We start from the raw sequence: 47,539 nt of genomic DNA, 5'->3' as shown, positions 1-47,539 counted from the left end.
ACGCAGGACGAAGGCCGGCCCGTCCTCGGGGCCGGCCGTGCTGCCGTCCCAGAGGCGGATTCCCACGGGCAGGGGGAGACCCAGCACCTGTTCACTGAAACGAGCCAGAACTGCTGCGGCTGCTTCGGACATGTGAATTCTCTCAGTTCAACGCAGGGGCCCGCCCGTCTCGCACCGCGGCTGGGCCTGGCACAGGCGTTGTCACGTTGTGGGGTGTGTGACTGCCTGACGGTGCGTGGGGGCAGGGTGGGCTTGGGAGCCGGGCCTGTGCTCAGGCCGCGGTGGCAAGGCCGACGACGCGGGTGATCTGCTCCCCGATGGCGAAGCGGATGGTCATCTCGGCTCGGTAGTCGTGGGCGGGCATCAGATGGCGGCGGGGCTCCCCGGACGTTGCTCCAGTTCAGAGGGGTTCTCGAACTCCTCCGCAGCGGATCCCTTCCTCACTTCGGGCGAATGTCGGGATCCCGGCTGGGCGATCCGGCTTGACACTGGCGGCGTCGGCGCGGGCGTCACGCGTCCAGTGACGTCATGACGTGCTTGATCAGGGACGGCGGGAGGCATGTGCCCACCCGAAGGTGGGCACATGCCTCCCTGTCGTCACGGCCGGGATGCCTAACCCTGCCGCAGGACCGCCGCGAAGGTGCCGGCGATCACTGTGTGGCCGGAGGCGTTCGGGTGGGGGTCCTGCTTGGTGCAGGCCCAGGTCAGCTGGCAGACCTTGGCCACGTTCGAGGGCACCTCGCCGTAACCGGGCACGTTGATGGGGGTGAAGTCGTTCGAGCCGAAGGCTCTGGCCACGTCGGCGACCTTGAAGCCGGCGCGGGAGTACACCTGCGACAGGGCCGCGTTCTCGGCGTTGACCAGGGAGACCGAGCCCTTGGCGGTCTCCTGCCCGCCCTGGCCGTTGAGCCACTGCCCCAGGAACGGGTTGTAGTACGTCATGCCCGCGAACTTGGTGTTCGGGGTCCCCGCCGCGCGCAGTGCGCCGGTGATCTGGGCGACGTTCTGGGGGATGGCCTGGGTGGCGCGGTTGACGCAGGCCTGGTCGAATGCGCCGGTGGTCTTGCTGACGCACTCCAGGATGTCGTTGGCGCCGATGTCGACGGTGACGTAGGCGACCTTGCCCTTGTATTGGGCCATGGCCTTCAGGGCGGCGTCCAGCTGGGACTGGGCGTTCGGGTAGGAGCAGGTGCCGCCCTTGAGCAGCGATGCGGTGGTCTCGCCGTCGCAGCCGAGGCGGATGTGCTTCAGTCCCGGCTGGTATTGCTTGAGCTGGGCGTAGAGCTGGTCGGAGTAGGCGACGTCCGTGTCCCGGTTCACGTCCGGCTGGTAGCCGGCGGCTATCGAGTCGCCGATCGAGATGTAGTACGTGCTGTTGTCGTCTCCGTTCCACGGGCAGGCGGCGGCCACGCCGGGCGTGGCAAGCACGACCGCCAAGGCGGCGGCGGCGAGTTGGGGTGCCTTGTGCGTACGCATCAGTTGCGTGTGCTCTCTCTTGTTCTGTGGGAGGGGGGGTTGGCTCGGCGGGCCCGGTGGCCTGTCCGGTACACCGCACGGATGTCGGTGACCGCGGAGACGGCGTCGGTCGGGGAGCTGCCGAGCGCGAGGAGGTCGGCGTCGGAACCGGGGCGCCGGGCGCCCTTGTGTCCGGTCCGGCCGACCACGTCGGCTGCCTCGCTGGGCGCGGACCGCAGTACGTCACGGTGCGACATGCCCAACTCGGCGAAAGGGGTCAGGGTGTGGGGTAGACACCGTGAGGTTTGTCGGAGCCGATGTCGGCGTTGATTCCGGGAACGACCCGGACGCCCGAGGCGATGGACTTGGCGCTGGCGTCCGCCATGGCCGCCCTACGCGCGACCACGGCCGGAAGAGCCGCCATGGTGCCGGGCATCATGCCCACCGTGAGGCCGACGAACGTGCCTCGCCGCACGACCTCGTCCAGCATCCTGGCGCGGGCCGACGCCTTCGGGGGTGAAACATGTCCTGCCCGTAGCGTCTGCAACGCGCTGGGTATCACTGTTGAACTCCGAGAAACGAAAGGTGGGGTGACAAGCTCAGTCGCTCTGGGCGTGATCAACTCTGGCTGCCGCTGTCTGCTTTGTGAACGCGAAATCGCCGATGACGGGCATAGATGGGATCAATACCGCTGCGGAGGTCGGTTTCCGAGGGTGTGATCAGGTGTGCGGTGTGCCGGTGGGTACGGTCTGCGCCGTGCTCGCGGCGACCATTCGACCGGCCTCGACCGCGGTCCTGCGCAACCAGAGGTGTGCCGGGTCGCGTTCATGCAGGGGATGCCACCACAGGGAATACAGCAACCGACCTCCGCCGAAGGGCAGTTCGACCACGACCGTGCCGCTGTCGGAGGGAAACAGGCGGGTGGCGCTTTCGGGGACCACGCCGACCCGGTCGGTTCCAGCGATCAGGTACGGCATGGTGAGGAAGTTCTCGATGGCGACCTCGACCCGCGGTTCGATGCCGTGGGCATGCAGCCCGTGCAGGGGCGAGAAGCCGCACGACGGGAGGTAATAGGGCAGTATCCAGGGGCGGGTGGCCAGTTCCTCCGGAGTCGGCGGAGCGGAGGTGACGGTGTCGTGCGCCATGACGCACACCCAGCGGTCCTCGTACAGATCGATGCCGGGGACGTTCGCCAGCAGGCCCTGCGGCAGCACCATGCCGTCGAGGTTGCGCAGGTGCTCCTGGGCGCCGCGGACGAGGTGCGGGCTGTTGTGCTGGAACCGCAACTTCACCCCCGGCGCCGCCTCGTGCACCAGGGCGGTCAGGATGCGCCCGAAGGTGGCGAGCTGGACGTCGGTCACGGTCAGGGTGAACTCGCGCTCGGCGATGGCGGGGTCGAAGTCGGGGCGGGTGCCAAAGACCCGGTTGGCCGAGTCGAGGGTCCGTTTGGCGTGCGAGGCCAGGCGCTCGGCCAGCGGGGTGAGTTCGTACTGGTTGCCCACGCGGGTGAGCAGCTCGTCGCCGAAGTGGCGGCGCAGCCGGGCCAGTGCGGCACTGACGGTGGGCTGACTCAGACCGAGCCGCTGGGCGGCCCGCGTCACACTGCGCTCCTGCAGCACGGCGTCCAAGGGCACCAGCAGGTTCAGATCCAGACCCATGGTGCCAAGCCTCCGCGACGACATTACCTTTGTCCGGGTGAGCATAAGTGATCCTATATAACCGAAAGTCCAGCTGAACGGGTGCCTCTCTGGGGGCGTAGGTCTTTCCAGGGGAGCCGGCATGTGTCAATCCCCTGGCACCGTAGAGACTTTGGTTATGCGGCCTGATCTTCCTGGCCGTGTTGCCCGCGTGCTTCGGCGATGATCCTTTCGAACTCCTCGGGCGGCAGGCCGCCGGCCGCGCTGTGCCGTCGGCGCGGGTGGTAGAACCCGGTGATCCATGTGGCGATCTTCAGGCGGGCCTCGGTCCGGGTCGCGAATCGTCGGCGGTGGATGTACTCGACCTTGATCAGCGAGTTGAAACTCTCCGCGGCGGCGTTGTCCAGCGCGGACCCCACCCGTCCCATGGACTGCACCACGTCCAGATGGTCACAGAGGTTGTTGTACGCCTCGGACGTGTACTCGGCGAGTTCAATTGGTCGTTGCAACACCGGGCTGCTGCAGCGAGCGTAGCTGCTCTTCGAAGACCTCGGCCGGCGTCCGCCAACCGAGGGTCTGCAGCGCTCCTGCCCGCTGAGCTGCTCCAAGGCGTCCGGCCCGTGTCGCGTGTCTGCGGAACACCTGGCGCGAGTCGGCCCACGTGGCCATGGCGATTCTCGCGGCCATGGCTGCGGCAGCCGGCGCCGCGCGCGCCCTGCCGTCGATAGGGGTGGGAGAAGACGTGCGTCCTTGGCTGACCCTGGGGGCAGCGGTTCTCGCAGCGACGCTGGTGGCCGGCTGGGGGCGGGTCACCCGCATCCTCGAACTGTTTCCTGCCTGACGCGGGGCAGCCGGCTCGGTTCGGCTGAGCGGACCCTGGCGCAACGCCAGCTTTGCTTACGCGACTTCGCAACCCTTGCCGGTAACGGTGGCCCAGGTCACATTGAATGCGTCTCACGGTTCGGGACGCATCGCGGCCGTGACCCCCGAAGTGGCCCCTTGGAGGGTCGCGGGAAGGGGCCTCGACCTGCACTTAGGGCACGCGGAGGGCACGCCGCCCCCAAAATTGGACTAGACAACAAACAACCCCCAGGCCGCTGACCTGGGGGCAAATTCTGGAGCGGGTGACGAGAATCGAACTCGCACTCTCAGCTTGGGAAGCTGATGTTCTACCACTAAACTACACCCGCGTAAGACGCCGGTCAGGCCGGTGTCCGAACGCTCAGTCACTCTACCGTACGCCAGGCCCCCGGCGCCGAAGCCGTGGGGCCTGCTCCCGTTTCCGGGGGATTCCGAAGGTGTTCCAGGCGTGAACCGCACCCCAACCGCACCCGAATCAGACGCCTCTTCGCGCCGCGACCCGGCTGCGGGCGCCCGGAGTTGGGGCGTACGGTGGGGGCGCCGAAGAGGGGCTGGGCGGGATCGGAGTGCCGTCCGGAGGGCGCCCTTTTCGTCCCGTAATGTTGCGGTCCTCGTCGGTCTCGACAGTGACCGGCGACGGCTCTTGGGGAAGGGACTCTGAGGACTTGATCGAGCGCACCGTCGTCCGTTGTGCCGAAGGGCACGTGTTCAGCACCGCTTCGTTCCCGATGCAGCAGGCCGAGCGGCTCGGCCCCGGCCGGCTGGTCCGGTGTCCGCGTTGCGCGCGGCTCCGCAGTGTGGTGCCGGTGACGTTGGAGCACCAGCAGCAGCGGAGCACCGCCGGCTGAGTAGGTGGAGGAGAAGTAGCGCGGGCGCGCGGAACCGGCCGGTGGCGTCGGGTTCGCGCGTCTTGCGTATCCTCGGGGCGTGCTTCTCTCAGACAAGGACATCCGGGCCGAGATCGACTCCGGGCGGGTACGGATCGATCCCTACGACGAATCCATGGTGCAGCCGTCGAGCGTCGACGTGCGCCTCGACCGCTACTTCCGGGTGTTCGAGAACCACCGCTACCCCCACATCGACCCCTCGATCGAGCAGGCCGACCTGACGCGTCTGGTCGAGCCCGAGGGCGACGAGCCGTTCATCCTCCACCCCGGGGAGTTCGTGCTCGCCTCGACCTACGAGGTCATCACGCTCCCGGACGACCTCGCCTCCCGCCTCGAAGGCAAGAGCTCGCTCGGGCGGCTCGGGCTCGTCACCCACTCCACCGCCGGGTTCATCGACCCGGGGTTCAGCGGCCATGTGACGCTCGAACTCTCCAATCTCGCGACGCTGCCCATCAAGCTCTGGCCCGGTATGAAGATCGGCCAGCTGTGCCTGTTCCAGCTGAGCTCGTCGGCCCAGTTCCCGTACGGCAGTGAGCGGTACGGCTCCCGGTACCAGGGGCAGCGCGGGCCCACCGCCTCCCGGTCCTTCCTCAACTTCCACCGGACGCAGGTATGACCGCCATACGGGAGAATCTGACCTACGAGGCGTTCGGCGTCGCCGTCCGCGAGCTCGCCCAGACCATCGCCGACGACGGGTACGAGCCCGATGTCGTGCTCAGCATCGCGCGGGGCGGGGTGTTCGTCGCCGGGGGGCTCGCGTATGCCCTCGACTGCAAGAACATCCATCTGGTCAACGTCGAGTTCTACACCGGCGTCGGGACCACGCTTCCCATGCCCGTCATGCTCGCGCCCGTCCCCAACGCCATCGACTTCTCCGACAAGAAGGTCCTCATCACCGACGACGTCGCCGACACCGGCAAGACGCTCAAGCTGGTGCGGGACTTCTGCCTCGGAGCTGTCGCCGAGGTGCGTTCCGCGGTGATCTACGAGAAGACGCAGTCCCTCGTGAAGTGCGAGTACGTGTGGGAGCGGACTGATGACTGGATCAACTTCCCGTGGTCCGTCCAGGCACCCGTGACCCGTCGTAAGGGTCAGGTTCTCGACGCCTGAGCAGGGGAAGCACCGCAAGCACCGCAGAGGGGGGCTCCCGGCCGATGCCGGGAGCCCCCCTCGTACGTACTGCCGTACCGCGGTCGTCCTACGTCAGAACGTTCCCAGCTTCACGATCGACAGCAGCGCGACCAGCTGGATCGCCGACGCGCCCAGTGCCTTCGGCCACGGGAGGTCGTGGGAGCGGCGGACCATGATGGTCAGGAGTACGCCTGCCGCGATCCAGGTCGCCCAGCCGAGGATCTGTACGAGGGGGGCGTCGCCGCCCGCGAACATCGCGACCAGGAGGCGGGGGGCGTCCGTGATGGACATGACCAGCATGGAGAGGCCGACCGTCGGCTGCCATGCGCCGTCGCCGCCGAGCTGGCGGGCCAGGGTGTGGGTGACCACGCCCAGGACGAAGGCGCTCAGGACCATCGCCACGGCCGTCGTCAGCACGATCGGGATCGCGTTGTTGAGCGTCGCGTTTATCGTGGTCTCGCGGGTGTCGTCGAACCCGAAGACGGCGATCAGGCCGTACACGAACGTGACGACGATGGCCGGCGCCCACACCTGGTAGTCGCGCATCTGGAGGAACGTGCGGTCGGGGGCGGTGACGATGCCCCGCAGCAGTTCCTTCCAGCGCAGCCGCGGACCGGCCGGCGCTGCCGCGGCGCCCGCGCGGTAGGTGTCGCCCTGGTTGTACGGGTCGTCGCCGGTCGAGAACGCCTGTGTGTGACCAGGGTTGTTGGCCGCGTACGGGTCCACGGGGGCGTTCGGGTGACCCTGCCGGGGACCGGGTCCGGGACCGGGGCTGTGCCCGCGCCCGTCGTCGCCGAAGTACTCCGGCTCGCCGTGTCCGCCGCCGGGTACGCCCGGCCCGCCGTAACCGCCGCCGGCGTTCGCCTGCGGGGGCCACGCCCGGCCTCCGGCGTTGCCCGGGCCGCCGTACGACGGCTGTCCGCCGGCGTACGGCTGCTGCTGCGGCGCGGAGGGGTAGCCGTACGACGGGCCGCCCTGTGGGGGCTGCTGGCCGTACGGCTGCTGCCGCGGTTGTTGTTGCGGTCGCGCTTGCGGGGGGCGGTTGTCCCGGCCGCCGCGTCCGATCCTGAATCCAGCCACGTCATCGAACGTACCTGGTCCCGGAGAGTGAGGGGCGGGGCCCGGGCTTCCGGACCCCGCTTTGCTGCCGACCTGTGACATCCCCTAAGGGGGCCTTCACATTTCCCCTAGGGAAGCGTCCCGTTTCTCTCCGTTACAGGAAGCATCCCGTCGATCCGGCTCTCCGGCACGGAGGTCACCCGGCCGTCGTGATCCCCCCCGGCTGAGCCGAGCAGCCGCCGTAGCGAGCCCTCGCCGCCGGACGGCGACGGCCAAGGGGCGTGTGGGAGTTGAGGGCCTCAGTAAGAACCCTTTCAGGACCCCTACAGGAATTCCGACGTGGAGAACGTCACCGTTGGCTTCGCCGTCACTGTCGCACCCTTCATCCCGGGGTAGACGGCGATTTCGTCCCACGTCTCCCCCCGATACGTCCGCACCACCAGGTCCGCCCGGCCGTCCCCGTCGAAGTCGCCGACCGTGAGGACCCGGGTCGTGCCCCGGGTCGGTGGGGCGACCGTCACCATGCCCGCCGTCGAGAGGCCGGCCGCCGTCGTGCGCGCCCGGAACACCCGCAACCGTGAGCCGCTGGAGACGAGTTCGTCGCGGCCGTCGCCGTCGAAGTCGCCGGTGTCGAGCATCGAGCCGGGGGAGGCGAGGGCGCCGGAGGTCGCGTCGGGGAGGTCGTAGCGCATAGACGTTTCGGCCGGCGTGCCCACCGCCGCGTCCAGGTTCCTCCCCTTGCCGAAGCGGCCGAGGGCGACGTCGACGCCCTCGGGCAGTACCGTCCCCGTGCGCGTCGGGCCGGCCGGGCCGCCTAGGACGAGCGCGGACTTCGTGGCGCCGTCCGCCGTACGGACGATCAGGTCGTCGTATCCGTCGTGGTTCACGTCGGCCGCCGGGCCCGTGGGGACGTTGCCGGGGGCGGCGATCGGGGCGCCGGCCTTCTTCGGGGTGCCCTTGCGGGTGAACGGGCCGCGCAGATAGCTGAGTTGGGCGTCCGAGGCGTGGACGACCAGGTCGTGGGCGCCGTCCCCGTCGAAGTCGCCGCACACCGGCTGGTCGGGCCAGTCGTGGCCGGCGCGGGCCCGGTCGGGGATCGTGAGGGTGACCGCGCGGCCGGTGAGGCCGGCCGGGGAGCCGAAGAGGAGTTGGAGGGGCACCGGGGGCCGGCCCTGGCCGTCGTAGGGCGGGTCCGTCGACACGACCAGGTCGGTGAAGCCGTCGCCGTCGAGGTCGCAGGTCGCCGTCGCGTCGAAGAGCGCCGGTAACTGGCCCTTCGTACGGGCTGCTTGACGGGCCGGGGTGAGCAACTGGCGGGCGCCGGGGACGAGTCCGCCGGGGGAGCCGTAGACGATGCCGATGCCGGCGTCGTCGGTGTGGAGCTGGTCCTTGACCAAGTCGCCCAGGACCAGGTCACGATGGCCGTCGCCGTTGAAGTCGTCGGCGGTCTCGCTGCCGTCGCCCTGCGGTATCGGGCGTTGGGCGGGGGCCTTGGCGGCCTTGACGGGCGGCTGGGTGGCGGAGCCGGCGCCATGCGGGGCGGGGCCGCAGGCGGTGAGCGCGATCAGGGCGCCGATGGCCGTCAGCGCGCCGGTGGCCGTCAGCGCGCCGGTGGCCGTCGTACCCCAAGTGCCTCTGCGCACCCGAACCCGCACCCGTCCCGGGACCCGAACCGGAACCCGTCCCCGCACCCGCACACGCACTGCGCACCTCGTCCGGACCGCTGACCCCGTCGGCAACTACTACTCAGTAATGATGCACGTGTTCGAGATACGGCGACAGCCCCGTGCCCGTACGGGGCAGGGGGCTGTCGGTGGCGGAAGACGCGCGGCCGGGGGGTTTACTTCACCGGCTGCGGCTCCGGGGTGCTCTCGGACTCCGTGTCGTCCGCCGGGGGCTCGTCGGCGGCCGGCGTCTTCACGGACTCCAGGAGCAGCTGGGCGACGTCCACGACCGTGATGGACTCCTTCGCCTTGCCATCGTTCTTCCTGCCGTTGACCGAGTCGGTCAGCATGACGAGGCAGAACGGGCAGGCCGTCGAGACGATGTCCGGGTTGAGGGACAGGGCCTCGTCGACGCGCTCGTTGTTGATGCGCTTGCCGATCCGCTCCTCCATCCACATCCGCGCGCCGCCGGCGCCGCAGCAGAAGCCGCGTTCCTTGTGGCGGTGCATCTCCTGCTGGCGCAGGCCCGGGACGGCCGACATGATCTCGCGCGGGGGCGTGTAGATCTTGTTGTGGCGGCCCAGGTAGCAGGGGTCGTGGTAGGTGATGAGGCCCTCGACGGGGGTGACCGGGAGCAGCTTGCCCTCGTCGATGAGGTGCTGGAGCAGCTGGGTGTGGTGGATGACCTCGTAGTCGCCGCCGAGCTGCGGGTACTCGTTGCCGATCGTGTTCAGGCAGTGCGGGCAGGTCGCGACGATCTTCTTGGCCGACTTGGGCTTGCGGGACTCCTCGGTCACCTTGCCCTCGTCGTCCGTCTCCTCGCCGAACGCCATGTTCAGCGCCATGACGTTCTCCATGCCGAGCTCCTGGAACAGGGGCTCGTTGCCGAGGCGGCGGGCGGAGTCACCGGTGCACTTCTCGTCGCCGCCCATGATGGCGAACTTGACGCCGGCGATGTGGAGGAGCTCGGCGAACGCCTTCGTCGTCTTCTTCGCGCGGTCCTCCAGGGAGCCCGCGCAGCCGACCCAGTACAGGTACTCGACCTCGGTGAGGTCCTCGATGTCCTTGCCGACGACCGGCACCTCGAAGTCGAGCTCCTTGAGCCACTCCAGGCGCTGCTTCTTCGCCAGGCCCCAGGGGTTGCCCTTCTTCTCCAGGTTCTTGAGCATCGTGCCCGCCTCGGAGGGGAACGCGCTCTCGATCATCACCTGGTAGCGGCGCATGTCGACGATGTGGTCGACGTGCTCGATGTCGACGGGGCACTGTTCGACGCAGGCGCCGCAGGTGGTGCACGACCACAGGACGTCCGGGTCGATGACGCCGTTCTCCTCGGCGGTGCCGATCAGCGGGCGCTCCGCCTCGGCGAGGGCGGCGGCGGGGACGTCCTTGAGCTGCTCCTCGCTCGCCTTCTCCTCGCCCTCCGCCGTCTTGCCGCCGCCCGCGAGCAGGTAGGGCGCCTTGGCGTGGGCGTGGTCCCGCAGCGACATGATCAGCAGCTTGGGGGAGAGGGGCTTGCCGGTGTTCCAGGCCGGGCACTGCGACTGGCAGCGACCGCACTCCGTACAGGTGGAGAAGTCGAGCAGGCCCTTCCAGGAGAACTGCTCGACCTGGCTGACGCCGAAGACGTCGTCCTCGCCGGGGTCGGTGAAGTCGATCGGCTTGCCGCCGGACGTCATCGGCTGGAGGGCGCCCAGGGCCGTGCCGCCGGTCGCCTCGCGCTTGAACCAGATGTTCGGGAACGCGAGGAAGCGGTGCCAGGCGACGCCCATGTTGGTGTTGAGCGAGACGACGATCATCCAGACGAAGGACGTCCCGATCTTGATCATCGCGGTGAGGTAGATCAGGTTCTGCAGGGTGCTGAGCGACAGGCCCTTGAAGGCGAGGACGAGGGGGTACGAGGCGAAGTACCCGGCCTCGTAGTGATCGACGTGGTGGATCGCGCCCTCGAGGCCGCGCAGGGTGTAGATCGCGAGGCCGATGGTGAGGATGACGTACTCGACGAAGTACGCCTGGCCCGCCTTGGAGCCCGCGAAGCGGGACTTGCGGCCGGGGCGCGAGGGCAGGCTCAGCAGGCGGATCACGATGAGCACGGCGATGCCGAGGATGGTCATCACGCCGATGAACTCGATGTACAGCTCGAACGGCAGGAAGCCGCCGATCACCGGCAGCGTCCAGTCGGCGGAGAAGAGCTGGCCGAAGGCCTGCGCGAGGGTCGGCGGCAGGGTCAGGAAGCCGACCGCCACGAACCAGTGCGCGAAGCCGACGATGCCCCACCGGTTCATCCGGGTGTGGCCGAGGAACTCCTTCACCAGCGTCACACTGCGCTGGTAGGGGTTGTCCGTCCGCAGGCCGGCCGGGACCGGCTGGCCGAGCTTGAAGTACCGGACGAACTGACCGATGGCGCGTGCGAGCAGCGCGACGCCGATCACGGTCAGGACGAGCGACACGATGATCGCGGCGAGTTGCATGGAAGGGCTCCTCAGGCCTGCGCGTTTGCTAAGTATTACTAAGCGGTAACTTGGCCAGTCTGCCAGAGACTGCCCATATCTTGAACCGCACTTTAGTCAGCGGCGGAGTGATCTGGATCGCTGAGGCTTACCTGACTGGCCGATCGGAACCGATCGGATCAGGCGCCGAGCAGATGACGATCGGACGACGTTGAGACGGAGTTGTGGCAGCGTTCTGTCATGTTATTCGTGTTAATTCGTGTTATTCGTACGGAATTGTTACGTTTCCACCTAACGTGAACTCGTGCTCTACGGGATCCTCGCCGCCACCACCGCCCTGTTCCTCGCCGCCGTCCTCACCGCTCTCCTGCGGACCCTCGCCCTGCGCCTGGGCGTGCTCGACCGGCGCCGGGCGCGCCCCCTGCCCCTGCTCGGCGGACTCGCGGTCGTCCTCGCGACGGGCCTGGTCGCGGGGGCGGGGGAGTGGACCGGGTACGCCCCTCTGGGCGACGGGGTCGGTGAGCTGCTCGTCGCCGGGGCGGGCGTCGGCGCGCTCGGCCTCGTCGCCGACGTACGGCGGGTCAAGGCGCGTTTCCTCGTCGTCGGTACGGCCGTCGCCGCCGCGTTCGTCGTGCCGTACGGCGAGCTGGGGTTCGGGAGCGGACTGCTCGCCCTTCTCTGGATCGTGTTCGTGACCCTCGCCTTCCGGTCCCTCGACCACGCCGACGGGCTGCTCGGCACGGTCGGCGTGCTCACCGCCTTCGGGGTGGGCGCGTGCGCGGCCGTCGAGGTGCTCGACGGGCTCGCCGTGCTGCTCAGCGTCCTCGCCGCCGCGCTCACCGGGTTCCTGATGCACAACTGGCATCCCGCGCGGATCGCCCTCGGTGCGTGCGGGTCCCTGTTCACGGGGTTCGTGCTGGCCTCGGCGGCGGTGGTCGTGCGGACCGGGCATGAACTGGCTTCCAGCGCTGGGGTGTTGTTCGCGCTCACCGCCGTGGCGGGCGCGGACGTGGTGCTCGTGGTGGTGTCGCGGCGGCTGGCCGGGCGGCCGGTGCTGCGGGGCGGTCCCGATCATCTGGCGCACCGGCTGCGGCGGCTCGGGCTCACTCCGCGCGGGGCGGTCGTGCTGCTCGGTGCGGGTGCCTTCGGGGCGGTGCTGACGGGGGTGCTCGCGCATGGCGGGTGGGCCGGGGAATCGGGGCTGTGGTGGGTGGTGGGGGTGGCCGGGGTGGTCGTACTGGGGCTGCTGAGGGTGCCCGTGTACGGGCATCGACGGGGTCCGGCGGTGCAATCTGCGCAGGTCAGAGCGACATTGCGTGTAAGGAACGGATAAGAGTTGAGTGTGGTCGACTCAGCTCTGTTGACCGGGCGACGCCGGTGATGCACACTTGAGCCTGTTCCACTCAAGTCATGGCTCACGTCATGGCTTCACGTCATTGCTGCTGGAGGAATTGAAATGGCACGTGCGGTCGGCATCGACCTGGGCACGACTAACTCCGTCGTCAGCGTTCTGGAGGGCGGCGAGCCCACCGTCATCACCAACGCCGAGGGTGCCAGGACCACGCCGTCCGTCGTCGCCTTCGCGAAGAACGGTGAGGTGCTGGTCGGCGAGGTCGCCAAGCGCCAGGCGGTCACCAACGTCGACAGGACCATCCGGTCGGTCAAGCGCCACATGGGCACCGACTGGAAGATCGAGCTCGACGGGAAGAACTTCAACCCGCAGCAGATGAGCGCCTTCATCCTGCAGAAGCTCAAGCGCGACGCCGAGGCGTACCTGGGCGAGAAGGTCACGGACGCGGTCATCACCGTCCCGGCCTACTTCAACGACTCCGAGCGTCAGGCGACGAAGGAGGCCGGCGAGATCGCGGGCCTCAACGTCCTGCGCATCGTGAACGAGCCGACGGCCGCCGCTCTCGCGTACGGCCTCGACAAGGACGACCAGACGATCCTCGTCTTCGACCTCGGTGGCGGCACCTTCGACGTGTCCCTCCTGGAGATCGGTGACGGCGTCGTCGAGGTGAAGGCCACCAACGGTGACAACCACCTCGGTGGTGACGACTGGGACCAGCGCGTCATGGACTACCTGGTGCAGCAGTTCCGCACCGGCCACGGCGTGGACCTCGGCAAGGACAAGATGGCCCTCCAGCGCCTGCGCGAGGCCGCCGAGAAGGCCAAGATCGAGCTGTCCTCGTCCACCGAGACCTCGATCAACCTGCCCTACATCACGGCTTCCGCCGAGGGCCCGCTGCACCTGGACGAGAAGCTCACGCGCGCCCAGTTCCAGCAGCTGACGGCCGACCTGCTGGAGCGCTGCAAGACGCCGTTCCACAACGTCATCAAGGACGCGGGTATCGCGCTGTCCGAGATCGACCACGTCGTTCTCGTCGGTGGCTCCACCCGTATGCCCGCCGTCGCGGAACTCGTCAAGGAGCTGACCGGCGGCCGGGACGCCAACAAGGGCGTGAACCCGGACGAGGTCGTCGCCATCGGCGCCGCGCTCCAGGCCGGTGTCCTCAAGGGCGAGGTCAAGGACGTCCTGCTCCTCGACGTGACGCCGCTGTCCCTCGGTATCGAGACCAAGGGAGGGATCATGACGAAGCTCATCGAGCGCAACACCACGATCCCGACCAAGCGTTCCGAGATTTTCACGACGGCCGAGGACAACCAGCCGTCCGTGCAGATCCAGGTCTACCAGGGCGAGCGCGAGATCGCGGCGTACAACAAGAAGCTCGGGATGTTCGAGCTGACGGGCCTGCCGCCGGCCCCGCGCGGCGTGCCGCAGATCGAGGTCGCCTTCGACATCGACGCCAACGGCATCATGCACGTCACGGCCAAGGACCTCGGCACCGGCAAGGAGCAGAAGATGACCGTCACCGGCGGCTCCTCGCTGCCGAAGGACGAGGTCGACCGGATGCGCCAGGAGGCCGAGCAGTACGCGGACGAGGACCACCGTCGCCGCGAGGCCGCCGAGACCCGCAACCAGGGCGAGCAGCTCGTCTACCAGACGGAGAAGTTCCTCAAGGACAACGAGGACAAGGTCCCCGGCGACATCAAGACCGAGGTCGAGGCCTCGATCGAGGAGCTGAAGGCCGCGCTCAAGGGCGAGGACATCGCCGAGATCCGCACCTCCACGGAGAAGGTCGCCGCCGTCTCGCAGAAGCTGGGCCAGGCCATGTACGCCGACGCCCAGTCCGCGCAGGCCGCCGGTGGCGAGGCTCCCGGCGCCGGCGCCCCGAAGGCCGACGACGACGTGGTGGACGCCGAGATCGTCGACGACGAGCGCAAGGACGGTGCCGCGTGACGGAGGAGACTCCGGGCTTCGACGAGAAGCCCGACGTCCCTTCCGGCGCCACCCCCGACGACGCCGAGCCGACGGCCGCCCCCTCTGCGGAGGGGGCGGCCCCGGCCGGGGACGCAGCAGCAGCACAGGTCGCCGGTCTGACGGCGCAGCTGGACCAGGTACGTACGGCGCTCGGTGAGCGCACCGCGGACCTCCAGCGGCTCCAGGCCGAGTATCAGAACTACCGCCGCCGGGTCGAGCGGGACCGGATCACGGTCAAGGAGATCGCCATCGCGAGCATCCTGACCGAACTCCTGCCCGTGCTCGACGACATCGGGCGCGCGCGGGACCACGGCGAACTGGTCGGCGGGTTCAAGTCCGTCGCCGAGTCGCTGGAGACCGTCGCCGCGAAGATGGGCCTGCAGCAGTTCGGCAAGGAGGGCGAGCCCTTCGACCCGACGATCCACGAGGCCCTGATGCACTCGTACGCGCCGGACGTCACGGAGACGACCTGCGTGGCGATCCTGCAGCCCGGCTACAAGTTCGGCGAGCGCAACCTGCGTCCCGCGCGGGTCGCGGTGGCCGAGCCCCAGCCCGGGGCGACGCCGGCCGGCCAGGCCGACAAGGACTCAGGGGCGGCCGACACGGCGGACGGCAAGGAGAGCGGTGGCCCGGAAGAGGGCTGACGTGAGCATTGAGGTGGGGACTTCCGGAGAGGAGGGACGTCGAGGATGAGCACCAAGGACTTCATCGAGAAGGACTTCTACAAGGTCCTCGGCGTCCCCAAGGACGCCACCGAGGCCGAGATCAAGAAGGCGTACCGGAAACTCGCCCGCGAGTTCCACCCGGACGCCAACAAGGGCAACGCCAAGGCGGAGGAGCGCTTCAAAGAGATCTCCGAGGCGAACGACGTCCTCGGCGACCCCAAGAAGCGCAAGGAGTACGACGAGGCCCGCGCCCTCTTCGGCAACGGCGGCTTCCGCCCGGGGCCGGGCGCGGGCGGCGGCTCGTTCAACTTCGACCTGGGTGACCTCTTCGGCGGCGGCGCCCAGGGTGCCGGCGGTTCCGGTGCGGGCGGCTTCGGCGGCGGCATCGGGGACGTCTTCGGCGGCCTGTTCAACCGGGGCGGCGGCGGCACCACGCGTACGCAGCCCCGGCGCGGCCAGGACATCGACACCGAGGTCACGCTGAGCTTCACGGAGGCGGTGGACGGCGCGACGGTCCCATTGCGCATGACGTCCCAGTCACCGTGCAAGGCGTGCTCGGGCACCGGCGACAAGAACGGCACGCCGCGCGTGTGCCCGACGTGCGTGGGCACCGGCCAGGTCGCCCGCGGTTCGGGCGGCGGCTTCTCGCTCACGGACCCCTGCCCGGACTGCAAGGGACGGGGCCTGATCGCGGAGCACGCCTGCCAGGTGTGCAGCGGCTCGGGGCGCGCCAAGTCGTCCCGGACGATGCAGGTGCGCATACCGGCCGGGGTCGCGGACAACCAGCGCATCCGGCTGCGCGGCAAGGGCGCGCCGGGCGAGCGGGGCGGTCCGGCGGGCGATCTGTACGTCACCGTCCATGTCGACTCCCACCCGGTCTTCGGCCGCAAGGACGACAACCTGACGGTGACGGTGCCGGTGACGTTCGACGAGGCGGCGCTCGGCGGCGAGGTCAGGGTCCCGACCCTGGGCGGCCCGCCGGTCACCCTGAAGCTGCCCCCGGGCACGCCCAACGGGCGCACGATGCGCGCGCGGGGCAAGGGCGCGGTGCGCAAGGACGGCACCCGGGGCGATCTGTTGGTCACCGTCGAGGTGAGTGTCCCGATGGAGCTGACGGGGAAGGCTCGTGACGCACTGGAGGCGTATCGCGAGGCGACCGCGGACGAGGATCCGCGGGCGGAGCTGTTCGAGGCAGCGAAGGGAGCTTGACCGAGATGGACGGTCGTCGACGCAACCCGTATGAACTGACGCAGGAGACCCCGGTCTACGTCATCTCGGTGGCGGCCCAGCTCTCGGGCCTGCACCCGCAGACCCTGCGCCAGTACGACCGTCTGGGCCTGGTCTCTCCTGACCGCACCGCCGGCCGGGGCCGGCGCTACTCGGCCCGTGACATCGAACTGCTCCGCACGGTGCAGGCGCTGTCGCAGGACGAGGGCATCAACCTGGCCGGCATCAAGCGGATCATCGAACTGGAGAACCAGGTCGCGGCGTTGCAGCAGCGGGTCGCGGAGATGGAGTCGGCGCTGGACGGCGCGGCTGCGGCGATGCAGCAGCGGGAGGCGGCGGTGCACGCGTCCTATCGCCGGGATCTGGTGCCGTACCAGGAGGTCCAGCAGACCAGCGCGCTGGTGGTCTGGCGCCCGAAGCGGCAGCAGGACTGAGGTACGTACTCGCGCGAAAGGGGCCCGAGGTTCGGTTCGAACCTCGGGCCCCTTTCGTGTGCTCGTGTGCTCGGGGTGCCGCTCAGGGCCTCAGAGCGGCGGTCATGGGCGTGGGTCGGTTCATTCGGCTGTCTCCGGGGGAGATACGGGCTCTGTCACCGTGACGTACGAGAAATCTTTGCCGGTGTCGAACAGGGAGTTGTCGTACCTGTCGACGGCGACTACCGCCCAGCGGACGGTCTCGCCCTCGGAGTAGTAGATGTCTTGGATGTAGCTGACCAGCGGTTCGTCATCAGCGGGCTGCCTGATCCCGTAGTCGCGGGTCCACCGGTCGTACTGCCAGACGCCTTCGACCAAAACCCCGCGGTAGACGTGGTATATGTCGACGTCGTCTTCCGGGCTGCGCTCCCAGAACAGTTCGATGTCGGTGCCGTTCATGGCGCCGCGCAGCCCTTTCACCGGCGCGGGCGCGAGCCCCGTGGCCGGGGCGGTGGCGGTGGCCGGCTTCGATTCGACGGACTCGTTGAACTGGTCCACGGCGGTCACCGTGTACCTGTACGTGACGCCCTGCTGTAGACCGAGGTCGGTGTACGAGGTCAGATGTGGTGCGACTCTCTTGATGAGCCGGCCGTCACGGTAGATCAGGTACCCGCTCAAGTCGCCCGTGTTCGGCACGGTGGGCGCCTGCCACTTCAGCGCGATCCCGGTGGCCGTCGTTCCGGCTGTCAGACCGCCAGGTGCTGAGGGCGCGAAGTCGCCGCGCTCCACACCGATGGGCGCCGACCTGGCGGACTGGTTGCCGGCCTTGTCGACCGCCGTGACCCAGTAGGCGTAGGACTGGGCCTCGTTCACCTTGACGTCGGTCCAGGCGGTGGATGTCACCGTCGCCACCTTCACCGGGTAGTCGCCGTATTGCCATTCCCGGTGAACGATGTAACTCACCGCGCCGGGTACGGAGTTCCAGGACACCGTGACCCCGGGCTGCTCGTCGGCCGCCTTGACGCCGGAGGGAGTCACGGGGGCCGTCCGGTCGAGGCTGGTCACAGGCTTGTCGGCGGTGCCCACCGACTCGGTGCCCGCCCTGTCGACCGCACGGACCTCATAGAAGTAGGTGTCGCCGGTCGCGGGCGTGGCGTCGATGTACGTCACCGCCGACGTGGCCGTCAGCCGCTTCCACGTGTTGCTGTCCTTGAGCCGGCGGTACACGCGGTAACCGGCGAGGTCCAGTTCCTTGTTCCTCGACCACTTGACGGTCGTCTTCCTCGTCCGCTTGTCGTAGCTCGCCGAGACGGCGGCCGGGGTGAGCGGCGCGACCCTGTCGACGGTCGCCGAAGTGCGGGGCGTGTAGGCGAAGGTGATGTTGGCGTTGCCCGTCCAGTTGGCGTAGTCGATGCGCAGGGTGTGCTTGCCGGACGGGATGGTGACGTTGACCGTCTTGCGTACCGTCGTCGAGACGTTTCTCCAGAGGTCGATCTTGCGGTTGCCGTCGACGTAGACGCGGATGCCGTCCTGGGTGGCGGCGGTGAGGGCGAAGGGGCCGCCGGAGCCGAAGTCGCGGGTCACGGTCCAGCGGATGCCGAAGTTGTCCTTCGGTAGGCCGGTGGCGGGGGACCCGGCTCCCCAGTTCTCGGCGATCGTGGAGTCGCAGTCCGTCTTCTTCGGGGTGCCGGAGAAGGTGGTGTTCGCGAAGGACTGTCGCTGGTAGGCGGGCGCGGCGCACGTCGTCGCGGCCGAGGCGGCCGGGGGCGCGGTGCTGAGCAGGGCGCCGGTGGTGGCGAGCACGAGGGCGGTGGTGGCTGCCCGCGTCGTGCGTCTGGCTGGGTTCAAGGCGATCCTTCGAGTCCTGATCGTCAACTCGTCAACGGCGAGGAAACGGCCGTTGACGATCAGGACCGGTGAAGGGGTGACTTGGTTGTACGGCCGATGTGAATTTGGTCGAGAGATGAGAGATGAGAGATGAGAGACGAGAGATGTGGCGGGTGTGGCGAGTGAGGTGCTCGCTCGTCCTCGCCGACGCCTCTCTGTCGTCGTACATCTGGCTGAAACCCTTTGGTCATGTGCGTCCAGTCGCGTCCACTCGCGTGCGGGCGTCTTTGGGCCGAACACCTGCATGGGGGACCTGCGGAGGAAGTTCACGTACCCTTCCATCACTTCTTCACCCGCAAAGCGGAGTGTGATCTTGCCCTCTCGTTGCGTAGTTCCGCTTGACGCCCGGGGGCTCATGGACGTTGTCTTTCGGACACATGAGTCGCACTGCTGCGTCCACGTCCCGAAAAGCACCTGAAGTGAGCGTCCGAATGTTTCGTCTGAATCGTCCGGCTCGTCCGACTCTCATGAGTCGAGTGGCTCGATCGCGCCGTACCGCGATAGCCGTGGCCGCCTCCGCGGTCGCGGTCTCCCTTGCCGCCGGCTGCGGCGTGATCGACGCCGAGAGCGGGGGCGCGGCCGCGGAGACCCCGGCGAAGGGCAACGACGTCACGGTCGGGCTGCTGCTTCCCGAGACGGCCAACACCCGGTACGAGAAGTTCGACTACCCGATCATCAAGAACAAGGTCGAGTCGCTCACCAACGGCCAGGGCAAGGTCGAGTACGCCAACGCCGGGTCGGACGTCATGATGCAGGGCCAGCAGTTGCAGCAGATGATCGAGGACAAGGTCGACGTCATCCTCGTCGACGCCGTGGACGCGCACGCCATCGCGGACGAGGTCAAGAAGGCCAAGGATGCCGGGATTCCGGTCATCGCGTACGACAGGCTGGCCGAGGGCCCCATCGACGCGTACATCTCCTTCGACAACGAACTCGTCGGCGAGGTGCAGGGACGTTCCCTCCTGGAGGCCCTCGGCGGCAACATCGACCCCACCGCGAAGATCGTCATGATGAACGGGTCGGTGACCGACCCGAACGCCGCGCAGTTCAAGGAGGGCGCCCTCTCCGAGCTCAAGGACAAGGTGACGATCGCGAAGTCCTTCGACACCAAGGACTGGAAGCCCGAGAACGCCCAGGCGAACATGGCGCAGGCGATCACGGACATCGGCAAGGACAACATCGTCGGCGTCTACTCTGCCAACGACGGCATGGCCGGCGGCATCATCAACGCCCTGGAGGCCGCGGGCGTCACCAAGCTGCCGCCGATCACCGGGCAGGACGCCGAACTGGCCGCCGTGCAGCGGATCATCGCCGGCGACCAGTACATGAGCGTCTACAAGTCGTACCCGCAGGAGGCCGAGACGGCGGCCGAGATGGCCATCGCCCGCGTCCAGGGCCGCGACATCCAGTTCGACGCCCTCACCCGGGACAAGGTCGACAGCCCCACGCAGAAGGACATCCCCGCCCAGCTGGTGAGCGTCGTCGCCCTGACGAAGGCCAACATCAAGAGCACGGTCATCGAGGACGGCATCTACAAGGTGTCCGACATCTGCACGCGGAAGTTCGAGAGCGACTGCTCGGCCCTGGGCCTGAAGTAGGCCCACTCCGGCGGCCGGTACGGACGCGCGACCCCGGGGCACCGACCTGCCCCGGGGTCGCGCGTCACCTCGTACGGGATGTACGGGATGCATGGGATGTGTGGATGTACGCGGTGTACCGCCCGTTTCACGCCACCCGCGTGAACTCCACCGTCACCTCCGGCGGCCCGCCGGCCACGCCCCGGTACACGCCCTTGTGCGGGGTCACGTCGTCGTAGTCGCGCCCCCGGCCGACCACCACGTGGGACTCGTCGGCGCGGGTGCGGTTCGTCGGGTCGTAGCCGCACCAGTCGCCCGCCCAGTACTCGACCCAGGCGTGGGACTGGCCCTCCACCGGGCGGTGCAGTTCCGCCTCCCGCTCGGGGTGGAGGTAACCGGAGACATAGCGGGTGGGCAGGCCGAGGCCCCGCAGCAGCGCGATCGTCACATGGGCGATGTCCTGGCAGACGCCGGCGCCCTGCTCCCACGCCTCCGCCGCCGACGTGTTCACGCCCGTCGTACCCGGCAGGTACGACACCCGGTCCGCGACCAGCGCGGACACCGCCGTCGCCGTCCCGTGCGGGTCGAGGCCCGCCGCCACCTCCCTCGCCTGTTCCACCAGGCCGGACGGCACCGTCGTACGGACGGTCGCCGTCGCGTACTCCAACAGGCGGGACTTCGCGGTCCGTTCGGCCACCTCCGCCCAGCTCGGCGCGGGGTCGAGGGGGCCCGGCGGCGCCGTCTCGACCAGGCTCTGGGCGGTGATCGTGAGGTCGGCGTGCGGGTCCATCAGGTCGAAACCGGTGACCTGGGTGCCCCAGTAGTCCCAGTACGACCAGGTCGGCGTCGTCGGGTTCACGGTCACCCGGGAGTCCAGCGTCGTCTGGCCGGGGAGCGTCAGCGGAGTCATCCGGACCTCGTTGTGCGAGGAGACCGCCGCCTGCGCGTACGCGACCCGGGTGATGTGCCGGATACGGAGCCGGCGGGTCATCGGCGCGCTCGCCCGCATACTGCTCGTCGTACCGCTGCTCATACTGCTCGCGCTCCTTCCTGGGCCCACTCCACGGGCCCCTGGTACGGGAAGAACCTCTCCGCGACCGCCTCCGCGGAGGCCATACAGGCGGTTTGCAAGTCCTGTAGCAGAGACGGGAGTTGGTCCTCCAGGGCTGGTGAGTCCAGGTACTCGAGTCTGGTGCGCAGACGTCCGATCGGACGGCGGGCCGGGTCCTGCCGAGGGCGGCCGAGAGCCGCGAGGCACTCCTCCGCCGTCGTCAGGGCGTGCAGCGCCGAACGCGGGAAGTCCCGGTCCAGAAGCAGGAATTCGGCCACTCTGGTGGTGTCACCGAAACCGCTGTACACCCGCGCGTACGCCTCGTCCGCGCCGCTCGCGCTCAGCAGCGTCGGCCAGTCCGGGGCGTGCGCGGCGTCCAACACCCGTACGGACAACAGCCGTACGGTCATGTCCACCCGCTCCAGGCTGCGCCCCAGCACCACGAACCGCCAGCTGTCGTCGCGGCTCATGGTGGAGTCCGCCAGCCCGAAGAAGAGGGCGGCCCGACGGCGTACCAGCTCCAAGTAGGCGTACGGGCCCGTGCGTCGGGCCGCGAGGCGCTGGTCGGCGAGGGCGTGCCAGGTGGAGTTGAGGCACTCCCACATCTCCGACGACACCGCCTCGCGCGCACTGCGGGCATTCAAGCGTGCCGCCCCCAGCGCGCCCTCGATCGAGCACGTCGAACGAGCGTCGAAGGCGAGCTGGTCCAACACCTGCTGCATGTCGACGGGTTGGGCGCCCGCGTCGACGCCGAGGATGGCGTACAGGGAGCGGCAGGCCACGTCCTCGTCGCGCCAGGGGTCTTCAAGGAGGCGGTGGAGGTAGGCGTCCAGGATGCGGCCCGTGTTGTCGGCCCGCTCCACGTAACGGCCTGTCCACGTCAGGGCCTCGGCTATCCGGGAGAGGATCACGTCGCTCACTGCTGCTGCGCCCCTTCCTGTACGAGGGTGTGGTTGCCGTCGGGTCCGTGCTGGCGCGGGGCGACCTCGGGCGGTGCGCCGGCCGGTTCGGGGTCCGGGGTCGCGGCGGGGCCCTCGGCGAGCACCCAGGTGTCCTTGGAGCCGCCGCCCTGGCTGGAGTTGACGATCAGGTTGCCCTCCTGGAGGGCGACGCGGGTCAGGCCGCCCGGCAGGACCCAGACGTCGGTGCCGTCGTTCACGGCGAACGGGCGCAGGTCGATGTGGCGCGGCGCCATCCGCTCGCCGGCCAGGGTGGGGGAGGTGGAGAGCGCGACGGGGCGCTGGGCGATCCAGCCCCGGGGATCGGCGGCCACGGCCGCCCGGCACTGCTCCAGGGTCTTGCGGTCGGCCTTGGGCCCGATGACGATGCCCTGGCCGCCGGCGCCGTCGACGGGCTTGATGACGAGCTGGTCGATCTGGTCGAGCACGGCCTCCAACTGGCCCGGCTCGTCCGGACGGAACGACTCCACGTTGGGAAGAATCGGTTCCTCGGAGAGGTAGTACCGGATCAGATCGGGTACGTAGGTGTAGAGCAGCTTGTCGTCGGCGATGCCGTTGCCGACGGCGTTGGCGAGGGTGACGGTGCCCGCCTGGGCGGCGCTCAGGATGCCGGGGCAGCCGATCACCGAGTCGGGCCGGAAATGGAGCGGGTCGAGGAAGTCGTCGTCCAGTCGCCGGTATACGACATGGACGGGCACCTCACCGCGCGTGGTCCGCATCCACACCCGGTTCTTACGGCACACCAGATCGTGCCCCTCGACCAGCTGCACGCCCATCAGCCGGGCCAGCAGGGCGTGTTCGAAGTAGGCGGCGTTGCTCGGCCCGGGGGTCAGGACCACGACCCGCGGATCGGCGGCGGCCCCGTCGGGCGCGGCGGCGCGCAGGGCGGCCAGCAGGCGCTGCGCGTAGCCGTCGACGGGGACGACGTGCTGCTCGGCGAAGAGGGACGGGAAGATACGGGTCATCGCCCGCCGGTTCTCGATGACGTAGGAAACCCCGGACGGCACCCGGACGTTGTCCTCCAGCACCCGGAACTCCCCGGCCTCGTCCCGGACCAGGTCGATGCCGGCGACATGGATGCGTACCCCGCCCGGTGGCTCGATGCCCTGGGCGGCCCGGTGGAAGTGCGGCGAGCTGAGCAGCAGCCGCCAGGGCACGACACCGTCCTCGAAGGCCCGGCAGTGCCCGTAGGCGTCCGCGAGGTAGGCCTCCAGGGCCCGCACCCGCTGCGCGACCCCGCGCTGGATGAGATCCCACTCCAGCGCGTCGAGGATCCTCGGTACGAGGTCCAGCGGCCAGGGTCTCTCCTCACCCGCGAAGGCATAGGTCACCCCGCGGTCGGTGAACGCCCGGGCCATCTGGTCGGCCCGGAAGCGCAGTTCGGTCGGCTCGATGGGCTGGAGCGCCGCCAGTACCGGCTCATAGGCGGTCCTGACCTCACCCGGCCGCACAAACATCTCGTCCCACGCGTCGGCCAGCGCGTACGCGTCAAATATGTCCGCCATGGCCTGAAGGTAGGGGCGGGACGTAACGGGGTGATCTCTGTGTGGTTTCCGGGAGCTTGCGCGAAAGACGTGGTACGCGCTTTCTCATCTGCCGCATTGTGCGCGACTGTTGCGGGAACGCTTATGGCCCCGAATGGAGGGGGGCACCCGGCCGGGCCGCTTCGGGCGATCCCCCGTTCGCGCCTCGCGGCGCCCCCCGTTACGCCCTGGGAAGCGCCTTCAACGATGCCCGCTCGGCACGATGCGCCTGGACGCGCCCCGCTTCGAGGCACCCGACGGCAGCTCCACCAACCACCGGTCCCCACCCTGCCGGCTACCCCGGGGGCGTTCCGCTGGTGACCTCACCCGAAGCGGCATCCACGCTCATCGACTCCGCTTCGCCGCCGTCCGGAATCACACGCACCAGCCATACCGCTCGCCATTCGCCCCGCACCCTGTATGCCCTCTTCGTCACCGCGCCTACCTTGGCGGTCGCCGGCTTGATCTCCTCGCGTACTTTGGTCTCTGCCTGGGCCTTGCTCACAGTTACGGCAGGCAGGTCCTCCAGAATGTCCGGACCCGAGTTGACCGAGAGCTGTGAAACCCGGCCAGCTGTGTTCAGCTGCACGTCCAGCGCCCGGGGCATCAGCACCCCGTCCTTTGCCCAGCGCCAGGACGTCATCCACCCGAACTCGCCCATGGATGTCGTCTGCCGGTGCTGCGCCTCTGACACCCACGGGTAGTGCGCGTTCGCGTAAGCCGTCGCAATTCGCTCCGCCTCGGGCTTGCTTCGAGGTTTCGTGGCGTGCCCCACCGCGAACGACACCTGCCCGGGTTCGCTGGACGCCTCCAACTGGACTGAAAGGTAGTCAGCCTCCGGCCAGGTGAGGGTGGCCGTGAGCGGCTCCTTGAAGGTGACCAGAAGCGATCCCGGCGCACCGTCCACGCCCGGCGACACCTGAACCGCAGAGATCGTGTAGCGGTCGCCGAACGCTTCCCGGATCGCGGATTCGGCCGTCGTTCGCTCGTCCCCTGCTGCTGTCCGCAGGCCCGTGCCGTCCACCACCTGGGCCTGGACGAACAGGCCGAAGACGAGTGCGGTCACCAGCCCGGTGCCCGCAGCGATCACGCCGGTGCGCCGTGCGTCGGCCGTGAGGGAGACACCCTTGGCCCTGCCCGCCGCACACCCGCAGGCCACGCCGAGAACCGTGCCGAGCGAGTTCATCTGGACGTCGCCGCTGTCACAGGCGCCGCCCATCGAAGCGACGAGCGACTGGCCCACCTCGATCAGCATCGACCCCAGGACGCCCGCTGCCACCACCGGCATCGCGCGGCGTGTCGCCAGCACACCGAAGAAGCCCAGCGGCACGAACAGGACAGCGTTCAAGACGCCCTGCTCGGTGACCAGGTGCTCCCACAGATCCTTGTTGATCGTGCACCAGCCGTTCGCCCCGCCCGAGCGGGTCGGGAAGAACACGGTGGCCCCCAGTACGAGGACCACGCTTGCGCCGGTCAGGCCCCACCACGGACCGGAGGCGCCCTTGGCACGGGCGTAGAAGGCGGTGGCCACGCCCACGGCAACGCCGGCCAGCGTGAGCGCAACGAGGAACGCCAGATGGTCATGGAGAACTGCTTGAAGCATCGCGGAGAATTCCTGTTCACTATGCGAAGTGCGCGCCCGGATGATGCAGATCCGGGGGCGCACCGTGTCGCGAAGGCCCGCTCAGGTCACTGTGCGGTTGCCGCCGATGCGGGCATCCCCGTACCTACGATGGCCGCGATGGCGAACGCGCTCCACGAAGGCACCTATGACGTTCTTCACGAGATCTCCTTCGGATGCCAATGAAGCCAGCAAAGCGCCTCCAACAGTGGCCCCACGAGTAACGCCCCACCACCGTCAGCTTGTTGCAGGGTTACGAGTGGAGGAGGGGAGAAAGCCGGACATAGTAAGGGGATTGGGGGCGCGCGACGGGCCGGGCCGTGTTGCGGACCACGTCCGGGCCGCGCATAGTGGCGCTGCGAAGTGCTGGAACCAGTGGTGGGACGGGGCGATGGCCGGGCACGGGACGGACGAGCATCCACACGGTGCTGACCGACTGTGCGAAGCCGGGGATCGTGTGTACTCCCGGGCCGTACGGCGGGGCCGTGTGCGGCGCCGGGATGCCGAGCCGGTGCCGTGCCTTCTCGAACTCGCCCTGCTGCACCCCGATCCCGACGACATGGCCTGGCTGGTGCCGACCTCCCCGCAGGAGGTCATGACCCGGCTGCTGCGCGGCGTCTACGACGAGGTCAGCGCGAGCCAGCGGCGTGTGGGCTCCGCCGTCGCCGCCTTCGAGTCGTACGCCCGCCTCGGCAGTCAGATCCAGTCCGCCGGGGCCGGCTTCGGAGAGGGCACCGCCCTGCGCGTACTGGACGGTCTCGCCCGTATCCAGGCCGCGATGGACGAGGCGACGGAGGCCTGCACGACCGAGGTGCTGACCGTGCAGCCCGGCGGTATCCGCCGCGAGTACGAACTCTCGGAGGGCCTGCACCGGGCCCTGGCGCTGCGCGAGCGCGGAGTTCGGATGCGGGACCTCTACAACCACGTGGCCCGGCACGGCCAGGGCCTGCTCAACTACCTTGAACTGATGGGCGGCACGGTCGAGGGCCGCACCCTCGACGAGGTGGTCGAGCGCCTGATCGTCTTCGACCGCACGGTGGCGTTCATCCCCGCGAACGCGGAGCGGACGGTGGCACTGGAGATCCGGCATCCGGCGCTGGTGCAGTACCTGGTGACGGTCTTCGAGCGGCTGTGGCGCTTCGCCGTACCGCTCACCGCCCCGCTCCCCGACACGGGCATCGAGGGCATCTCGCACCGGGAGCGGTCGATCGCCGCGCTGCTCGCGGAGGGCCATCAGGACGCGGTGGTCGCGGAACGCCTGGGCATCAGCGTCCGGACGTGCCGGGCGCACATCGCTCGGTTGTCGGAGACGCTGGGGGCGGTGAGCCGGACGCAGCTGGGGGTGCGGATCGCGCAGGCAGGGCTGGACGGGCCGCCGGGGGCGCCAGGTGTGGGGGACTCGGGCGGCGTGCTCAGCCTTCCCGGGCCGACGGCTGAGTCGGCGGCTGAGCCTGGTTCGACTCCGGGTCTGGCTCCTGCTTATGCTCCAGAATCCCCGACTGTCCGATGAGATAGCCGAGTTGGGCGCGGCTGTCGCTGCCGAGGGTGGTGGCGAGTTTGGCGATGTGGACGCGGGCGGTGCGGACGTTCAGGCCGAGGCGGGTCGCGATGACGGCGTCGGTGTGGCCCTCGATGAGGAGGGCGGCGATGGCCCGTTGGCGGGGGGTGACACCGTTGAGGGACGGGCGTTGGACGGCCTGGGGGTACATCGGGGTGGCCAGGTTCCAGAAGCGCTCGAAGACGGTGACGAGGTACGTGACCAGGGTCGGTTGGCGGATTTCCAGGGCGAGCTTTTTGTCCTTGCCAGCAGGGATGAACGCTACGGTCCGGTCGACGACGATCAGCCGGTCGGTGACCTCGTCGAGGGTGCGGGCCTCGGTATCGCCTCGCAGCTGTTCGTAGCGGGCAAGGACGGTGGGCGCATGGCGGAGCGTGGATTGGTAGAGGGTACGGATACGGCCACCTCTGTCGAGCAGGGCTTGGTCGCGGCCCAGAGAGGCGGCCCGGTACTGGGGAGCTCGGTGGGTTCCGTTGGTGTAGGGCTGGATGGCGAGGAGTTCGTTGGAGGCGTCGGCCATGGCCCGGGAGATCGCGAGGTTGATCCGCTCGAAGCCGCTCAGGACGCTGATCAGGGGTGTGCCGGTCCCAGAGTCCGGAACGTCGACGTGCATCAGGGGCTCGAAGGCCTCGGCCAGCACTGCTTCCTGCTGCCGCCTCCTGGCCGTGTCCTCCGCGCTCTCGCGCAGCAACCGGGAAAGGGCCAGCGTGGGGGCCAGCGGGCGCAGTCGGTGCGGCTCCTCGAGGTCGGGCCGGAGCAGTCCGAAGTCGATCAGGCAGGGGGTGGTCCCGGCCGCGTCCGCCGTGACGCTGCCGTCGCGCAGCGCGCGGACGTACAGGCTCATGCCTGCCGCGCACAGTTCCTCGGCCCCGTGTGGGTGCCGTGCGGCCACAGGTGACTCCCTTTGACTCCCAGGTGCTCAGCGTTCCTGGTCGAGTATCCCTGACTGCGCGATCAGGAACCCGAGCTGGGCGCGGCTGCCGCTGCCCAGGGCGGTGGCCAGCTTGGCGATGTGGGCGCGGCAGGTGCGTACGTTCATCCCGAGGCGGCGGGCGATGGCCTCGTCGACGTGGCCTTCGATGAGGAGCTTGGCGATGGAGTGCTGGATGTCGGTGATGCCGTCGGGCGCGGTCCCGTAGGGGGCGCCCGCGCTAAGGGGTACCGCACGGTTCCACATGAATTCGAACACCTTGATGAGATACCGGACTAGACCTGTGTGCCGCAGCTCCAGTGCGACCTGCCGGTCGTCGCGTACGGGGAGGAAGGCAACCGTTTCGTCGCAGATGATCAGGCGCTCGACCAGCTCGTCGATCGTGCGGTATTCCACCTTGCCGTCCGCGAACTGGTCCACGTACGCGAGACGCTCGGGGTTGTAGCGCGCCGTGTGCTGATACAGGGTGCGCAGCTTCACACCACGTTCGATCAACGGGCGGTCGCGCTCCAGCCCCTGGAGGAGGCTGCGCTCGGGACGGGCGCCGCCCTGGCTGGGCTGGACGGTGAGCATCTCGGTCTGACACTGGGCCGTGGCGAGGTTGAGAGCGGCGTTGATCCGGTCGTTGCCCTCCAGCACGGTGATCGCGTGCAGGCCCGCCACCGGCTGGGCGGTGAGGGCCATGAAGGGTTCGAAGGAGTCGACCAGTTCGATCGAGTGCCTTCTGCGCTCGCTGATCTCGCGCTCTATCGGGTCCAGCCACTGGGTGAGAGCCACCGACGGGGGCACCGGACGCAACCAGGTCGGATCGTCGGGATCGGGTTGAAGAAGGGTGAACTCCATCAGACAGGGAGTGTTCGAAACCTCCGCGCGGGCGATGCGCCCGGTGCGCAAAGCGGCCGCATAAAGACGGCTGCCCTCCTCGCACAACTCGGTCACCGCATGGGGATGTGTCGCTTTAGTCCCATTCATCACCAAATCTCCACCCCCCAGGGTCCTGAACGTGCAGGAACATGATGCATCGATTGTGTGGCCATGACGTGCCCGAATGAGCCATCGTCTTACTCGACGGGGGAAAGAGGGACCTTCAAGTGAGGACGAAGCCGATTATGCGCAAGAAAATGCTTCGGTGGGTGCTTGTCGCAGCCTTCTCTGCCGTCGCGACTTTCGGAGCACTGGGTGGTCTGTCCGGTGCGGAGGGTGACAATAGGGCGGACAGCGTCTGGCCGCCGGCAAGCACGCATGCCGTAGTTGCCGGTGACACCTTTGCGGGGTCCTCCGACGGTCTGTTTGACAGCGTTTGGGAATGACATGACGACTCCACCCGACGACCGTTCCTTCCGTCGCGAGATGGCCACGGCCTACCGCTCCGGCTGGCACTTCATCGACCTGGTCACCGCCATCCCCCACAGTGGTGACTCGCTGATGGTGACCGTGTTCGGAGAGCCGGTCGTCGTGACGCGGGACGATGAAGAGGACGTCCGGGCGTACCGGTGTCTGCGGCGGCCTCGGGGGGCGCCGCAGCCCGTACGGTGTGCCATTCGGTACGGCATGATCTTTGTGAACCTGGACCAGCGCGACCACCGGCTGGACCACCCTGACATTCCGGATATCCCCGATATCCAGGACATGCAGACCATCTCAGCCACCCCCCGCAGTGCCTGACGCGATTCCCCCGTCGCAGTAGATCGCTCAGGTGCTTCCCCCCAGTAGCGGCGTCACCGTGACCTGAACACGGTGACGCCGCTGCTGTTTCCGGGGATATTTCGGGGTTTGGGTGTGTTTCGGTGGGCGTCCCGCATCCGCCCGTTGGCCGGAAGTGGCCGTTCCGCGCCCCCGTCTCCGCCGCTCGTCCGCCATCCGGGACGGGCGGCTTTTCCGTCTGTCCAGTTACCCCTCCGGTCACCTCCCGCTCGTACCTTGAGTGGAATAGACTCAACTTTGTGTACGTTGGCCGTGTCAGTCATGGAGTGGAAGGGAGACAGCGACCGTGGACGCCGAGCTGACCAACAGGAGCCGGGACGCGATCAACGCGGCCACCAGCAGGGCTGTGTCCGGGGGGCACCCCGATCTGACCCCCGCGCATCTGCTGCTGGCGCTGCTCGCCGGGGAGGACAACGAGAACATCGTCGACCTGCTGGCCGCGACCGACGCCGACCAGGCGGCCGTACGCTCGGGTGCCGAGCGCGTCCTCGCGGGGCTGCCCAGCGTGACCGGCTCGACCGTCGCACCCCCGCAGCCCAACCGGGAACTTCTCGCGGTCATCGCCGATGCGGCCGAACGGGCGAAAGAGCTCGGCGACGAGTACCTCTCCACCGAGCATCTCCTCATCGGCATCGCCGCGAAGGGCGGCGCCGCCGGGGACGTACTCTCCCAGCAGGGCGCCGGAGCGAAGAAGCTGCTGGACGCGTTCCAGAAGAGCAGGGGAGGGCGTCGCGTGACCACAGCCGACCCCGAGGGCCAGTACAAGGCCCTCGAGAAGTTCGGTACGGACTTCACGGCCGCCGCCCGGGAGGGCAAGCTCGATCCGGTCATCGGGCGTGACCAGGAGATCCGCCGGGTCGTGCAGGTGCTCAGCCGCCGTACGAAGAACAACCCCGTCCTCATCGGCGAGCCCGGCGTCGGCAAGACGGCCGTCGTCGAGGGCCTCGCCCAGCGCATCGTCAAGGGTGACGTGCCGGAGTCCCTGAAGAACAAGCGGCTGGTGTCGTTGGACCTCGGCGCGATGGTCGCCGGGGCGAAGTACCGGGGCGAGTTCGAGGAGCGGCTGAAGACGGTCCTCGCGGAGATCAAGGACTCGGACGGCCAGATCGTCACCTTCATCGACGAGCTCCACACGGTCGTCGGCGCGGGCGCCGGCGGCGACTCCGCGATGGACGCCGGCAACATGCTGAAGCCGATGCTGGCGCGTGGCGAACTGCGCATGGTCGGCGCGACCACGCTGGACGAGTACCGCGAGCGGATCGAGAAGGACCCCGCCCTGGAGCGCCGCTTCCAGCAGGTCCTGGTGGCGGAGCCGAGCGTCGAGGACACCATCGCGATCCTGCGCGGCCTCAAGGGCCGGTACGAGGCCCACCACAAGGTCGTCATCGCCGACAGCGCGCTGGTGGCCGCGGCGACCCTCTCCGACCGTTACATCACCTCCCGCTTCCTCCCCGACAAGGCGATCGACCTGGTCGACGAGGCGGCGTCGCGGCTGCGGATGGAGATCGACTCCTCGCCTCTCGAGATCGACGAACTCCAGCGCGCCGTCGACCGGTTGAAGATGGAGGAGCTCGCGCTGGACCGGGAGACCGACCCGGCCTCGCGCGAGCGTCTGGAACGGCTGCGCCGTGATCTCGCCGACAAGGAAGAGGAGTTGCGCGGTCTGACGGCCCGTTGGGAGAAGGAGAAGCAGTCCCTCAACCGGGTCGGCGAGCTGAAGGAGAAGCTCGACGAACTCCGCGGCCAGGCCGAACGCGCCCAGCGCGACGGCGACTTCGACACCGCCTCCAAGCTCCTCTACGGCGAGATCCCCGCCCTGGAAAGGGACCTGGAGGCAGCCTCCGAGGCCGAGGAGGAGGCGTCCAGGGACACCATGGTCAAGGACGAGGTCGGCCCCGACGACATCGCGGACGTCGTCGGCTCCTGGACCGGTATCCCCGCCGGCCGTCTCCTCGAGGGCGAGACCCAGAAACTCCTGCGCATGGAGGAGGAGTTGGGCCGCAGGCTCATCGGCCAGTCCGAGGCGGTCCAGGCGGTCTCGGACGCCGTACGCCGGACCAGGGCCGGTATCGCGGACCCCGACCGTCCCACCGGCTCCTTCCTCTTCCTCGGCCCGACGGGCGTGGGCAAGACGGAACTGGCGAAGGCGCTGGCCGACTTCCTCTTCGACGACGAGCGGGCCATGGTCCGCATCGACATGTCGGAGTACGGCGAGAAGCACAGCGTCGCGCGCCTCGTCGGCGCCCCGCCCGGCTACGTCGGCTACGAGGAGGGCGGCCAGCTGACGGAAGCGGTGCGGCGCCGCCCGTACAGCGTGGTGCTTCTGGACGAGGTCGAGAAGGCCCACCCGGAGGTCTTCGACATCCTGCTCCAGGTCCTCGACGACGGGCGCCTCACGGACGGCCAGGGCCGTACCGTCGACTTCCGCAACACGATCCTGATCCTGACGTCCAACCTCGGCAGCCAGTTCCTGGTCGATCCGGTTACGCCGGAGGAGGAGAAGAAGCAGCAGGTGCTGGAGGTGGTGAGGGTCTCTTTCAAGCCGGAGTTCCTGAACCGGCTTGACGACCTGGTCGTCTTCTCCGCCCTGGACAGGGCGGAACTGGAGCGCATCGCGGGCCTCCAGATCGACCGCCTCGCCAAGCGCCTGGCCGACCGCCGCCTCACCCTCGATGTCACCCCGGCCGCCCTGGCCTGGCTCGCCGACGAGGGCAACGACCCGGCCTACGGCGCCCGCCCGCTCCGCCGCCTGATCCAGACGGCGATCGGCGACCGCCTCGCCAAGGAGATCCTCGCGGGCGAGGTCAAGGACGGCGACACGGTCCGGGTAGACGCGTTCGGGGAGGGGCTGATCGTGGGGCCGACGACCGGCAAGACGCTGTAGCGAGCCGACTGCCGCCGGACCCACGACAGCGGGGTCCGGCGGTGTCCCGCGGGTCTTCGCACGCCGATTTCGGACGCCTCTGCCCGGCACACGGGGGCGGCTGTTGCCGGTCGGGGGCGAAGCAAGAGAGGGTGGGGCGTGTAGGTCTGGTCTCAGCGATGGCCGGACGAGCCAGACGAGTGCAGGAGAGCCCACGTATGACCATCGACCCGTCCTCGATTCCGAACTTCGGGGGCCAGCCCGAGCCGCAGCCCGGCGGCCCCGCAGGCCCCGTCGTCCCGGATCAGGACCTTGTGAAGCAGCTCCTCGAACAGATGGAGCTGAAGTACGTCATCGACGACGAGGGTGACCTCGCGGCGCCGTGGGAGCAGTTCCGTACATACTTCATGTTCCGGGGTGAGGGCGACCAGCAGGTCTTCTCGGTGCGTACGTTCTACGACCGCCCCCACCAGATCGAGGAGAAGCCCGTGCTTCTCGAGTCGATCGACGACTGGAACCGCCGGACCCTGTGGCCCAAGGTCTACAGCCACACCCACGACGACGGCACCGTCCGTCTGATCGGTGAGGCGCAGATGCTGATCGGGACCGGGGTGAGCCTGGAGCACTTCGTCTCGTCGACGGTGAGCTGGGTGCGGGCCGCGATCGAGTTCGACAAGTGGCTCGTCGAGCAGCTCGGCCTGGAGCCGGACGCCGAAGGCGTCGAGGACGCGGAGAAGCCTGAGGACGACGAGGCGTAGTCCTGCCCGTACGCCTGTGTGTGCCTGTGTGTGGAGGAGCCCGGCCGGGAGGCCGGGCTCCCGCCGTTTCCGGGACGACCGATCGCCCTACTCGCGAAGCCGTCCGGTTCGCCCTTCAGCCTCGGCCTCGCACGCGCCACGCCGAGATTCCACTTCCCCTCTGCCTGATCGGATCATGTCACTATCCTGGCCCGGCTGCGGGGGGCAGGCACAGGGGGGAAGGGGCAGGCAATGATGAGTCGGTGTCCAAAGCCCGGCGCGCTGGGGGAACTGCTGCGCGGGTACCGGTTCGCGGCCGGGCTCGGCCAGCGGGCGCTGGCCGAGCGGGCGGGGATCAGTGTCCGGACCCTGCGTTACCTGGAGCAGGGCCACGTCCGCCGGCCGCACGCCGACTCGATCCAGCACCTGGCGGTGGCGCTGAACCTGTCGGGTGCCGCGCGCACCCGGCTGCTGGAGGCCGGCGAAGCCGCGGCGTCCTCGCCGCGGACGGCAGGACTGCGGGTGACGGTCCTCGGCCCACTGGCGCTGCACCGTGACGGCAGCCCCGTCGAGCTCCCGTCGGTGCTGCGGCGCAGCCTGCTGGGACTGCTGGCCATGCAGCCGGGCGTGGTGGTCGGTACCGACGAGATCGTCGACGTGCTGTGGGGGGAGCAGCCGCCACGTACCTGCCGCCAACTGGTGCAGACCTACGTCAGACACCTGCGTGATCTGATCGAGCCCAACCGGCCGGGGCCCGACGCGGGGCGCGTGCTGCGGGCGACCAAAGGCGGGTACCGGGCCGATCTGTCGGCCGAGGAATCCGATGTGGCCGCCTTCGACGAGTTGCTCGACGAGGCCCGGCGCGCCGAGACCGGGGGCGACAGCGCCGCCGCGCTGGAGGCGTACGGCCGAGCGCTGCGCTGCTGGCGAGGACCGGTGCTGGCCGATGGCGGCGAGCGGCTCCGGGCACATCCCGCGGCGGTCGCGATCGGCGGTCGTCACGTCGCCGCGGCTGTGGCCCGGGCGGACCTGGCGCTCGCGCTCGGCAGCGCGCAGGACGTGGTCGCCGACCTGCGTGAGCTCAGTACGCGCGAGCCGCTGCACGAAGAACTCGCCGGCCGGCTGATGCTGGCCCTGGCCGCGTGCGGCCAGCAGGCGGCGGCGCTCGACGTCTTCACGCGGATCAGCGGGCGGCTCGACGCCGACCTGGGACTTCAGCCCTCTGCGGCACTACGCGCCGCGCAGCTACGGGTACTCCGCGGAGAGGTCCCCCCGAAGCCGCCCGCCTTACCCGTCTTACCCGCGCGGGTGTCGCCCCAGGCCGCCGACAGGCCGGTCCCGGCGCAGCTTCCCGGGCCGACGCCGGGCTTCACCGGCCGGGCCGATCAGTTGCGGCAGCTGGACGCCCTGCTTCCCGACCCGGCGCAGGGGGACGGCCGACACCAGCCGCAGGGGACGCTGCTGGCGGCGATCACCGGTACCGGTGGTGTGGGCAAAACCGCCCTGGCGGTGCACTGGGCGCACCGGGTACGCGACCGCTTCCCGGACGGCGAGCTGTACGTGGACCTGCGAGGTCACTCGGCGCAGGCTCCGGTGCGCCCGATCGAGGCGCTGGCCCGGTTCCTGCTGGCCCTGGGCGTGGCGGCGGAGCGGATTCCCGGGACGCCCGAGGCCGCCGCCGACCTGTACCGCACCCTGTCCGCCGGACGGCGGATGCTCGTCGTGCTGGACAACGCCGTGGACCCGGAGCAGGTCCGGCCGTTACTGCCCGGCGGGCAAGGCTGCGTGGCGCTGGTCACCAGCCGTGACCGGCTGGCCGGGTTGGTGGCCCGGGACGGCGCTCGCCGTATCGCGGTGGACATGCTCACGCCCGAGGAATCCAGGTTGCTGCTGCGGCGTGTGGTCGGCGAGAGCCGCGTCGACGCGGACCCGCAGGCGGCCGCGGACCTCGCCCACGCCTGCGGCCACCTTCCGCTGGCCCTGCGGATCTCCGCCGCCAACGTCGACCAGACCCCCTGGCGTACCCTGCGCGACCAGGCCGACGAACTGCGCGAGGGCGACCGGCTGACCGCCCTGTCCGTCACCGGCGACCAGACCACTGCCGTACGGACGGCTTTCAGCCTCTCCTACCAGGCCCTCGACGCCCCGGTCCGGCGGATGTTCCGCCTCCTGGCCCTGCTGCCCGGCCCGGAAACCGGCCTTCAGGCCGTCGCCGTCGTCACGGGCACCACCGCCGAGGACGGCGCCCGGCTGGTGGAGCGGCTCACCGCCGCCCACCTGCTCCGCGAGTACCGGCCCGGACGCTACCGCTTCCACGACCTCGTGGCGCTGTACGCCGCCGAACGACTCCGCCTGGAGGAGAGCGACACCTCCCGCCGAGCCGCCTCCGACGCCCTCTACGACTGGCTGCTGGCCGCGGTCGATCGCTGCGCGCTGCTGCTCTACCCCGGGATGAAACTTCGCCTGCCCGGGGACGACGACGCCGCCCGGAGCGATGCGGCGCCGCCGGAGATCACCGACGCCGCGTCGGCGACGCGCTGGCTGGACGCCGAACTGCCCAACCTGGCGGCGGCCGTTCACCAGGCCGCCGCCGAGGGCCACCGGGCGGCCCCGCTGCTCGCCGACGCCCTGCGCGGCTACGCCTGGATCCGCAAGCACACGGTGGACTGGACGGCCCTCGGCCAGGCCGCTCTGGCCGTTGCCCGCGCCGCCGGCGAGCCTGTCGCGGAGGCCTCCATGCATCACTTGCTCGGCCACGCGCACGTGCGGCAGGGGCGCGTCGGCACCGCGATCACCGACTTCGAGCAGGGCCTCGCCCTCGCCGAGGCCGCCGGCTGGCCGGAGGGAGCCGCCATCGCGCACACCAACCTCAGCATGGTCACCCGGCTCAGCGGCCGACTGCGGCGCAGCGCGGAGCACCTGGAGCGGGCCATGGAACTCGACCGGCAGGGCGGCCTGTCGGACGGGCACCCCGTCGTCCTCGGCAACCTCGCCCACGTGCTGCGTGACCTGGGCCGTCTGTCCGAGTCACTCGACTGCCTCGTTCGGGCGGAGCGCCTTCCGGAGGCCCTGGACAATCAGTACAACCGGATACGCAGGCAGGCCGACCTCGGCCGTACCCGGCATCTGCTCGGCGACCCGGCAGGCGCGACGGGCCACCTTCAGGCGGCCCTGGCGATGGCCCGGGAGTGCGGTGACCTGGGCGGCGAGGCGTATGTGCTGCGGCTGACGGCCTCCGTCGGCAGGGACGCGGGCGACCTCGGCCGTGCCCTGGACCTGGCGCGGACCGCCACCGCTCTCAGTGACCAGGACGTCGACGACTACTTCCGGGCCGCCGCCCGCATCACCCTCGGTGGTGTGCTGCTCGCCCTCGACCGCCCCGGCGAAGCCTCCGAGGCATGGCGGGAGGCGCTGAAGCTGGCCCGTGAGCGTGGCGCGCATGATCTGGAGGCGCGTTCCCTGATCGCGCTGGCGTCCGCTCGGCGTCCCCTGGACCGCGAACAGGCGGCGACAGCGCTGGATATCACCCGCCGCACGGAGTACGTCCTGGTCGAAGGCGAGGTACTGACCGTCCTGGCCCGCGGCGGCCTGGAACACGGCGAACCCGCCGTCGCGGCCGACTACGCCCGCCAGGCCCTGGCCATGCACCGCCGCTCCGGCCACCGCAGGGGTCAGGCACAGGCCCTGGACCTGCTCGGCCGGGCCGTCGACGCGACGCGCGAGGAGGCCCCCGCGCCGTACTGGCGAGAGGCCCTGGAGATCTTCGACACGCTCGGCGACCGCCACGCCGCAGCAGCCCGACAGCGGCTCGTCACCGCGGAAAGGAGCGGTGAGAGTGGGGAGCCCAAGCACGACAGAGCCCCGGCCGGGCACCCCTGAGGGGGGAGCCCGGCCAAGGACGGTCTGGCCCGCGGCTGGTCGCAGCGGTTCGGACGCTCTTACTGCTGGACGCTCAGATCTTCTTCCAGGTCAGTTCCATCTGGTCGCCGTGGCGCCAGCCGCGGGTGTGGACCTGGTCGGTGCGGGCCCTGTCGCGCTCGTTGATGTAGGGGGACCTGGCGTCGACGTTCTGCCCGCTGTCCAGGTAGGACTGCAGCGCCGAGGCCCCCCAGCCCTCCTGTCCTCCCCAGGACCAGAGTTCGTCGTTCCCGTTGCCGCTGGTCCCCTCGGGCTCCATCCACACGTTGTTCTCGTTGCCACCGTGGTAGGCCATCACCTGGTCCTTGCCCAGGTTGTACAGCGTGAACTGCCCGTCGGTGCCGAACTGCTTCCACCGGCAGTAGAAGTTGCCGCTGGCGGCACTCTTGGACACCATCCAGAGCGCCTGGTTGTCGGGCGAGGCGCACAGCACGGAGTCGTCGAACCTGCCGTTCTGCAGCATCACCCCCGAGGCGGTGGCGGCGGCCGAGGCCGACGTGGCCGGCGCGGCGGTGAGGCAGAGCGCGGCGAGGCCGGCCGCTGCGGCGAGGCGGGCCGCGAGGCGGCGTCGGCTCTGAGAAACCCCTGTGGATGAAGACATGTGAAGAAACTCCCTACCTGTGTTCCAGGACTGAGGACCCGGACAGGTTTCCCTGTCAGGTGTGTCCGTCCCTCCGCGAGCTCCGGAGTGGACATGCCAAAAGTAGGGTTGGGGCGCGTGTACCGCGCCGCACGCGCGACGCAGCGGAAAACCCCTGCTGGCGGCGGTGATGCGGCAAGAACCGGCAGAACGCGGGGCGGCGGTGGGCGGGCGGGGTCAGTGCGTGAACGCCTTGCGGAGCCGTTCCGCCGCCTCCTCCAGCACCGAGGTCCGCTTGCAGAACGCGAACCGTACGAAGGGCGCGCCCTCCTCGCGGTGGTCGTAGAAGACCGCGTTCGGAATCGCGACCACTCCCGCCCGCTCCGGCAGGGCGCGGCAGAAGGCGAAGCCGTCGCCGCCCTCGGACAGCTCGGCGCCGAGGGGGCGGATGTCGGTGGTGACGAAGTACGTGCCCGAGGGGGTGAAGACCTCGAAGCCCGCCTCCTTCAGCCCCGTCGCCAGCAGGTCCCGCTTGGCCCGCATGTCCGCGCGGAACGCCTCGAAGTAGCTGTCCGGCAGGGCCAGCGCCTCCGCGACGGCGTACTGGAAGGGCCCGGACGCCACATACGTCAGGAACTGCTTCGCCGAGCGGACCGCCGAGACCAGCTCCGGCGTGGATGTGACCCAGCCCACTTTCCATCCGGTGAACGAAAACGTCTTCCCGGCGCTCCCGATAGAGACCGTCCGTTCGCGCATCCCCGGGAAGGAGGCCAGCGGCAGATGTCCGGCGTCGTCGAAGACCAGGTGCTCGTACACCTCGTCGGTCACCACCAGCAGGTCGCGTTCTACGGCGAGCCGCGCGATCTCGGTCAGTTCGTCGCGGGTCAGGACGGTGCCCGTCGGGTTGTGCGGGGTGTTGATCAGGAGCAGCCGGGTACGGGGTGTCACCGCCGCCCGCAGCTCGTCCAGATCCAGCCGGAACGCGCCCTCGTGGGGGCGCAGCGTGACCGGTACGCGCGCGGCGCCCGCCATCGCGATGCACGCCGCGTAGGAGTCGTAGTACGGCTCCAGGGCGATGACCTCGTCGCCGGGCTCCACCAGGGCCAGCAGGGCCGCCGCGATGGCCTCCGTGGCGCCCGCCGTCACCAGGACCTCGCGGTCGGGGTCGTACGACAGTCCGTACCGGCGTTCCTGGTGCGCGGTGATCGCCGTCCGCAGCTCGGGGACGCCCGGACCCGGCGGGTACTGGTTGCCGCGGCCGTCGCGCAGCGCACGTACGGCAGCCTCGCGGATCTCCTGCGGGCCGTCGGTGTCCGGGAAACCCTGGCCCAGGTTGATCGAGCCGGTGGTGACGGCGAGCGCCGACATCTCGGCGAAGATCGTCGTCCCGAACTCGGCGAGCCGGCGATTGAGGAAGGGGCGTTCGCTGCTGGTCATGGTCGTCATCCTGCGCCGAAGCTCTGGACTTCCTCAACTCTGCTTTCGCGGCCGGCACAGGCGGGCATCCCCCCGTCACGCAAGACGCGAGGCGCCCACGGGGGGCCGCCTCGGGGGAACGAGAGGAGGGTGACGTCATGGCCGTAGGCATCATCGCCATAGTCATCCTGGTGGGCCTGTTCATCGTGGTGACGTCGGTGGTTCGGGCCGCACGGGGGAGCTCGCGGCGGGTCCGGTCGGGGCACTACCGGCGGCAGCGGGGGAGCGGGGGAAGCGACAGCTGGTGGGCCGGGGGAATGGCGGGCTCCGGCGGCGGTGACTCCGGGAGCAGCTCGTCGTGCGGTTCGAGCTCCTCCTGTGGAGGGGGCTCGTCGTGCGGCGGCGGGTCCTCCTGCGGGGGAGGCGGGGGCGGATGCGGCGGAGGCAGCTGACACGGGGCAGCTGAGCTTCGGATCCCCGCGAGGGGGAACCGCGTCCGGAACACGGGGGGAGCGCCCGCCGGGACGACGTACGCACACACGTCGCCCCGGCGGGCGCTCGTGCGACCGCTCGCGGGCGTCCCTCGCGCGCTCGGGCGTACGCCGTGGTTGCACAGTTGAGCTGTGAGCCCTCTGAGGGATGGAATCCCCACGAAGTTGGGTAAAAACGCTGTTGCGGCGCCATCGTTCATGATTCCCTCTAAGCCACCAACACAGCCCCTCGGACGTCCCTCCTGACTGGGCTGACCGGACCGATCTCCCGCCATCGACGCCTGTCGACCGGAGCCCGCCGGACCACCCCGCGCTCATCCACACCTCGCTCATCCACACCTCCCTTATGCGTGCTAGCGGAGCCGACCCATGCTCACGACCCTTCACACTGCCTACACCGACACGCGCGCGGCCGACCTCGCCTGGGCCCTGGGCCGGGAGCCGTTACCCGCTCTCGCCACCCTCGACCTCGAACTGGATGACGCGAAACTCCAGTTGAGACTCCTCGGCGCCTCCCACCAGGTGCTGCTCGACGAGCGAACGGGCATCTGCTCGGAGACGGTCGCGTGCATCGCGGGCTCCAGCGCCCCCCTTCCGCTCGGCGTGGTCAAACGAATCGACGACTGGGAGTACGAGTTCGCGGCGAGAGTCGAGGTCCTGTCGCCGGGGTCGTTCGCCGGACGCGCCCAGGAACTGCTGGCCCTGGTCGCGGACCATCCGCACGGCCTGGCCGGCGTCTTCCCTGGCAGCCCGCACGCCTTCACCGCGATGCTCGCCCAGCGCCACGAGGGCCAGGTGCACTGGAGGACCTGGCACGCCTACCCGCAGGACGGGCAGCTGGTGGCGACCAGGACGCGGGTGGGGGTACGGGTGGCGGCGGCGCTCTGACGCTCCGAAACGCTCCCAGAACTCTCCGAGGACACGCCGGGCGTGGCTCCGGAAGTTCACACCACCTTCCTCCGGGTAAACAGAAACCACACGTGTGGGTGCCAGGGTGCACCGAGGGTGTGACGTAGCGTTCCCACCGTGATCGAAGCGCACGTGCCGGCCGCGCCGGGCAGTCCCCCGTCCTGGGACGGCCCCGCGCGGCTGCCCGTCCGGCCCGCCACCGGCCGGTTCCTCGTCCTCGCCGGGGTATTCGTCTGTGCGGCCTGTGGACTGGTGTACGAACTTGAGCTCGTCGCGCTCGCCTCGTACCTGATCGGCGACTCGGTCACCCAGGCGTCCGTCGTCCTGTCCGTGATGGTGTTCGCGATGGGCATCGGCTCGCTCGCCGCGAAGCGCCTGCGCTGCCGCGCCGCGGCCGGATTCGGCGCGGTCGAGGCGGCGCTCGCCCTGGTCGGCGGATGCAGCGCGATGGCCCTGTACGCGGTGTTCGCGTGGACCGGCAACTGGGGCGGCCCGTGGGCGAACGGCCCCCGCGTCCTCCTCGTCACCTTCTCGCTCGCCATCGGCCTGCTGATCGGCGCCGAGGTGCCGCTGCTCATGGAGCTGATCCAGCGCATCCGCCGCCAGGACGCGGGCGGCGCCGTCGCCGACCTGTTCGCCGCGGACTACGTGGGCGCACTGGTCGGTGGGCTCGCCTTCCCTTTCCTGCTGCTCCCCTGGCTCGGCCAGCTCACCGGCGCCCTGCTCACCGGCACGGTCAACGCGCTGGTCGGCGGCGCGCTCGTCCTCGGCCTGTTCCGGGGGGACCTCACCCGGCGCGGACGCTGGCTGCTGGCGGTGGCCAACGTGACCGTGATCGCGGTCCTGGCCGCCGCGGCCGTACTCGTCGGCGACTTCGAACGCGCCGCCCGGCACGCGGTGTACGGCGACGACGTACGAGTGGCGCTGCGGACCGGCGTACAGGAGGTCGTCCTCACCGGCGGCACCCACGGACGGCCCCTGAACCTGTTCCTCGACGGCCGGCTGCGGGTCGGCGGGCGCGACGAGCGGCGCTACCACGAGGCACTCGTCCACCCCGCGATGTACGGCCCGCACGCGCGCGTGCTCGTCCTCGGCGGCGGCGACGGGCTCGCCGCCCGGGAGGTGCTGCGCCGGCCGGGCGTACGGCGGGTGGACGTCGTCGAGCTGGACGCGGACGTGGTGCGGCTGGCGCGCCGGGACCCGGCCCTCGCCGCCCTGAACGAGCACGCGTTCGACGACCCGCGCGTCCATGTGACGACGGCGGACCCCTTCCGGCTGCTGCGCGGTGCGCGGGCCGCGTACGACGTGGTCGTCTCGGACCTGCCGGATCCCGGCATCACGGCGAGTACGAAGCTGTACTCGCAGGAGTTCTACGGGCTCGCGCGCCGGGTTCTCACCGACGGCGGCCGGCTGGTCGTGCACGGCGGGCCGGTCTCCTCCGGGCCGCGCGACTTCTGGACCGTCGAGACGACCATCAGGGCCGCCGGCCTGCGCACGGCGCCGTACGTCGTGACCGGAGGCGACACCGGTCGCGCGGCCGGACCGGACCCCGCGGTGGCGGGGGCGGTGCGGGCGCCGCAGGACTGGGGGTTCGTGCTGGCGACCGCGGCGGGACCCGCTCCCCGGCTGCGGGTGGACGAGGCGACCGGGCCTCGGCTGCGGACACTCACCCAGGCGCGGCTGGAGGCGGACGCGCGGGCCGCGGCACGGACGCGGGTGGTGGGGTTGCGGGCTTCGACGCTTGTCCATCCGCGCTACTGAGGAGGGCGGGGGCGCTCGGCGGAGAGTGCGCGGGGTGGGGCCGCGCGGGTGTGGATCAGCGGAGATACCGCGTCGAATCCTCGGATGCGCGAGTGTGGCCGGGGTCACCCTGGGTACTCTCGGGTTCCATGGACCATGAGGTGTTCGTTCCGGTTCCGGCCGAGCGGCTGAGGGACGTTCTCGCCGACCCCGCGCGCGTTGCCCGCGCGGTCCCCGGACTCCAGCAGGACGCGGGCACCGAACCTGCCGCCGCCGGGGTCGCCGGCCGGCTGAAGGTGCGGGTCGCGGGGCACACGATCACCTATCGCGGGTCCCTGCGGGTCGCTGTGACGGATGCGGCCGAGGACGCGTACGTCGTGGAGGGCGATGCCGTCGAGGTGCGCGGGGGCGGCGCGGTGAAGCTGGCGCTGACGTTGCGGCTGCGGGGGGCCGAGGACGCGGACGGCGATGCCGGCTCCGGTGAGGGGGGTTCCGTGCTGGTGTTCGGGGGCACGGTGACCGCGGACGGGCGAGTGACCGAGCTTCCCGCGGAGGCGGTCGCCGCGGCGGGGGCGCGGTTGCTCCGGCGGTTCGGGGAGGGGCTGGGCGAGGTCGCGGTCGCCGGGGAAACGGAGGCCGAGGGGCCGTCGGAGGTGGTGGAGGTCGAGGTTTCCGACGCCGGCCTTTCCGCCGTCGCTGACATTCCCGACGATCCCGGCGGGCTCGGTGACGATGACGTCGAATCGGGTGGTCAGGTGCCGGAGGGGTTCGTCAGCGCCGTGGAGCCGCCGGCCGAGGCCGCGCACGCGCGACGGACGATGATCGGACGCAGCGCGGAGGAAGTGGATCACGCGCCGCCGAGGGGGCGCTACGCCCCTGTGCCGCCCCCGGAACAGGTGGTGGCGAACATGACGCTGCGGTGGGCCGCGCCGGCCGCCGCGTTGGTGGTGGCGTCGGCGATCGTGGTGGGACGGGCGTTGCGGAAGCGGCGCTGAGGTGAAAGGAAACGGCTCCGGCGGCGGGGGATCGTCGCCGGAGCCGTTGATCCGCTACCGGAGCGGCGGAGTCCGTGGAGTGCTCACCGTGAGGCGGGCGGTCAGTTCGTCAGGCGGAAGGTGGCGTCGCCGCGGCCCAGGGTGGTGGTGATGGGGTTGAGGCGAAGCTCGTAGGCGTAGTGGCGGAGCCCGTCAACGGAACTGACCAGACCCGTGCCGATCGGTTCCTCCCGCCACCGCGCCCCGACCCGGGCCGTGGCGCCCGGTAGGGTCGACGCGTGAGTAACGATGACATCACGCTGGCCGCGGGTGACGCGGAGGTGACCGTGCAGCCGGAAAACGGCGGCCGGGTCGGAGGGTTGCGCGTCGGCGGAGTCGAACTGCTGCGGCAGGGCGACAAGTTCGGGTGCTTTCCGATGGTCCCCTGGTGCGGGCGTACCCGCGACGGACGGTTCCTCGACGGCGGCACGGTCCGTCAACTCCCCCTCAACGCCGGGCCGCACGCCATCCACGGCACCGTCCGCGACGGTGCCTGGCGCGTCGCCCACACCTCCGCAGACCAGGCCGTGATCACGTACGACCTCGTGGAGCCGTGGCCCTACCCCGGGCGCGTCACCCAGGTCGTCGCGCTGACCCCGGACGCGCTGACCCTCACCATGTCCGTGGAGACGTACGGCGATTCCTTCCCGGCGCAGATCGGCTGGCACCCCTGGTTCAACCGGAGCCTCGGCGGCGGGGACGCGCCGGGGGAGGTGCAGGTCGCCTTCACGCCGGCCTGGCAGGAGGAGCGCGGCGACGACCACCTGCCCACCGGGAAGCGTCTCGACCCGCAGCCCGGACCGTGGGACGACTGCTTCGGCATGCCCGGCGGTGTCGACGTCACCCTCACCTGGCCGCAGCGGCTCGAGCTGAAGGTGACCAGTCCCGAGGAGTGGGTCGTCCTGTACGACGAGCAGGAGGCCGCCGTGTGCGTGGAGCCGCAGACCGGCCCGCCCAACGGGCTCAACACCCTGCCGCGTCTCGTCACGCCGATCGAGCCGCTCGAAGCGTCGACGACCTGGAGCTGGCGGAGCCTGTGACGACGCGACGTCTACGCTGGCTGCCATGAGTGACGTAGACGTACGCGGCGCGCTGCTGCAGCAGATCAAGGACAAGGCCGTCGTGCACGGCAAGGTGACCCTGTCGTCGGGGATCGAGGCCGATTACTACATCGACCTGCGCCTCGTCACCCTCGACGGCCAGGCCGCGCCGCTGGTCGGGCAGGTGCTGCTCGATCTGGCGGCGGAGGCCGGGCTGGAGTTCGACTCCGTGGGCGGGCTGACCATGGGCGCCGACCCGGTCGGCACGGCGATGATGCACGCCGCCGCGGCTCGCGGGCAGCGCCTCGACGCGTTCGTGGTGCGCAAGGCGGCCAAGGCGCACGGGATGCAGAAGCGGGTCGAGGGGCCGGGCATCGCCGGGCGGCGCGTGCTGGTCGTCGAGGACACGTCCACGACCGGCGACTCGCCGCTGACCGCCGTGGCGGCCGTGCGCGAGGCCGGCGCCGAGGTGGTGGGCGTGGCGACCATCGTCGACCGGGCGACGGGCGCCGCCGAGAAGATCGAGCAGGGCGCCGGAGTCCCGTACCTCTTCGCGTACTCGAAGAGCGACCTGGGCCTGGACTGAGCACCGGACTCCGGACCAGACCGAGTGGCGGGCTCCGGACCGGACCTTGTACCGGGCGAGACGTCTGGAAAGATGGGGCCGACGATGACGTCGCTTCCCAGGTCTCGTAGCCAGGTCAGGGCCGTAGGTATACAGGCAGTACGCCAGATCTTCGATCTTCGGATCGCCAACCCGCACGCACATCACGAGGAGCGGACACATGCCCATCGCAACCCCTGAGGTCTACGGCGAGATGCTTGACCGGGCAAAGGCAGGCAAGTTCGCCTACCCGGCCATCAACGTGACCTCGACCCAGACGCTGCACGCTGCGCTGCGCGGCTTCGCGGAGGCGGAGAGCGACGGCATCATCCAGATCTCGACGGGTGGTGCGGAGTTCCTGGGCGGTCAGTACAGCAAGGAGATGGTCACCGGTTCCGTCGCGCTGGCCGAGTTCGCGCACATCGTCGCCGAGAAGTACCCGGTCACGGTCGCGCTGCACACCGACCACTGCCCGAAGGACAAGCTCGACGGGTACGTACGTCCGCTGCTCGCGGTCTCCGAGGAGCGCGTGAAGGCCGGCCGCAACCCGCTGTTCCAGTCCCACATGTGGGACGGGTCGGCGGAGACCCTCGCCGACAACCTCTCCATCGCTCAGGAGCTGCTGGCCCGCGCCGCCGCCGCGAAGATCATCCTCGAGGTCGAGATCACGCCGACCGGTGGCGAGGAGGACGGTGTCTCGCACGAGATCAACGACTCCCTCTACACGACCGTCGATGACGCCGTGCGTACGGTCGAGGCCCTCGGTCTCGGTGAGAAGGGCCGCTACCTGCTCGCCGCGTCCTTCGGCAACGTCCACGGTGTGTACAAGCCGGGCAACGTCGTCCTGCGTCCCGACCTGCTCAAGGAGCTGAACGAGGGCGTCGCCGCCAAGTACGGCAAGCCGGCCGGCTCGCAGCCGTTCGACTTCGTCTTCCACGGCGGCTCCGGCTCCTCGGCGGAGGAGATCGCCACCGCGCTGGAGAACGGCGTCGTGAAGATGAACCTCGACACCGACACGCAGTACGCCTTCACCCGTCCCATCGCGGACCACATGTTCCGCAACTACGACGGCGTCCTCAAGGTCGACGGCGAGGTCGGCTCCAAGTCGACCTACGACCCGCGTACGTGGGGCAAGCTGGCCGAGGCGAGCATGGCCGCGCGTGTCGTCGTCGCCACGCAGGACCTGCGGTCGGCGGGCACGAAGATCAAGTAACCCACCGGCCGTTTCGGCGGTTTTCGCGAGCCCGGCGTCTGTCTACGGCGCTGGGCTCGCTGTATACCTGGGGGCATGTCGGATGTGCGGCTCGCCTCACCGCAGGGCAAGTGGATTCTGCTGACCACCGTCCTCGGCTCCAGCATGGCCCTGCTGGACTCGACCGTCGTGAACGTCGCGCTGCCGCGCATCGGCCGTGATCTCGACGCCGATCTGGGCGCCCTCCAGTGGACGGTCAACGCGTACATGCTGACGCTGGCCAGTCTGATCCTGCTGGGCGGTTCGCTCGGCGACCGCTACGGCCGCCGCCGGGTCTTCGTGGTCGGGGTGGTGTGGTTCGCCGTCGCCTCGCTGCTCTGCGGTCTCGCCCCCAACGTCGGCGTCCTCGTCGCCGCCCGCGCGCTCCAGGGCATCGGCGGCGCGCTCCTCACGCCCGGCTCCCTCGCCATCATCCAGGCCTCCTTCCACCCCGACGACCGGGGGCGCGCGGTCGGCCTGTGGTCCGGCTTCGGTGGCATCGGCGCGGCGGTCGGCCCGTTCCTGGGCGGCTGGCTGGTGGACGGTCCGGGGTGGCGGTGGGTGTTCCTGCTCAACGTCCCGCTGGCGCTGTTCTGCGCCCCCATCGCCGTACGGCATGTCCCCGAGTCCGGCGACGGCCGGACCCTGCACGGCCGCTTCGACGTCCTCGGCGCGGCCCTGGGGGCGTTTGCGCTCGCGATGGTGACGTACGCGCTGATCGAGGCCAGGTCCGGCTCCCTGGTCGTGGTGGGGGCGGCGGTCGTGGGCCTCGTGGCGGGGGTGGCCTTCGTGTACGTCGAGCGGCGGCGCGCCGACGACGCGATGATGCCGCTGGACATCTTCGCGTCGCGCCAGTTCACGGCCGTCAACCTGGTCACCCTGTGCGTGTACGCGGCCTTCGCGGGCTTCTTCTTCCTGTCCGCTCTCCAGCTCCAGGTGGTGGCCGGTTACTCGGCCCTGGGTGCCGGTACGGCCCTGCTGCCGACCACCGCCCTGATGCTGCTGCTGTCGGCGCGCTCCGGGGAACTGGCCGTGCGGATCGGACCACGCGTACCGCTGACGGTGGGGCCGTTGCTGTGTGCGGCGGGGATGCTGCTGATGCTGCGGGTGGGGGCCAGGGCGTCGTACGCCGCCGATGTGCTGCCCGCCGTGCTGGTGCTCGGGCTGGGCATGGTGACGCTGGTCGCGCCGCTCACGGCGAGTGTGCTGGCGTCCGTGGGGACGGAGAGGGCGGGGCTGGCGAGCGGGGTCAACAACGCGGCGGCGCGGGCGGCGGGGCTGGTGGCCGTCGCGGCGTTGCCGCTGGTGACGGGGATGGGGGAGGAGGCGTACCGGTCGGCGGGGGCGTTCGACGAGGCGTTCGGGCGGGCGATGGTGGTGTGTGCGGGGGTATTGGT

At 69.9% G+C, this 47,539-nt stretch carries 39 protein-coding genes, 1 tRNA gene and 1 pseudogene; 22 read left to right on the top strand and 19 right to left on the bottom strand.

The features are described from left to right. Window positions 1–271: 271 nt before the first annotated feature. The 6 genes and pseudogenes from ADL01_RS44130 to ADL01_RS44125 form a co-directional block, all read right to left on the bottom strand. Window positions 272–379, bottom strand: a pseudogene (locus tag ADL01_RS44130) (IS6 family transposase); the annotation flags it as partial. 233 nt (window positions 380–612) lie between these two features. After that, window positions 613–1,476: an SGNH/GDSL hydrolase family protein gene (locus tag ADL01_RS31630; RefSeq protein ID WP_053745445.1), complete on the bottom strand. Its 864-nt coding sequence runs from the start codon at window positions 1,474–1,476 to the stop codon at window positions 613–615. Further along, entirely contained in the window at window positions 1,476–1,712 is a 237-nt protein-coding gene (locus ADL01_RS31625; RefSeq protein WP_053745444.1) for a hypothetical protein, read from the bottom strand. The genes ADL01_RS31630 and ADL01_RS31625 overlap by 1 nt, the downstream gene beginning before the upstream one ends. A gap of 20 nt (window positions 1,713–1,732) precedes the next feature. Next, window positions 1,733–1,945 (bottom strand): hypothetical protein, encoded by a 213-nt coding sequence (locus tag ADL01_RS31620; RefSeq protein ID WP_053745443.1) that lies wholly within the window; start codon window positions 1,943–1,945, stop codon window positions 1,733–1,735. A 229-nt stretch (window positions 1,946–2,174) separates the two neighbouring features. Beyond that, window positions 2,175–3,113 carry a LysR family transcriptional regulator gene (locus ADL01_RS31615; RefSeq protein ID WP_053745442.1) on the bottom strand — a complete coding sequence of 313 codons (939 nt, stop codon included), beginning with the start codon at window positions 3,111–3,113 and terminating at the stop codon, window positions 2,175–2,177. A 155-nt stretch (window positions 3,114–3,268) separates the two neighbouring features. Further along, window positions 3,269–3,601 carry an integrase core domain-containing protein gene (locus ADL01_RS44125; protein WP_199834984.1) on the bottom strand — a complete coding sequence of 111 codons (333 nt, stop codon included), beginning with the start codon at window positions 3,599–3,601 and terminating at the stop codon, window positions 3,269–3,271. 158 nt (window positions 3,602–3,759) lie between these two features. Between ADL01_RS44125 and ADL01_RS31605 the strand changes: the two genes are divergently transcribed. After that, window positions 3,760–3,933 (top strand): hypothetical protein, encoded by a 174-nt coding sequence (locus ADL01_RS31605; protein ID WP_159049698.1) that lies wholly within the window; start codon window positions 3,760–3,762, stop codon window positions 3,931–3,933. Between the two features lie 275 nt (window positions 3,934–4,208). Here the strand turns inward: ADL01_RS31605 and ADL01_RS31600 are convergent. Then, window positions 4,209–4,282, bottom strand: a tRNA-Gly gene (locus ADL01_RS31600). A 339-nt stretch (window positions 4,283–4,621) separates the two neighbouring features. Between ADL01_RS31600 and ADL01_RS31595 the strand changes: the two genes are divergently transcribed. From ADL01_RS31595 to ADL01_RS31585, 3 genes are all read left to right on the top strand, one after another. After that, window positions 4,622–4,801 (top strand): hypothetical protein, encoded by a 180-nt coding sequence (locus tag ADL01_RS31595; protein ID WP_053745449.1) that lies wholly within the window; start codon window positions 4,622–4,624, stop codon window positions 4,799–4,801. A gap of 79 nt (window positions 4,802–4,880) precedes the next feature. Continuing rightward, complete coding sequence (gene dcd / locus ADL01_RS31590; protein WP_053745440.1) at window positions 4,881–5,456, top strand: dCTP deaminase; 576 nt, start codon at window positions 4,881–4,883, stop codon at window positions 5,454–5,456. Continuing rightward, entirely contained in the window at window positions 5,453–5,950 is a 498-nt protein-coding gene (locus tag ADL01_RS31585) for a phosphoribosyltransferase (protein WP_053745439.1), read from the top strand. Before dcd ends, ADL01_RS31585 begins: the two co-directional genes overlap by 4 nt. 93 nt (window positions 5,951–6,043) lie before the next feature. Here ADL01_RS31585 and ADL01_RS31580 read toward each other — a convergent pair whose 3' ends face one another. From ADL01_RS31580 to ADL01_RS31570, 3 genes are all read right to left on the bottom strand, one after another. Beyond that, on the bottom strand, window positions 6,044–7,132 hold the full coding sequence (locus tag ADL01_RS31580; protein ID WP_053745438.1) for a Yip1 family protein: 1,089 nt from the start codon (window positions 7,130–7,132) through the stop codon (window positions 6,044–6,046). A 221-nt stretch (window positions 7,133–7,353) separates the two neighbouring features. Further along, complete coding sequence (locus ADL01_RS31575) at window positions 7,354–8,673, bottom strand: FG-GAP repeat domain-containing protein (RefSeq protein WP_078960861.1); 1,320 nt, start codon at window positions 8,671–8,673, stop codon at window positions 7,354–7,356. Between the two features lie 197 nt (window positions 8,674–8,870). After that, window positions 8,871–11,162 (bottom strand): heterodisulfide reductase-related iron-sulfur binding cluster, encoded by a 2,292-nt coding sequence (locus ADL01_RS31570; protein ID WP_053745437.1) that lies wholly within the window; start codon window positions 11,160–11,162, stop codon window positions 8,871–8,873. A 283-nt stretch (window positions 11,163–11,445) separates the two neighbouring features. Between ADL01_RS31570 and ADL01_RS31565 the strand changes: the two genes are divergently transcribed. From ADL01_RS31565 to ADL01_RS31545, 5 genes are all read left to right on the top strand, one after another. Next, window positions 11,446–12,474 carry an MraY family glycosyltransferase gene (locus ADL01_RS31565; RefSeq protein ID WP_053745436.1) on the top strand — a complete coding sequence of 343 codons (1,029 nt, stop codon included), beginning with the start codon at window positions 11,446–11,448 and terminating at the stop codon, window positions 12,472–12,474. Between the two features lie 123 nt (window positions 12,475–12,597). After that, complete coding sequence (gene dnaK / locus ADL01_RS31560) at window positions 12,598–14,442, top strand: molecular chaperone DnaK (RefSeq protein WP_053745435.1); 1,845 nt, start codon at window positions 12,598–12,600, stop codon at window positions 14,440–14,442. Next, window positions 14,439–15,107, top strand: coding sequence for a nucleotide exchange factor GrpE (gene grpE / locus ADL01_RS31555; protein ID WP_053745434.1), 669 nt, complete (start codon window positions 14,439–14,441; stop codon window positions 15,105–15,107). Before dnaK ends, grpE begins: the two co-directional genes overlap by 4 nt. A 45-nt stretch (window positions 15,108–15,152) precedes the next feature. Next, entirely contained in the window at window positions 15,153–16,337 is a 1,185-nt protein-coding gene (dnaJ, locus tag ADL01_RS31550) for a molecular chaperone DnaJ (RefSeq protein WP_053745433.1), read from the top strand. A gap of 5 nt (window positions 16,338–16,342) precedes the next feature. Next, the gene (locus tag ADL01_RS31545; RefSeq protein ID WP_053745432.1) at window positions 16,343–16,789 is read left to right on the top strand and encodes a heat shock protein transcriptional repressor HspR; all 447 of its coding nucleotides are present in this window, start codon (window positions 16,343–16,345) and stop codon (window positions 16,787–16,789) included. A 120-nt stretch (window positions 16,790–16,909) separates the two neighbouring features. Here ADL01_RS31545 and ADL01_RS31540 read toward each other — a convergent pair whose 3' ends face one another. Then, window positions 16,910–18,616, bottom strand: coding sequence for a fibronectin type III domain-containing protein (locus tag ADL01_RS31540; RefSeq protein ID WP_053745431.1), 1,707 nt, complete (start codon window positions 18,614–18,616; stop codon window positions 16,910–16,912). A 506-nt stretch (window positions 18,617–19,122) separates the two neighbouring features. Between ADL01_RS31540 and ADL01_RS31535 the strand changes: the two genes are divergently transcribed. After that, complete coding sequence (locus ADL01_RS31535) at window positions 19,123–20,253, top strand: sugar ABC transporter substrate-binding protein (RefSeq protein ID WP_078960860.1); 1,131 nt, start codon at window positions 19,123–19,125, stop codon at window positions 20,251–20,253. A gap of 127 nt (window positions 20,254–20,380) precedes the next feature. Here ADL01_RS31535 and ADL01_RS31530 read toward each other — a convergent pair whose 3' ends face one another. The 4 genes from ADL01_RS31530 to ADL01_RS31515 form a co-directional block, all read right to left on the bottom strand. Then, window positions 20,381–21,223, bottom strand: a complete 843-nt coding sequence (locus tag ADL01_RS31530; RefSeq protein ID WP_053745447.1) for a transglutaminase family protein — start codon at window positions 21,221–21,223, stop codon at window positions 20,381–20,383. Window positions 21,224–21,261: 38 nt separating this feature from the next. Next, window positions 21,262–22,203, bottom strand: a complete 942-nt coding sequence (locus ADL01_RS31525; RefSeq protein ID WP_053745429.1) for an alpha-E domain-containing protein — start codon at window positions 22,201–22,203, stop codon at window positions 21,262–21,264. Next, window positions 22,200–23,747 carry a circularly permuted type 2 ATP-grasp protein gene (locus ADL01_RS31520; protein WP_053745428.1) on the bottom strand — a complete coding sequence of 516 codons (1,548 nt, stop codon included), beginning with the start codon at window positions 23,745–23,747 and terminating at the stop codon, window positions 22,200–22,202. Before ADL01_RS31520 ends, ADL01_RS31525 begins: the two co-directional genes overlap by 4 nt. A 313-nt stretch (window positions 23,748–24,060) precedes the next feature. After that, window positions 24,061–25,431 (bottom strand): VanZ family protein, encoded by a 1,371-nt coding sequence (locus tag ADL01_RS31515; protein ID WP_159049697.1) that lies wholly within the window; start codon window positions 25,429–25,431, stop codon window positions 24,061–24,063. Window positions 25,432–25,777: 346 nt separating this feature from the next. Here ADL01_RS31515 and ADL01_RS31510 point away from each other — a divergent pair, with 346 nt between their 5' ends. Next, on the top strand, window positions 25,778–26,896 hold the full coding sequence (locus tag ADL01_RS31510; protein ID WP_078960859.1) for a helix-turn-helix transcriptional regulator: 1,119 nt from the start codon (window positions 25,778–25,780) through the stop codon (window positions 26,894–26,896). Here the strand turns inward: ADL01_RS31510 and ADL01_RS31505 are convergent. Together ADL01_RS31505 and ADL01_RS31500 are read right to left on the bottom strand one after the other, a co-directional pair. After that, window positions 26,799–27,836 carry a helix-turn-helix transcriptional regulator gene (locus ADL01_RS31505; RefSeq protein ID WP_107091042.1) on the bottom strand — a complete coding sequence of 346 codons (1,038 nt, stop codon included), beginning with the start codon at window positions 27,834–27,836 and terminating at the stop codon, window positions 26,799–26,801. The two genes, ADL01_RS31510 and ADL01_RS31505, sit on opposite strands and share 98 nt — an antisense overlap. Before the next feature lie 27 nt (window positions 27,837–27,863). After that, on the bottom strand, window positions 27,864–28,847 hold the full coding sequence (locus ADL01_RS31500) for a hypothetical protein (protein ID WP_053745426.1): 984 nt from the start codon (window positions 28,845–28,847) through the stop codon (window positions 27,864–27,866). Between the two features lie 339 nt (window positions 28,848–29,186). Between ADL01_RS31500 and ADL01_RS31495 the strand changes: the two genes are divergently transcribed. From ADL01_RS31495 to ADL01_RS31480, 4 genes are all read left to right on the top strand, one after another. Next, window positions 29,187–29,540: a hypothetical protein gene (locus ADL01_RS31495; RefSeq protein ID WP_053745425.1), complete on the top strand. Its 354-nt coding sequence runs from the start codon at window positions 29,187–29,189 to the stop codon at window positions 29,538–29,540. A 325-nt stretch (window positions 29,541–29,865) separates the two neighbouring features. Further along, window positions 29,866–32,463 carry an ATP-dependent chaperone ClpB gene (clpB, locus tag ADL01_RS31490; RefSeq protein WP_053745424.1) on the top strand — a complete coding sequence of 866 codons (2,598 nt, stop codon included), beginning with the start codon at window positions 29,866–29,868 and terminating at the stop codon, window positions 32,461–32,463. Between the two features lie 197 nt (window positions 32,464–32,660). Further along, complete coding sequence (locus tag ADL01_RS31485; RefSeq protein WP_053745423.1) at window positions 32,661–33,200, top strand: YbjN domain-containing protein; 540 nt, start codon at window positions 32,661–32,663, stop codon at window positions 33,198–33,200. Between the two features lie 231 nt (window positions 33,201–33,431). Further along, the gene (locus ADL01_RS31480; RefSeq protein ID WP_234354857.1) at window positions 33,432–37,058 is read left to right on the top strand and encodes a BTAD domain-containing putative transcriptional regulator; all 3,627 of its coding nucleotides are present in this window, start codon (window positions 33,432–33,434) and stop codon (window positions 37,056–37,058) included. Between the two features lie 73 nt (window positions 37,059–37,131). On the opposite strand, the gene ADL01_RS31475 is transcribed toward ADL01_RS31480, so the two are convergent. Together ADL01_RS31475 and ADL01_RS31470 are read right to left on the bottom strand one after the other, a co-directional pair. Next, complete coding sequence (locus ADL01_RS31475) at window positions 37,132–37,698, bottom strand: hypothetical protein (RefSeq protein WP_053745422.1); 567 nt, start codon at window positions 37,696–37,698, stop codon at window positions 37,132–37,134. Between the two features lie 216 nt (window positions 37,699–37,914). Beyond that, window positions 37,915–39,123 (bottom strand): pyridoxal phosphate-dependent aminotransferase, encoded by a 1,209-nt coding sequence (locus tag ADL01_RS31470; protein ID WP_053745421.1) that lies wholly within the window; start codon window positions 39,121–39,123, stop codon window positions 37,915–37,917. An 830-nt stretch (window positions 39,124–39,953) separates the two neighbouring features. Between ADL01_RS31470 and ADL01_RS31465 the strand changes: the two genes are divergently transcribed. From ADL01_RS31465 to ADL01_RS31435, 7 genes are all read left to right on the top strand, one after another. After that, complete coding sequence (locus tag ADL01_RS31465; RefSeq protein ID WP_053745420.1) at window positions 39,954–40,472, top strand: DUF2617 family protein; 519 nt, start codon at window positions 39,954–39,956, stop codon at window positions 40,470–40,472. 138 nt (window positions 40,473–40,610) lie between these two features. Continuing rightward, a complete protein-coding gene (locus tag ADL01_RS31460; protein ID WP_053745419.1) occupies window positions 40,611–42,254 on the top strand; it encodes a polyamine aminopropyltransferase in 1,644 nt (547 codons plus the stop codon). A gap of 128 nt (window positions 42,255–42,382) precedes the next feature. Then, entirely contained in the window at window positions 42,383–43,228 is an 846-nt protein-coding gene (locus ADL01_RS31455) for a carbon monoxide dehydrogenase subunit G (RefSeq protein WP_053745418.1), read from the top strand. 278 nt (window positions 43,229–43,506) lie between these two features. Further along, the gene (locus tag ADL01_RS31450; RefSeq protein WP_053745417.1) at window positions 43,507–44,307 is read left to right on the top strand and encodes an aldose epimerase; all 801 of its coding nucleotides are present in this window, start codon (window positions 43,507–43,509) and stop codon (window positions 44,305–44,307) included. 25 nt (window positions 44,308–44,332) lie between these two features. Further along, window positions 44,333–44,893, top strand: coding sequence for an orotate phosphoribosyltransferase (gene pyrE, locus ADL01_RS31445; protein ID WP_053745416.1), 561 nt, complete (start codon window positions 44,333–44,335; stop codon window positions 44,891–44,893). Window positions 44,894–45,074: 181 nt separating this feature from the next. Continuing rightward, on the top strand, window positions 45,075–46,124 hold the full coding sequence (fbaA, locus tag ADL01_RS31440) for a class II fructose-bisphosphate aldolase (RefSeq protein WP_267889949.1): 1,050 nt from the start codon (window positions 45,075–45,077) through the stop codon (window positions 46,122–46,124). Window positions 46,125–46,199: 75 nt separating this feature from the next. Continuing rightward, window positions 46,200–47,539 (top strand): MFS transporter (locus ADL01_RS31435; RefSeq protein ID WP_053745414.1); only part of this gene is annotated, 1,340 nt, incomplete at its 3' end.

This window comes from Streptomyces sp. NRRL WC-3618, assembly GCF_001280005.1.
Lineage (GTDB): Bacteria > Actinomycetota > Actinomycetes > Streptomycetales > Streptomycetaceae > Streptomyces.
Note: the sequence above shows the minus strand (reverse complement) of the source record. Positions and strands in the feature narration are given on the sequence as shown.

What these genes read in the sequence shown, in the direction of transcription:
- ADL01_RS31530 (WP_053745447.1), bottom strand. Translation starts at nt 21,223, where the DNA reads ATGACCCGCCGGCTCCGTATCCGGCACATCACCCGGGTCGCGTACGCG.
- ADL01_RS31605 (WP_159049698.1), top strand. Translation starts at nt 3,760, where the DNA reads ATGGCGATTCTCGCGGCCATGGCTGCGGCAGCCGGCGCCGCGCGCGCC.
- ADL01_RS31535 (WP_078960860.1), top strand. Translation starts at nt 19,123, where the DNA reads ATGAGTCGAGTGGCTCGATCGCGCCGTACCGCGATAGCCGTGGCCGCC.
- ADL01_RS31470 (WP_053745421.1), bottom strand. Translation starts at nt 39,123, where the DNA reads ATGACGACCATGACCAGCAGCGAACGCCCCTTCCTCAATCGCCGGCTC.
- ADL01_RS31585 (WP_053745439.1), top strand. Translation starts at nt 5,453, where the DNA reads ATGACCGCCATACGGGAGAATCTGACCTACGAGGCGTTCGGCGTCGCC.
- ADL01_RS31495 (WP_053745425.1), top strand. Translation starts at nt 29,187, where the DNA reads ATGACGACTCCACCCGACGACCGTTCCTTCCGTCGCGAGATGGCCACG.
- ADL01_RS31485 (WP_053745423.1), top strand. Translation starts at nt 32,661, where the DNA reads ATGACCATCGACCCGTCCTCGATTCCGAACTTCGGGGGCCAGCCCGAG.
- pyrE (WP_053745416.1), top strand. Translation starts at nt 44,333, where the DNA reads ATGAGTGACGTAGACGTACGCGGCGCGCTGCTGCAGCAGATCAAGGAC.
- ADL01_RS31580 (WP_053745438.1), bottom strand. Translation starts at nt 7,132, where the DNA reads ATGTCACAGGTCGGCAGCAAAGCGGGGTCCGGAAGCCCGGGCCCCGCC.
- ADL01_RS31480 (WP_234354857.1), top strand. Translation starts at nt 33,432, where the DNA reads ATGATGAGTCGGTGTCCAAAGCCCGGCGCGCTGGGGGAACTGCTGCGC.
- ADL01_RS31570 (WP_053745437.1), bottom strand. Translation starts at nt 11,162, where the DNA reads ATGCAACTCGCCGCGATCATCGTGTCGCTCGTCCTGACCGTGATCGGC.
- ADL01_RS31465 (WP_053745420.1), top strand. Translation starts at nt 39,954, where the DNA reads ATGCTCACGACCCTTCACACTGCCTACACCGACACGCGCGCGGCCGAC.
- ADL01_RS31500 (WP_053745426.1), bottom strand. Translation starts at nt 28,847, where the DNA reads ATGAATGGGACTAAAGCGACACATCCCCATGCGGTGACCGAGTTGTGC.
- ADL01_RS31475 (WP_053745422.1), bottom strand. Translation starts at nt 37,698, where the DNA reads ATGTCTTCATCCACAGGGGTTTCTCAGAGCCGACGCCGCCTCGCGGCC.
- ADL01_RS31630 (WP_053745445.1), bottom strand. Translation starts at nt 1,476, where the DNA reads ATGCGTACGCACAAGGCACCCCAACTCGCCGCCGCCGCCTTGGCGGTC.
- ADL01_RS31620 (WP_053745443.1), bottom strand. Translation starts at nt 1,945, where the DNA reads ATGCTGGACGAGGTCGTGCGGCGAGGCACGTTCGTCGGCCTCACGGTG.
- ADL01_RS31510 (WP_078960859.1), top strand. Translation starts at nt 25,778, where the DNA reads ATGGCCGGGCACGGGACGGACGAGCATCCACACGGTGCTGACCGACTG.
- ADL01_RS31625 (WP_053745444.1), bottom strand. Translation starts at nt 1,712, where the DNA reads ATGTCGCACCGTGACGTACTGCGGTCCGCGCCCAGCGAGGCAGCCGAC.
- dnaJ (WP_053745433.1), top strand. Translation starts at nt 15,153, where the DNA reads ATGAGCACCAAGGACTTCATCGAGAAGGACTTCTACAAGGTCCTCGGC.
- ADL01_RS31615 (WP_053745442.1), bottom strand. Translation starts at nt 3,113, where the DNA reads ATGGGTCTGGATCTGAACCTGCTGGTGCCCTTGGACGCCGTGCTGCAG.
- dnaK (WP_053745435.1), top strand. Translation starts at nt 12,598, where the DNA reads ATGGCACGTGCGGTCGGCATCGACCTGGGCACGACTAACTCCGTCGTC.
- ADL01_RS31455 (WP_053745418.1), top strand. Translation starts at nt 42,383, where the DNA reads ATGGACCATGAGGTGTTCGTTCCGGTTCCGGCCGAGCGGCTGAGGGAC.
- ADL01_RS31545 (WP_053745432.1), top strand. Translation starts at nt 16,343, where the DNA reads ATGGACGGTCGTCGACGCAACCCGTATGAACTGACGCAGGAGACCCCG.
- ADL01_RS31520 (WP_053745428.1), bottom strand. Translation starts at nt 23,747, where the DNA reads ATGGCGGACATATTTGACGCGTACGCGCTGGCCGACGCGTGGGACGAG.